Origin of the sequence: Actinoallomurus vinaceus, from assembly GCF_039542055.1 — a bacterium.
Taxonomy (GTDB): Bacteria; Actinomycetota; Actinomycetes; order Streptosporangiales; family Streptosporangiaceae; genus Actinoallomurus; species Actinoallomurus vinaceus.
The window spans coordinates 114,009-171,482 of the sequence record NZ_BAABHK010000004.1 but is presented as its reverse complement, the minus strand read 5'-3'; the positions used below and the strand labels follow the sequence as shown (position 1 = coordinate 171,482).

The window sequence follows — 57,474 nt, the reverse complement described above, 5'->3', positions numbered from 1 at the left end:
CCGGTCGGCAGCTGCGCGTCCCGCGTACGGGCGGGGACCGGCACGTTGAACGCCCCGGACAGGACCCGGCGGGCCACGCGCGCCATGCCGCGCAGATCGTCCACTGCCGTCCGGACGACGTCGACCCGGCTGTCGGGGTCGTCCACCCAGTCGACGGGCACCTCGTGGATCCGCAGGCCGTTCCGTTCGGCGAGCAGCAGCAGCTCGGTGTCGAAGAACCAGGCCTCGTCCTCCACCGCGGGCAGCAGCGCCCGCACGATCTCGGTACGGCCGGCCTTGAACCCGCACTGCGCGTCGGAGAAGCGGGCGGCGAGCGTCGTGCGCAGGAGCAGGTTGTACGTGCGGGAGATGAACTCCCGCTTCGGCCCTCGGACGACGGCGGAACCCCGGGACAGGCGGGTCCCGATCGCCAGGTCGCTGTGGCCGGACACCAGCGGCGCGATCAGCGGCAGGAAGGCGTGCAGGTCGGTGGACAGGTCCACGTCCATGTAGGCGACCACGTCGGCGACACTCGTGCTCCAGACGTGCCGGAGCGCCCGGCCGCGCCCCTTCCGGTCCAGGTGCACGGCGTCGACCTCGGGGATCTCCAGCGCCAGGTGCTCGGCGACGTCCCAGGTCCCGTCCGTGCTCGCGTTGTCGGCGATCGTGATCACGAAGCGGTACGGGAACGTCTCGCGCAGGTAGGCATGCAGCCGGCGCACGCTGGCCGCCAGCACGTGCGCCTCGTTGTAGACGGGGATGGCGACCTCGATGAGCGGGTCGCGGGGTTCTTCGTCGATGATTCCCGGGAGCCGGTCCAGCGGGCCGAGCCCGGAGCGCGCGGTCTCGCCGCGCGCCGGCCCGGACCCCGGGGGATCCACAGAAGTCGTCAGCTCGCTCATGGTGACCAAGCTCGCGACTCATCGTGGGAGCCGCCTGAGCCGTTTCTTAAGCCCGGATGAGAAACCGGCTCTCATCCGCCTCTCATCGACGGCCGAGCGGCCGGTCCCGGCACGCGAGAGTGTCAGCACACCTGGCCGCCGCGGGCGGCGTCATCTCCGGCGCTGCGGTCGCGCGCGTTCCCGGCGCCGGCCCACGGCTCGTCCTAAGGCGCCGGTCACCTGTGCTCGCGGCGCCGACTCGTCCTCACGTGCGGTCACCTGTGCTCGCGGCGCCGACTCGTCCTCACGTGCGGTCACCTGTGCTCGCGGCGCCGACTCGTCCTCACGTGCGCTCGCCCTTGCTCGCGGCGCCGACGCGCGGTTCGTCCTCAGGTGCGATCGCGCGTGTTCGTGGCGCTGACCCAGGGCTCGTCGTCGTCCGGCTCCGCGCCGTCCGGGGGCGTCGCATGCCCGGGCAGGCGGAGCCAGGCGAGGGTGCCGCCGCCGTCGGCGGGGCCGAGCCGGACCTCGCCGCGGGCCTCGGCGACCGCGCGGGCCACGATCGCCAGGCCGAGGCCCGAGCCGGGAAGGCCGCGGGCGGACGGGGAGCGCCAGAAGCGGTCGAAGACGTGCGGCAGGTCCTCGGGCGGGATGCCCGGCCCGTGGTCTCGTACGGTGAGCCGGCCGCCGTCCAGCCGCACGGCGATGGTGCCGTCCGGGGGGCTGAACTTCACGGCGTTGTCGAGGAGGTTCACCACCGCCCGCTCGAGGGAGGGGGCGTCGCCGCGGACGTACCAGGGGGAGACGACCGCGTCGACGTGCAGGCCGGGACCGCGCAGCCGCGCGCGGCGTACGGCCTTGTCGACGACCTCGTGCAGGGCGACGTCCTCCTCGACCCGGACGCCGGCGGCGGACTCGGGCCGGGACAGGTCGAGCAGGTCGCCGACGAGGTGGGACAGCTCGAGCAGCTGCGCCTTGACGTTGGTGAGGAGCTTCTGCTTGTCGGCGGCGGGCAGCGGCCGACCGGTGGTCTCGCTGCGCAGCATCAGGTCGATGTTGGTGCGCAGACTGGTCAGCGGCGTGCGCAGCTCGTGCCCGGCGTCGACGATCAGCTGCTGCTGCCGTTCGCGGGCGCTGGCCAGGGCGCGGGTCATGCTGTTGAACGACCGGCTCAGCCGGGCGATCTCGTCGTGCCCGTCGGCCGGGATCGTGGTGGCCAGGTCCTCCGTGCGGGCGATGTGCTCCACCGCGCCGGTGAGCCGGTCCACCGGCCGCAGCCCGGCGCGGGCGATGAGCAGGCCGGCGGTGGCCGCGCCGACCACTCCGACGGCGGAGACGATGGCCAGCAGCACGGTGACGCTGTCCAGCTTCTCGTCGACCGGGCCCAGCGGCTTGGCGATGGACACCGCCGCGCCCTCAGGGTCGTGCCGGGTGAACACCCGCATGGCGACGCCGCTCTCGGTGCGGCCGTCCCGGAAGACCAGATCGCGCTGGCCGCGGGCGACGTCCAGGTCACTGGCGGTCTGGACCAGCGGGTCGGTGGTGTCCTGCGGGCTGCAGGACGTGCCGTTGGCCCACACGACATGCATCGTGGGCACGAAGTCCCGGCCCGGATCATCGCCACCGCTGTCCGTCCGCTGGCAGATGTTCGCGACGGAGACGGCCCCCCGGCGCGGCGGTCCGTGGGGGCCTGGTGGCCCGAAGCCTGTCCGGGGGCCGGACAGCGACCCGTCGAGCTGGTTCATGAGCTGGTCGCGGACGATGAACCAGCAGCCGATGGCGCAGGCCGCGACCGCGACGGCGACGGCCAGGCTCGTCAGCACGGACAGCCGGGCGCGCAGCGACAACCGCTTGATCATGGTTCCCGCAGGACGTAGCCGACGCCGCGCACGGTGTGGATGAGGCGCGGGTCGCCCATCTTGCGCCGCAGGTACATCACGTAGACGTCGAGGGAGTTGGACGCGGGCTCGAAGTCGAAGCCCCACACCGTCTCGAGGATCTGCTCGCGGGTGAGCACCTGGCGCGGGTGCGACAGGAACATCTCCAGGAGGGTGTACTCCGTGCGGGTCAGGTCGAGGGCGCGGCCGTCGCGGGTGACCTCCCGGGTGAGGGTGTTCATCCGGATGCCGGCGTACTCCATGACGTCGCCGGGGTCCGCCGAGCGGGAGGCGAGCACGCTGCGCCGCAGCAGCGCGCGGACCCGGGCGAGGAGTTCGTCGAGCTCGAACGGCTTGACGAGGTAGTCGTCGGCGCCGGAGTCGAGGCCGGTGACCCGGTCGCCGATGGTGTCCCGGGCGGTCAGCATGAGCACCGGGACGGTCTCTCCGCGGGCGCGGAGCCGGCGGCAGGTGGTCAGGCCGTCGAGGCGGGGCATGAGGATGTCGAGCAGGACGAGGTCGGGCTTGACGGCGTCCAGCTTCTCCAGAGCGTCAAGCCCGTCGACGGCGGTCTCGACCTCGTAGTCCTCGAAGGCGAGGCTGCTGGCGAGCGACTCTCGGACGGCGGGCTCGTCGTCCACGACCAGGATGCGCACGATCCGACGGTACCGGGGGTCAGCGGGCGGACGACCGGCGCGGCCGGTGACGGGACGTATTTCTCATGGAACTCTCAGAGGGATCACGGGAACTCGACCTTGACGGCCTGGCGGTTGGTGACGAAGCGCGGGTTCCAGACGTACAGTCCGAGGTCGTCCCGCTGGATCCCCTTCTTGACGCCCATGTCGGTGGCGACCCTGACCAGGTAGCTCGCTCCGGCCGGGATGTACTGGTCGCCCTCCTGCGACTTGGGCGGTGCGAACCCGAGCGTGTCGATGACCTCGGTGCTGTCGGGCAGCGTGCACATGTCCGAGGGCGCGCCCGGCTGGGGCATGCACCGGCCCGTGGCCGCGACGCTGTCCGGCAGGGCCGAGCGCTTGACGAACAGGTCGGCCGGGAAGTCGAGCAGCGCGGGATCGGTGCCGGTGTTGGTGATGACGTAGTCGACGTAGGCGAGGGTCGCGCCCTCCGGGGGCGGCGTCTTGGTCCCGGAGAGCGGTTTGTCGTCGGTGCCGGCCTCGACCGCGGCGATGTCGTAGAGGTAGCCGTCGGGGGTGGTCAGGTCGAGCTTCGGGCCGAGCTTGAGCTGGGCGAGCGTACGACTGTGCGCGGGCCGGGCCCCGGCCTTCGTCGTGGCCGCCACGGTGCCCGGCTCGCTCTCGGTGCTGGTTCCGTGCGCCCGGACGATGAACATCAACCCGGCGACGGCGACCACTCCGACGACGCCTGTGACACCGCCCGCGATGGCGAGGCGGGCGGTGTTCCTGGCCTTCTTACGCCGGTGTGAGCGGTGGCTCGCTGGCATTGATCTCCCGGGTCGCTGGCTCGTACGCGGGGCGGGCCTGGGGCTCGCCCCCGTGCGATTGATGAGGTTGAAAGATAGCAAAGTGTGTCGAAGGGGAGAATTACCGCGGCGATGACGGATGGTCAGGGCACCATCCAGTCCAGAATGGCGTTCGCTTGCAATAGTACGAGGACGCACATCCCGCCCAGAAAGACGAGACTCCAAATGATCACTCGGCGGAAGATGTCGCCCTCCCGGCCGTCCAGTCCGACCGCCGCCGCGGCGATCGCCAGATTCTGCGGGGAGACCATTTTGCCGAGCACGCCGCCGGAGCTGTTGGCTGCCGCCAGCAGCACCGGGGACAGGTGGGCCTTGCCCGCGGCGGCGACCTGGAGCGCGCCGAACAGCGAGTTGGAGGAGGTGTCCGAGCCGGTCACCGCGGTGCCGAGCCAGCCGAGGACGGGGGAGAGGAACGCGAAGAATCCCCCGGCGCCCGCCATCCAGGTGCCCAATGTGATCGTCTGCCCGGACGCGTTCATCACGAAGGCCAGCGCGAGAACGAGGGTCACCGTGAGGATGGCCCACCGTAGTTGCACCAGCGCGTCCCGATAGGCGCGCAGCGCGCGGCGGACCGATATCCGCAAAATGATCATGGTCAACAGTCCGGCGGCGAGCATCTGGGTGCCCGGAGTCGTCAGATAGTTCAGCGTGAAGGTCGGCAGGGACAGCGGTTTGCCCGCCGCGTTCACCAGGTGCAGACCCGGCCACTGGACCATCTGCGTCGTCTTGCCGAGGGCGTTCTTGACCGCCGTTATCTGGCAGACGACGAAGACCAGAATGATGATCGCGTACGGAAGGTAGGCCCGCAGGACCTCCCGCGGCTCGTCAGGGTGGGCCACTCGCCGGGCGAACTCCGGCGTCGGCTCGTCCGCCGCGCCGCCCGCCACCACCGCCTGCCTCTCCGGCCGCAGGCGCGGCCGCACGATCGCCACCACGGCCGCCGCGGACACGAGGGAGGCGACCACGTCGGCCAGCGGGACCGAGACGAAGTTCGACGTGGCGTACTGCGCGATCGAGAAGGCGACCCCGCAGCCGAGCGCGGCCGGCCAGGTCTCCCGGACGCCACGGCGCCCGTCGACGATGCTCACCAGCACCAGCGGCACGAACAGCGCGAGGATCGGTGTCTGCCGCCCGACCATCGCGCCCAGCGTGTCGCTGGACTGCGACGTCACCTTCCCGAGCGTCAGGATCGGCGTGGCCATCGCCCCGAACGCCACCGGCGCGGTGTTCGCGGTCAGCGCCAGCACCGCCGCCCGCAGCGGCCGGAACCCCAGCGCGATGAGCATCACCGAGGTGACCGCGACGGGCGTGCCGAACCCGGCGAGCGCCTCCAGCAGCGCCCCGAACGAGAACGCGATGATGATCGCCTGGATCCGCTGGTCGTCGCTGACCCGCGCGAACGACCGCCGCAGCACGTCGAAGTGGCCGGTCTCCACGGTCATCGTGTAGACCCAGATCGCATTGATCACGATCCACAGGATCGGGAACAGGCCGAACGCCGCGCCCTCCGTCCCGGCCAGGGCCGCCTGGCCGACCGGCATGCCGTACGCCCAGATCGCCACCGCCAGCGCGACGGCGAGGGCGACGAGCGAGGCCGTCCACGCTCGCATGCGCACGACGCCGAGCAGCACGAACAGCGTGAGCAGCGGCAGCGCGGCGACCAGTGAACTCCAGGCGAGGGAATGGGCGACGGGATCGAGGTCCTGCTGGAACATCGCTCACCTCCGGGAGAGGAATGACTCCTTGCCGATCCCCCGAATGGACGCGTCCAGGACCTCCGCCGTGTGGGCCACCGGGAGGTGCTCTCCCCGGCGGCGCAGGGCGGTGGTGATCTGCAGAGTGCAGCCGGGATTCGCGGCGACGAGCAGGTCCGCGCCGGTGGCCGCGACGTTCCGCGCCTTCCGGTCGCCCAGGTCGCTCGCGGCCTCCGGCCGCAGCAGGTTGTAGACCCCGGCGGATCCGCAGCAGATCTCCGGGTCGGCGACCTCCCGGACCTCCAGCCCGGGGATGTCGCCGAGCAGCCGCCGGGGCTGCGCGCGGACGCCCTGGGCGTGCGCGAGGTGGCACGCGTCGTGGTAGGCGACCGCCAGTTCCAGAGGGTGGCGGGTGGCGCGTGGCCCCAGCTCGGCCAGGAACTCCGCGAGGTCCCGCGTCTTCGCCGAGAACGCGGCGGCGCGCTCGGCCCACTCCGCGTCGCCGGCGAACACCGCGCCGTAGTCCTTCATCGCCGACCCGCACCCGGCGGAGTTGACCACGACGACGTCCACGTCCGCGAACGTCTCGATCGTCCGGCGCGCGAATGCCCTGGCCTCCTCGTCCCGGCCGGTGTGCAGCGACAGCGCCCCGCAGCAGCCCTGGCCCTTCGGGAGGACCACGTCGCAGCCCTCCATCGCGAGCACGCGGGCGGTCGCGGCGTTGACGCCGGGGAAGAACTCCCGCTGCACGCACCCGGTCAGCATCCCGACGACGGCCCGGCGCTCGCCCTGGGCGGGGACGCGCTCGGGCAGCCGGACGTGCCGGGCGGGCGGCGGCGTCAGGCGTTCCATCGCGGCGAGGGTGGGGGAGAGGCGCTCCAGCAGCGGCGCGAGGTCGAGGTTCAGCCGCCGGTACGCGCGCAGCGGCCCGCGCAGCGCCCGCAGCCGCCGCGGATAGGGGAACACCGCGAAGATCGCCTCGCGCAGCAGCCGCTCCCCGCGCGACCGGGGATGGTCGTCCTCGACCCGGGCCCGCGTCATCTCGATGAGCCGGTCGTAGCGGACCCCGGACGGGCACGCCGTCACGCAGGCCATGCAACCGAGGCACCGGTCGATGTGCTCGACGGTCGACGCGGTCAGCGGTCCGCCGCGCTCGAGCTGGTCCATGAGGTGGATGCGGCCGCGCGGGGAGTCCATCTCCTCGCCCCAGAGCACGTACGTCGGGCAGGTCGGCAGGCAGAACCCGCAGTGCACGCAGTCGTCCAGCAGCTCCCGGAACTCCTCCATCAGATACCTCCGGCGAAGCGGCCCGGCGCGAGGCGGTGCCCGGGATCGAACTGGTCCTTGACACGGCGCATCAGCGGCAGCGCCGGAATCGGCCCCCATCGGTCGAGCCGGGCGCCCGCCGGTGCCGTGAGTGCGACGGCGGTGCCGTGGCGGCGCAGCCGCGTGAGCGCCTCGTCCGCGCCGTCGGCGGGCAGGGCCGCGTGCCACACGCCGCGCCCGGCAGAGCCGCGGATCCGCGCCCGGCCGTCCGGCAGCTCGGCGAACAGGTCCGGGAGGGCGGTCGGCAGGGCCCGGACCTCGGCCAGGACCTCGCCGTCGGGAAGCCGGGCCCACCATTCGGGAGGGCTCTCGCCGATGCGGCCGCCGATGAGGCTCCGCGCCGCCTCCGCCCGGGGCGGCACCCCGCCGGGCACGCCTTCGAGCAGGACCGCGACGGTGATCGGATCGGGGCCGTCCACCTCGATCGCGGCGGGGACCAGCGTCGAGTGCAGCACGGCCTGGGCCATCTCGAGGGCCTGCGCGGGATCGGAGGCCGTGGCCGAGACGTATGCCGTCGCGCTTGGCAGCGGATGCAGCCGGAACGCCGCCTCGACGATCAGGCCGAGCGTCCCGTACGAGCCGGTGAACAGCTTGCCGAGGTCGTACCCGGCGACGTTCTTCACGACCTTGCCGCCCGCGTGCGCGACGACGCCGTCGGCGCGGATCACGGTGATGCCGATGAGCAGGTCGCGGGCCGAGCCGTACAGCAGCCGGCGCGGCCCGGCGACGCCGGTCGCCAGGACGCCGCCCACGGTGCCGCCCGGCGGCAGGAGGTCGAGGGCGAGCTGTTGGCCCGCTCCCGCCAGGACGCCGCGCAGCTCGTCCAGGGCCAGCCCCGCCTCGGCCTTGACGACGAGGTCCCCGGCGGCGTGCTCGACGATCCGGCCGAGCCGGCGGGTGTCGACGAGCAGGTCACAGCTCTCCGGCGGCGCGCCCCAGTGCAGCTTGGTGCCCGCGCCGCGCGGGACGACCGTGAGCCCGTGCTCGGCCGCCGTCCGCATCAGGTCGGCCGCCTCGGCGACCGTGGCGGGCGCGGCGACGTACGCGGGCGCGACGCCCTGCACGGCGTCGGCCGCCTCGCCCGGGCGGGCCTCGCACGCCTTCGCCAGGGCGTCCAGGGCCGCCATCAGAACAGGTCCGCCTTCCCGCTCTCGACCAGCGGATGCACCCCCGTGCGCCGGCCGGGGACCTCGCCGCACAGCCGGGGCGTGGGGTACACCTTGCCCGGGTTGCACAGCCCCGCCGGGTCGAACGCGCACCGCACCATCTGCATCGTGTCCAGGTCCTCGGCGGTGAACATCCGGGGCATGTGCTTGGCCTTGTCGATCCCCACGCCGTGCTCGCCGGTGATCGACCCGCCGTGCTCGATGCACAGGTCGAGGATCTTCCCCGAGACCTCCTCGGCGCGCTCGCCCGCGCCCGGCTCCGCGCCGTCGAACAGCACGAGCGGGTGGAGGTTGCCGTCGCCGGCGTGGAAGACGTTCGCGACGCGCACGCCGTGCTCGCGGGAGAGCGCGTCGATGCGCGCGAGGACCTCCGGCAGCGTCGTGCGGGGGATGACGCCGTCCTGCACGATGTAGTCCGGGCTGATCCGCCCGACGGCGGCGAACGCCGACTTGCGGCCCCGCCAGATCAGCCCGCGTTCGGTGTCGTCGGCCGCGACCCGGATCTCGAACGCCTCCGCGCACAGCTCCTTCACCCGGGCGAACTGCGAGTCCACCTCCGAGGCGGGCCCGTCCAGCTCGACGATGAGCACCGCTCCCGCGCCCGGCGGGTAGCCGCAGCGCACGGCCGCCTCCGCCGCCTCGATGGACAGGGCGTCCATCATCTCGATCGCGGCGGGTACGACCCCGGCCGCGATGATCGCCGACACCGCCTCGCCGGCCCGCTCGATGGTGTCGAACCCGGCCAGGAGCGTCTGCACGGTCTCCGGCAGGCGCGTCAGCCGTACGGTGACCTTGGTGGTGATGCCGAGGGTGCCCTCCGAGCCGACGAACGCGCCCAGCAGGTCGTAGCCGGGACCCTCGGTCAGCTCGACGATCTCCCCGTCCGGGGTGACGACCTCGCAGGCCAGGACGTGGTTGACGGTGAAGCCGTACTTCAGGCAGTGCGCGCCGCCGGAGTTCTCCGCGACGTTGCCGCCGATCGAGCAGACCTGCTGACTCGACGGGTCGGGGGCGAAGTAGTAGCCGTACGGCCGCGCGGCCCGGGTCACGTCGAGGTTGATCACGCCGGGCTCGACGACCGCGCGCTGGTTGGCGGCGTCGACCTCCAGGACGCGCCGCATCCTGGAGGTCACGATCAGCACGCCGTCCGTACGGGGGAGCGCGCCGCCGGACAGGCCGGTGCCCGAGCCGCGCGCGACGTACGGCACGCCGTCCGCCGCGCAGGCCCGGACGATCGCCGCGATCTGCTCGGCGGTGTCCGGCAGCACCACGATCCCCGGTGTGGCGCGGTGGTAGGTCAGGCCGTCGCAGTCGTACGTCGCCAGCTCGGCCGGATCCGTCAGGACGCTGCCCGCGCCGACGATCCTGCTGAGCCGGTCCGCGAGCGCGTCAAGCCGTGCCATACCACCCATATTCACCCTTTTTCCGATGATCGGCGAGAGTCACGGCATGCGTTCGTACGCCGGGAGGGTGAGGAAGTCGGCGTAGTCGTCGGCGAGCGCGACTTCCTTGAAGAGGCCGACCGCCTCGGCGAACCGCTGCTCGTCGAACGCGTCGCCGTACGACTCGCGGATCTTGCCGAGCTCCTCCTCGATGATCTGCTCGACCAGCTCGGTGGTGACCTGGGGGCCGTCGGCGAGATGGACGTCGTTGTGCAGCCACTGCCAGATCTGCGAGCGGGAGATCTCGGCGGTCGCGGCGTCCTCCATCAGGTTGAAGATGGCGACCGCGCCGTTGCCGCCGAGCCAGGTGGCGATGTACTGCAGGCCGACGCTGATGTTGCCCCGCAGCCCCGCCTCGGTGATATCGCCGGGGGTCTTGTCGACGGCGAGCAGGTCCGAGGCGGAGACGGACACCTCCTCGCGGAGCCGGCCGAGCTGGTTCGGTTCGTCGCCGAGGACCCCGTCGAAGATCTCCCGGCAGACGGGCACCAGGTCGGGGTGGGCGACCCACGAGCCGTCGAAGCCGTCGTTGCTCTCGCGGGTCTTGTCGGCCCGGACCTTCTCGAACGCGGCCTTGTTGACCTCCTCGTCGCGGCGGGAGGGGATGAACGCCGCCATGCCGCCGATCGCGTGCGCGCCACGTTTGTGGCAGGTACGGACGAGCAGCTCGGTGTAGGCGCGCATGAACGGCGCCGTCATCGTGATCGCGTTGCGCTCCGGCAGCAGGAACTGCCGCCCGCGGGCGCGGAACTTCTTGATGACCGAGAACAGGTAGTCCCAGCGGCCGGCGTTCAGCCCCGCGGAGTGGTCGCGCAGCTCGTACAGGATCTCCTCCATCTCGAACGCCGCCGGGATCGTCTCGATGAGGACGGTGGCCCGGATCGTGCCGCGCGGGATCTCCAGGAGGTCCTGGGCGAGGTTGAAGGCGTCGTTCCAGAGGCGCGCCTCGAGGTGGCTCTCCATCTTCGGCAGGTAGAAGTACGGTCCCTTGCCCTTGGCGAGCTGGCGGCGCGCGCAGTGGAAGAAGTAGAGGCCGAAGTCGAACAGCGAGCCCGACATGCGCCTGCCGTCGACGAGGACATGCTTCTCGTCCAGGTGCCAGCCGCGTGGGCGGACGACGATGGTGGCGAGCTCCTCGTCCGGCTTGAGGCGGTACGCCTTGCCGCCGGTCTCGAAGTCGATGGTGCGGTCGAGGGCGTCGCGGAGGTTGAGCTGGCCGCCGACCATGTTCTCCCACAGCGGCGTGTTGGCGTCCTCGAAGTCGGCCAGCCACACCTTCGCGCCGGAGTTGAGCGCGTTGATGGTCATCTTCCGGTCGGTCGGGCCGGTGATCTCGACGCGACGGTCCTCCAGGCCCGGCGCCGGCTTGGCGACCCGCCAGGAGTCGTCGTGGCGGACGCCCGCCGTGTCCGGCAGGAAGTCCAGCGTGCCGCCCCGGGTCAGCTCCTCCTGACGCTCGGCGCGCTTGCGCAGCAGCTCCTCGCGGCGGGCGCCGCACTCCCGCTGCAGGGCGGCGAGGAAGCCCAGCGCCTCGGGCGTGAGGATCTCGTCGTATCGCTCGTGGACGGGGCCGGTCAGCTCCACGCCGTCAAGTCCGGGCATCGAGGCCGCCTTTCGTATAGTGAAATTATTCTTCTGCTTAATGGAAACGATATTAAGATCGCCGCAGCTCGGTCAACGGTGCCGGGGGTGATCCCGCCCCGGCGGGGACGGTGGTGTCCCCGCGTCGGCGGGCGCCCGGGGATATCCCTGCCCGGGTGGGGAAGGGACAACTCCGGACCGGACGTGGCCGTGCCCGGAATAAGCAGGTGTGTTCGGGGCCCGGACGTGGCAGCATCAGGGAAGATCCGGCGACGTTCCGGCGTTGACATGGGGGAACATGACGAACTTTCCTTACGAAGAGCCAGAGCAGACGCCGCTGACCGGCGAGCTGGACCTGGAGGACCGTCAGGCGCTGCGGCGCGTGGCCGGCCTGTCGACGGAGCTCGCCGACGTCACCGAGGTCGAATACCGCGCCCTGCGACTGGAGCGCGTGGTCCTCATCGGGGTCTGGACCGACGGCGACGAGGCTCAGGCCGAGAACTCCCTGCGCGAGCTCGCGCTCCTGGCCGAGACCGCCGGATCCGACGTCCTCGAGGGCATGGTCCAGCGGCGTTCCAAGCCCGACCCGGCGACCTACATCGGGTCCGGCAAGGCGGCGGAGCTGCGCGACGTCGTGATCTCCAGCGGCGCCGACACCGTGATCTGCGACGGCGAGCTGACCCCGAGCCAGCTCCGCCAGCTGGAGGAGATCGTCCAGGTCAAGGTGATCGACCGGACCGCCCTGATCCTCGACATCTTCGCCCAGCACGCCAGCAGCCGTGAGGGCAAGGCGCAGGTCGAGCTGGCCCAGCTCGACTACCTCCTTCCCCGCCTCCGCGGCTGGGGTGGCAACCTGTCCCGCCAGGTCGGCGGCCGCGCCGCCGGCGGCGTCGGCATCGGCGGCCGCGGCCCCGGTGAGACGAAGATCGAGCTCGACCGGCGCCGGATCCGGTCCCGCATGTCCCGCCTGCGCCGCCAGATCAACGAGATGGGCAAGGCGCGCGACACGAAGCGGTCCCGGCGGCGCACCCGCGAGGTCCCCTCGGTCGCGATCGCCGGCTACACCAACGCCGGCAAGTCCAGCCTGCTCAACCGCGTCACCGGCGCCGGCGTCCTCGTCGAGAACGCGCTGTTCGCCACCCTGGACCCCACGGTCCGGCGGGCGAGCACGCCGAACGGCCGGGCGTTCACGATCACCGACACGGTCGGGTTCGTCCGTCACCTGCCGCACCAGCTGGTGGAGGCGTTCCGCTCGACGCTGGAGGAGGTCTCGGACGCCGACCTGATCCTGCACGTCGTCGACGGCGCCGACGCGGACCCGGAGGCGCAGATCGCCGCGGTCCGCGAGGTGCTGCGCGAGCTCGGCGCGGACGACGTGCCCGAGCTCATCGTGATCAACAAGGCCGACGTGGCCGACACCATCTCCCTGGCCCGGCTGCGCCGCCGCGAGCCGCGCAGCGTCGTCGTCTCGGCGCGCACCGGCCAAGGCCTGGACGCCCTCCTCGAGGCGATCGAGGAGCAGCTCCCGCGCGGCGACCACGAGGTGCACGCCCTCGTCCCGTACGAGCGCGGCGACCTCGTGGCCCGGGTACACGACCTCGGCGAGGTGCTCTCCCAGGAGCACACCGCCGACGGCACGGCCATCCACGCCCGCGTCCCCGCGCGCGTGGCCGGCGAGCTGGAGCCGTACGCGACCACGCCCGCCTGACAGCCACGACGCCCGCCTGACCGTAAAACCGGACGGCGGGGTCCGAATTCGGGCCTCGCCGCCCGGTGCGCCCGCCCCCCTTCTCGATTCCATCGTTCGGTACGGGGATGGGGCGGGAGTGAGGTATCGTCAAGGCACCTGTAGCAGTCGGCCGCTGGGGCGGTTTAGGAGCGGTATGTCGCGTGAGGCTGTACAGCGTGGCCATTCGTGCACTACGGTGACGAAACCGATATTCCCGGGCTCGTTGCTCCAGGTGGTCGGCTGATCACCCCTTATCCGACTTGGGTCCGTCGGCAGTGCCGCCGGCGTAATCGAGCGAGAGCAGGTGACCCGCTGCATGGCGTCCGGACACCCTTCACCGGCGCGCGACCGCAGAATCGGGCGGTGACGCGATGACCGTGCGTTTGCTGACGAATATCGGTCGGCTGTGGACCGGCACCGATGTGTGCAGCAACGCCGCCATTCTCGTGCACGACGACCGGATCGTATGGGCCGGTCCCGCCTCGGACCTTCCGCAGAGCGTCCCCGGTGTCATCGACGACATCGTCGATGTCGACCACGTCGAGAATCTCGGTGGCGGCCTCGTCACGCCCGGGCTCATCGACGCGCACTCGCACCCGGTGTACGCCGGTAACCGCTGGGCCGAGCTGGCCATGCGGACGAGCGGGTCGTCCAACAACGAGATCGTCGCAGCGGGCGGCGGGGTGGCCTCCACCGTCACCGTGACCCGCGGCACCGATCCCTGGACGCTGTGCAACAACGTCCGCGAGCGGCTCCGGCAGTGGATCTGCGGCGGGACGACCACGGTCGAGGCGAAGACCGGATACCACCTGACGCGCGACGGCGAGCTGGCCGACGTCCGGATGCTGCGCTCGCTCGAGGAAGAGCCCTCGATGCCGCGCATCCACGCGACGTTCCTCGCCGCGCACATGCTGCCGCCGGAGTACTTCGGCCGCCGCCGCGACTACATCGAGGCGGTCCGCCTCTGGGCCGGCGACGCGGCCGCCGCGGGCGCCGACAGCATCGACGTCTACTGCGACGAGGGCCACTTCACCGCGGACGAGGCCCGCGTCCTGCTCATGACCGGCCAGCGCGTCGGCTTGAAAGCGCGCCTGCACGCCTGCGCCAACGAGCGGGTCGGCGCCGCCCAGGTCGCGGCGGAGGTCGGCTGCGCCTCGGCCGACCTGCTCACCGAGGCCAACGACGACGACATCAAGGCACTGCACCACGGCGGGGTCGCCGCGACGGTCTGCCCCGGCAGCGCCCTGCACAACGGCCGCACCCCGCCGGTCCGCGCCATGCTCGACCGCGGCGTCACCCTGGCCCTCGGCACCGACCACAACCCAGGCCAGTGCGGCATCACGTCGATGCCGCTCGTGATCGGCCTGTCGGTCGCGATGTTCGGCCTCAGCGTCAACGAGGCGCTCCGCGCGGCGACCCTCGGCGGCGCGGCCGCCCTCCGGGTCTCCGACCGGGGCGCGCTGGTGCCGGGCATGTACGCCGACATGGTCCTGTGGGACGCCGACCACGAGGGCGCGTTCGCCTGGGCGTTCGGCCTCCGCGCGCTGCGCGTCTGGCGCGGCGGCGTCCCCGTCCAGCCGTAACACCTTCGCCCACGTGACCGCACGTGCGGTGCGGTGGGCGTCCTGACCCGGCCGTAGGACCTCCTCGCCTACGTGACCGCGCGTGCGGTGTGGCCAGGTGCGGGCCGCGCACGTGCGGATGCTCGATGACGACGCCTTCCCAAGCACCGGGTCGTTGCCACCCAAAGATCGTTTCCGTCCGCGTACGATGCGGCTCCACCGTTCCTCTTCGTTGGAGTCGCCTGTCGTGTCCGATCGCGTTGATGAGACTGAGGAGATGGCGGAGGCGATCGCCCCCGGACGGCTGGCGGCGTTCAGCGACGGCGTGATCGCGATCGCCGCGACGCTCCTTATTCTTGAGGTGAAGGCCCCGTCCGCCGGGGAAGAGGTGTGGCCGGCGTTGCGTCACGAGTGGCCGGCGCTCGCGGTGTACGCCGTGAGCTTCCTGGTCATCGGCATCGCGTGGATCCACCACCACAACATGTTCCACCAGGTGCGGCGGGTCGACCGTGGCCTGCTCTTCCTGAACCTCGGCATGCTGGCCACCCTGTCCTACCTGCCGCTGCCGACCGCGACGCTCGGCAACCACCTCACCGGCCACGACGCCGCCCCGGCCGCCGTGTTCTACTCGGCGTCGCTCACGCTGGCGGCCGCCTGGTTCACCCTGTTGTGGAATCACCTGTGCGCCCGGCCGTACCTGCTGCACCCGGCCGCACGGGAACTCGCCCACGAGGCCCGCCGCCGATCGCTGCTCGGGCCGGTGAGCTACCTCCTCGCCGCCCTGCTCGCGTTCGTCAGCCCGATCGGCTCCCTGATCCTCAACGCCGCGATCATCCTCTACTTCATCGTCGGCCGCCGGTCCCCGGCCGCCCGTGTCCAGCGCCCCACTCCGGCCTCGGCCGCCGGCCAGGACGCGGCCGGGGACGACGCGCCGTCTCCCGAAGCTCGCTGATCAGGCCGACCTTCCGCTCACCTCCGGCGAAAGGAGCGCAACGTACGCTAAACGGTGATGATCACTAAGACGACCTCGGAGACGGCCGGTTCGACCAAGGCACGCGGAGGCGTCGTCCTGATCGGAGCGTTGGTCATTGACTCGCTCGGCAACGGGCTCTTCCTCCCCTTGTCCCTGGTGTTCTTCACCCGGCTCACCGACGTGCCACTGAGCCTCCTCGGCATCCTGATCAGCGTCGCCAACGTCGTCACGCTGCCGGTCCCCGTCTGGGCCGGTGCGCTGGCCGACAGGCTGGGCGCGCTGCCGCTGGTCGTCGCCGCCCAGGTCATGCAGGCGCTGGGCTACCTCGCCTACGGCCGGGTCGACGACCCGGCCGGCATCTTTCTCGCGGCGAGCCTGGTGGCCGTGGGCGTGCGGTTCTTCTGGTCGAGCATCTTCACCGCGGTCGCGGACTATGCCGACGCGAGCACCTCCACCCTGAGTACCGACTCCTGGTTCGCCTGGACCAACACGACCCGCACCGTAGGGCTCGGCGCCGGCGGTCTGATCACCGGTGCTGTGATCGCCGACGGTCGTGCCGTCGCCTACCGCGCCGTCGCCTACCGCGCCGTCGCCTACGGCGCGGCCGCCTGCTTCACCGCGGCCGCCGCCGCGATCACCGTCTTCGTTCGCGCACCACGGTTCCGCCACGAAACCGAACAAGCCCGGTCCGGATATGGGACGCTCCTCCGGGACCGCCCGTTCGTCGCGCTGACCGGCATCAACACGACCCTGGCGATGACGAGCATGATGCTCGGCCTGGGGTTGCCCACCTTCGTGCTCACCGGCCTGCACGGCCCGGCCTGGCTCACATCCGCGCTCTTCGTGGGCAACACCGTCCTGGTCTCGGTGCTGGCCGCACCCGTCGTCAAACGGCTCGCCGGCTACCGGCGTACCCGAGCCGTCATGACCGCGGCCGCCCTGTGGGCCGTGTGGTGTCTCCTACTGTCCGGCCTCGTCCCAGGCCGGCACGCCTGGGTGATCCCCGTGCTGATCGGTTCCACAGCACTGTTCACCCTGGCCGAGGTGCTGCATGCGCCCGTCTCGATCGCGCTCGCGACCGCGATGTCTCCCCCCGAGTTCAGGGGGCGCTACATGGCCGCCTTCCAATACTCGTTCACCATCGCCGGGATCATCGCGCCGACGTTCTTCGCCACGCTGTTCGACCTCCACCGCGCCCTGCCGTGGATCGCTCTCTGCGTGATCGACTGCCTCGCCGTGGTCGCCATACGGCTGCTCGAGCCGAGCCTGCCGCCCACGGTGCAGCATGACTCCGCCGCGGAGGTCGGCGGCGGTCACGAAGAGCCGTCCGTGGACCAGTCGGCCTGAGCGGCGCCGGCGCTCTCGGGACAGGCGAGGTACCGAGGGCCGAACGGCGGGTGCCACACCGTGGCGGAGGCTCAGGCGCCGAGACCGGGTGCGCGATGCCCCAGTGACGGCAGGCCGGCCTCCCGGCATGCCGCCACACCGTGGCAGAGGCTCAGGCAGCGAGGCCGGGTGCGCGATGTCCGGTGACGGAAAGTCGGCCTCCCGGCATGCGGCCACACCGCGAATGAGTCGCCGACGCGCCGCCGTGTTCGCCGAGACCCGGCTGCATGCCCTGGCGACGGTGACGCGCGGCCGTCCAGGTTCAGCCGCTTATGTCGCTTACCGCCCTACACTCCCGGTATGACAGCAGCGGTCGCGGTCGTCACTGATTCCACCGCTTACCTCCCTGACGAACTGGTCGCGGCGCACGGCGTCACCGTCGTGCCGTTGCAGGTCGGAGTCGGCGGGGAGACGTTCGAGGAGGGCCTGGGCCGTACGGCCGCGGAGGTCGCCCACGGGTTCCGCGACTGGCGGCCCGTCACGACGTCCCGGCCGTCGCCGGAGAGCTTCGCGGACGCCTTCCGCAAGGCGGCCGAGTCCGGGGCCTCCGGGGTGGTGTCCGTCCACCTGTCCGCGGAGATGTCGGGAACCGTCGAGTCGGCCCGGCTGGCCGCCAAGGAGGCGCCGATCCCGGTTCGCGTGGTGGACAGCCGATCGCTCGGCATGGGGCTCGGCTTCTCCGTTCTGGCAGCCGCCCGGGCGGCGATCGCCGGCGGCGACCTCGACGCCGTGGCCGATGCAGCGGTACGCCGGATCCGGGCGACCCGCTCGCTGTTCTACGTCGACACGCTCGAGCATCTGCGCCGGGGCGGCCGGATCGGCGCGGCGGCGACCCTCCTGGGCTCCGCACTGATGATCAAGCCGCTGCTGCGCATCGCCGACGGGCGCATCGCGCCGCTCGAGAAGGTCCGCACCACCTCGCGAGCCCTCGCCAGGCTGGAGGAGCTGGCCGTCGAACTCGCCGGCGATCGGCCCGTCGACGCCGCCGTCCAGCACCTGGCCGCGCCCGTACGGGCCGCCGCCCTCGCCGGCCACCTGCGCGAACGCATCCCGCAACTGCACGACCTGTACGTCGGAGAGGTCGGGCCGGTCATCGGCGCGCATGTCGGCCCGGGAATGCTCGGCGTGGTCGTGTCCCGCCGGGAGCAGTGAGCCGCCGCCGGCGCGACGGAGTCGTTCGGGCGGCTTGTGCGCGGCCTTCCGCGCGGCCAGTACGGTGAAATGCGGTCAGGGTGGCAGCGGATCTGACGCTTGCCGGGCCTGACGGCGTCGGGTTTTGTGGAGTCCGGGCGACGTTTAGGGCGATAATCAGCACTCGGCGCGAATACGGAGGGAACGCGTGGAGGGCTTCGGGGCTTTCGCGAATATCGATGTCGACAAGCTGCTCAGCGGGGCGCAGGAAAGGATGTCACGCGTTCAGGAGATGAACGAGCGGCTGGCCGACCTCGTCGGGCAGGCCGAGGCGGCCGAGGGGCGCATCAAGGCGACGTACACCATGTCCGGAGGGCTGACCGGTCTCGAGATCGATCCACGGGCCCTGCGCATGGGATCCAAGGACCTCGCGGACACCATCAGGTCGACGGTCCAGGAGGCCGCACAGGATCTGCAGCGTCAGGTCGCGGAGGCCATGGGCGAAGTCTTCGGAGAGAAGGACAATCCGATGAAGCTCGCCGGTGACCAGGACGCCGCCGTGGCCAAGGCCAAGGAGGCACAGGCCGCCTACGACCGTACGATGAAGGACGTCATGGGCGAGCTCGACGCCGTCCGCAAACGCCTCGGCCTGTGAGCATCGACCCGGCGCCGGGAGGGACGACCGCCCGGCGCCGGGTCTCGCCGGAGATCAGGTGGTCGTTGGCATCTGCACGTTCGGGGACGTCGGCATGAGGGTCGCCTGCTGGAAGTTGACCGGGCCCTGCCCCGTCGGGTCCATCGCCTTGTGCTGGGAGTACATGTAGACCCCCATGCCGGCGCCGATGATGCCGGCGATCGATATCAGGGCGGTCTTCAGGCTGACGCAGGAGGCGGACAGGATGGTGTCGCAGACCCCGGCGACGGCGTTGCCCGCGGCTTCCAACGCGGCCCCACCGACGATGGTCCACGCGGTCGCCAGGATGCTGGTCGCCCACACCGCGAGGAGCGTCCCGATGGCGAAGGCGAGCACCGCGAACGCGAAGAACGCGTATCCGGCGATCTTCAACATCCCGCCGACGTCATCGGTGAACTGATTGACCTTCGCCAGCTCCCCTTTGTACTTGATCAGCGCCGCATCGAACGCCTCACGGCCGCCCTCCTGCCACTTGTCCAGAGGCACCCCCTTGGCCAACTCCTCCAACTTCGTGCCGACCTGCTGGAGCTGACTCGCGGTCGTCTTCCAGTCGGTGCCCGCGTTGTCCATCTGGCCGGGGTCGGAGTACGCCAGGCCCATCTCGACGACCGCGGGATAGGCTCCAGGGATCACGCACGCGGCGTACATCGTCTCCGCGATGGCCGCCATGCACATCCACTTGCCCGCTTCCAACATGCTCATGTTGTCGCTCCCCTCATGTGACCGAACCGGCCGTCACTGCTGCGGCTGGACGGTGCTGGCGTCCTCGCCCTGCTGCCACGTCTGGGCGTTCGTGCCGAGCGTCTTCTGCCAGTTCGTGAGCATGGACCGGCCCTGCTGCACGTAGTTGGTCGCGCTGTCCCGTACGGAGTTGTGCGCCATGTTCAGCGGAAAACCGAGCACGCCGAACGCCGGCCAGCTCACGCTGATGTTGGACGCCTTCTCATGAGCGGTGTCCATCGTCCCGCCGGCCTGTTGGTCGATGTCGTCGCCGAGCTTCTTGATCGCCTGAGGATCGCCGTTGCGCTGCCCGCCGCCCGCACGTTTCGGCGGCTGTTGAGTGGTCGGGTAACCGCCCCCACCCCCTGAAGGGCCACCGCCACCCGAGGGGCCACCGCCCCCGGACGGACTGCCGCCTCCGGACGGGCTGCCGCCCCCGGCCGACGGCGTCTTCGGCGAGGAGGCCTTGTCGCCGTCCTTGCCTTTGCCGTCCTGACCCTTCCCGTCCTTGCCGTTCGGGTCGGCTCCGGCTCCTTTGCCCTGACCGTCCTTTGACGTACCGTCACCCGGCTTGGCCTTGTCGACCTTGACCTTCACGTCTCCGTGCTTTCCGCGCGAGACGTCGATCGTGACGTGCTTGCCCGGATCGACGTGGACGCGGATGTCATGCGGGTTGTGCGGGCCCTTGCGGACCAGGACGTCGAGGCTGCCGTCGGGGTTCTTGGTGGTGACGACCTGCGGTGCGTGCTTCCCGAATCCGTGCTCGGAGATGTTCGCTTCGGCGGCATGAGGGCCATCGCCCTTGACATGCTGCGGGTGCTGGTCCTGTCCCGTGCCGGGGGAGTGACCGGCATGGCCGTTCTCCGGGGATGCCGGCGTGGACGTGTTGCCGTGAGGCTGTTCGGCTCCCAGCAGGCCGTCGCCCTGCTGGCCGTGGCCTTTGTCGGACCCGTCACCGTGCTGCCCGGAGCCGCCCGTGTCCGAACCGGTGGCGGAGTGCGAGATCTTCGCCGACCCGTCGGCCAGGACATCGACGTTCAGACCGTCGTCACCGGCCGCGACCTCATGCCCGTCGACGAACACCTGCGCGTCGGAGTCGGACGGCAGCTGACCCTTTCCGGCGTCCGTTCCGGTCGGAACCGTGTATCGGTCGGGCGCCGTGGTGTTCTGGATGCCCCCGCTCTGCGAGGTGGCCGAGGAGGGATCCGCGGATCCGATGAAAGGGCTCGCCGTCTGATCGGATGAGCCGTTCAACAGCATGTCGATGCGGTTCTCACTCATGGGACTCCGATTGTCGGGCAAATGCTGCACACGCCGGAATTAGACCACAGGATAAGACACCCGGTTCCGGAGCCGACGAGTTCTTCATGACTCATGATCCGGGGGCCGTCAACGGCATCGATCATCCGTCGCCTGATGACGTCCGCCCGGCTCCATGTCGGTGGGGGCCGGTCGTCGCGCACGTCGGCCCGGTACGCATGGGGCCGTCCTCGTGCCACGCGTGGAGAGTTATCCACAGTCCGCATCGAAGCGGTCGCGTCGGGTCATCGCTCCGTTAGCGTCGAGCTCATGTCCAGCCCCGATGCCACCGCGTTCGACCGACTTCGTGACGTCTTCCGTCCGCCGCAGTCGTTCGGGCCCGACGACGCGGGCCCGCAACCGCCGGGAGCGGCGTTACGGGCCTCGCCCCGGGACCCCGGGAGACGGGCGCGGCTCGACCCGGGCGCCCCGGGGATCCGGGTGCTGGCCGTCGTCGGTCTTGTGGCGGCGCTCGTGGCGGGTGCGTACCTTTGGTGGTCGCGTCCGGAGCCCCGACCGGCCCCACCGGTCGTCGTCAGTCCCGCCGCGCATCGGGCCGCCCCGGTGGACGCGTCGGCGCCGAGCCCCGCCATGCCGACCACGACCGCCGCGCCCGTCTCCTCCCCGTCACCGGTGCTGGTCGACGTCGCCGGGAAGGTGCGGCACCCGGGAGTGGTGAGCCTGCCGGCCGGCGCCCGGGTGATCGACGCGATCAAGGCGGCCGGCGGGCCCCTGCCCGGTGCCCGGACAGGGATGCTCAACCTCGCCCGCCGCGTCGTGGACGGTGAGCAGGTCCTCGTGGGCGTCGACGCCACCCCCGCGCCCGCCGTGCCACCGGTCGCACCGTCGGGTCCGACGCTGCCCGCCGGCACGCCGCTCGACCTGAACACCGCCGGCGCCGCCCAGCTCGACCAACTGCCCGGCGTCGGTCCCGTGTTGGCCCAGCGCATCGTCGACTACCGCACGCGGCACGGCCCGTTTCGTTCGGTCGACGAGCTGCGTCAGGTGTCCGGCATCGGCGCCGCCAAGTTCGACGACCTCAAAGCGCTGGTGACCGTGTGAGCGCCACCCCGCCACGCGACTCACCGCCCTTTCCGAACCGCGACCGCCGGCAACGCCCGCCGCGGACGACGGGGTGCCGCTGACGGGTGGCGGGGCGTCGGCGATTGGCGGGTCGGCCGAGGGCCGCGCGTCGGGGAAACGGCGAAGGGGGCGAGAGCCAGGTGCTGGGGGAACGGAGAGGGGGTGAGAGCCGGGTGTCGGGCAACGGTGGGACGGTCGGGGGCGTGCCGCCGGTGGCCGGCGGGATGCCGGCGAGCGGCGGAGCGATTGGGGATGTGCCGCTGGCTGGTGGCGGGGATGAGGCCGAGGGCGGGCCGCGGGCCGGTGGCGGGGAGGGCGCCGAAGGCGGGCCGGCGACGGACGGCGGTCACGACCTGCGGCTGGCCGCCCCGGCGGCCGGTGCCTGGCTGGCGGCCCTCCTCCTACTTGGGACCGACGCCGCCGTGGCGTATGCGACCGCCGCGGTCGCCGTCCTCGGAGCGGTGCTCCTGGCGACCCGCTCGGCCCGAGACCAGTCCCCCCACGTCGCGAGCCTCTTGGCCAGGACCCGGTTGGCCAGGGTCCGCTCTATCGGGGGCGGGTCGATCGTGGGCCGGTCGGTCAGGGATCTGTCGGCCGACGATCCGGGGGTCAGGGGCCTGTCGGTCAACGACCTGGGGGTCAGGGATCTGTCGCCCAACGACCTGGAGGCCGGCGAGCGGTCGGCCAATGACCTGGGGGCCGGGGGCCTGTCGGCGGGGGATCGGCGGTCCGGGGCCGGTGCGATCGAGGACCGTGGGGTCGCGGGGCGGCGGGTCTTGGAGTGGTCGGCCGCCGATGGGCCCGCCGATGAGTGTCCGGCCGCCGATCGGTCCGCGGCGGGAGCGCCGACCGCCACCGGGTGTGCCACCGTGGGGCCTCCCGCCGCGGGGTGGCCGGCCGGGGGCCGCGTTGTCTCCCGGCGGGTCATGGTGGGCGTACTGGCCTGCGTGGCGGCGTCGGCGGCGGGGGTGGGGTTCCGGCTGACCGCGGTGGGGTCCGGGCCGGTTCGGGCCTTGGCGGTGAGGGAGGCCACGGTGACCCTCGGCGCGGTGGTGACCGGTGACCCGGTGGTGTCGGTGAAGGCAGGGTCGGCGCGTCGGCGCACGACCGTTCTGGTGCCGGTCCGGGTGGAGGAGGTGGAGCGACGGCGGGTCCGGGTGCCCGTCCTCCTGCTCGCGAGCGACGAGGCGTGGAAACCGTTGGTGCCGAGCCAGCACGTCCGCCTCGCCGCGAGGCTCGTCGTCCCGCGCAGTGGTGAGCTGCTCGCGGCCGTCGGTCTGGTCCGCGGGCCGCCGACGGTCGTCGGTGGGCCGTCGCTTCCGCAGCGGTGGGCGAGCGTCATCCGATCACGGCTGCGGGCGGCGGTGGGTCGGCTTCCGGCCGACCAGCGCGGCGTCCTGCCCGGCCTGGTGGACGGTGACACGTCGCTTCTCGATCCCGAGCTCACCGACGCGTTCGAGAAGGCCGGGCTCACGCATCTCATGGCGGTCAGCGGTGAGAATCTCTCCCTGCTGATCGGTGCCGTCCTGTTGGTGGGCCGCCTCACGGGGCTGGGCCGCCGGACCCTTCCGCTGCTCGCCGGGGCGACGGTCTTCGGGTTCGTCCTCGTCGCGCGACCGTCGCCGAGCGTTCTTCGCGCGGCCGTCATGGGCTCCGTCGCCCTGCTCGCCGTCGTGACCGGCCGGGAGCGCCGTGGGGTTCCGGCGCTCTGCGCGGCCGTCATCGCGCTGGTCCTGCTCGATCCGGGGCTCGCCCGTTCGTACGGCTTCGCGCTGTCGGCGCTGGCGACCGCCGGCATTCTCGTGTTCGGGCCTCCGTGGCGGCGGTGCCTGGCCCGGCGGCTGCCCGGGAGCGTGCCCGGGCGTGTCCCTCGCCGCGTGGCCGCCATGGTGGCGGAGCCGCTGGCGGTGTCCGCCGCGGCGCATGTTGCCTGCGCCCCGGTGCTCGTCCTGCTCGACGGAGAGGTGAGCCTCGTCGCCGTGCCGGCCAATCTCCTGGCCGCTCCGGCGGTGGGGCCGGCGACTCTGCTCGGTGTGCTGGCCGCCGCCGTCGCGCCGATGTCCCTGTCCATCGCCCGGGTGATCGTCGTACCGGCCGGGCTGGCGGTCGGCTGGATCGCCGGCGTCGCACGGGTGTGCGCCCGCGCGCCGTACGCCGCGGTCGCCTGGCCGGCCGGGCCCGTCGGGGCGGCGCTGCTGGCGGTGGTGTTCATCGTCGGCGCGCTCACCCTGCGCCGGCCGGGGGTGCGTAGGGTCGCCGCCGCCGCGATGGCCGGGGTCGCCGTCGTGGCCCTGATCGTCCACGTCTGGGCGCCTGGCTGGCCGCCACGCGGCTGGCAGTTCGTGGCCTGCGACGTCGGCCAAGGCGATGGGCTCGTGCTGGCGGCGGGGCCCGGCCGGGCGGTGGTCGTCGACACCGGGCCCGACCCCCGGCCGATCGACCGCTGCCTGAGCGACCTTCGGATCCGCGCCGTGCCGCTGCTCGTGCTGACCCACCCGCACGCCGACCACGTGGACGGCGTGCGCGGCGTGCTGCGTGGGCGCGTGGTCGGCGAGACCGTGATCAGCCCGGACAGCGAGGGGGAGGAGCGTCGTCTGCTCGTCGGGAGGCGGGTCCGCCCGGCGGGCATCGGTGACGTCTGGACGGTCGGGCCGCTGACGCTCGGCGTCATCGGCCCCCTGACCACCCTGCGCGTGTCGACCCGCGACCCCGGAACGCAGGTCAACGACGCCAGCGTGGTGCTCCTGGCCCGCTGGCCCGGCCTGAGCGCACTCCTCTGCGGCGACGTCGAGACCGAAGCGCAGCGACGACTCCTCGCCGCCGGGACGCCCCACGCCGACATTCTGAAGGTGCCGCATCACGGATCTTCTCACCAGGACCCTGACTTCCTGGCCGCCACGCACGCGCGCATCGCCGTCACGTCGGTCGGGGTGGACAACGACTACGGTCATCCGGCGCCCGCGACGATGGCCCTGCTGGCCCGTCTCGGTCTGCGGAGCTATCGCACGGATCGCGACGGCGACATCGCCGTCATCGGCTCCCGCGACGGCCCCACGGTCGTCACCCGGCGGCCGAGATCCGGATGACGAGATCCGGATGACGAGATCACGCGGCTGATGTCCTGCCATGCGAGGTGCGTGGGGCCGTTCCCGAAGGGCCGGGCGCCACCGTCCGACCGACGCCGATCGGCGTGCACATCAACAGCGTCGGCATCACCGATTCGCCTGTGGCCGACGCCGCCGAGCCGGCTGCGGTCGGCGCCGGCGAGTCGCCTGTGGTCGGCACTGACGAGGCGGCTGCGGTGCGCGCCGGCGAGTCGCCTGTGGTCGGCACCGACGGGGCGGCTGCGGCCGGCGCGGCGAGGCGCCGGTGGCCGAGACCGGCGACTCGCCTGTGGTCAGCGCCGGCGAGGCGGCTGCGGGGCAGCGCCAGTGAGTCGCCTGGGCGGCGGGGCGGGGGCCGTCAGAGCGTCTTGTTGATCGCCCAGAGGTCGTGCGCGTCGTAGTTCCGCGGGAAGGAGTTGCCGTCGATCATGCAGGACTTGCTGCTCTTCCGGTGGCCGAGGTCTCCGGTGTGGCCCACCTCGTGGCAGCCGAGGCTCTCCCACGCGCTCGTCGAGCGGGACCCCATTTCGCTCTGGTTGAAATGGATGCTGAACGATCCGCACTTCGGCCCGCTACGGACCTCGCACCGTGTCTGGCCGAACCAGCCGGTCTTCCCGTACTTCCCGTCGAAGAAGTGGATGTCGCCGCTTCCCCATTTCGTCTTGATCTTGCTGCGCTCCAGCTGCTGCTTGCCGTGCTTCATCGCGGCCGTGCCCTTAGCGGTCAGGCTGTGCCCTTGGAATTCCTGGGTCGAGCTGTCCGGGAGTCCCGTACCCTTGAACTGGTGGTCCGCATAAGACACCGGAGCTCCGAACACCGCGATAACGGCCGTGCAGCCGGCGATGGCCGCGATGCGCGCCGAAGAGATTCGCATAATCGTCATGCGCCTTCCGTGAGGATCGACTGAGGTCTTGGCGTTCGCTATTGAGAAGGCACCGGGACGGCGCGGAGGCGGCCCGCGCGGTAGTCGGCGGAGGCCTTTCGCAAGGAGGCGCGGAAGGCGGTCTCCGACTGCCTCTCGACCGCTTCGTGAACGGGACTGTCCTCCGCTGCGGTCGGGCTCAGCCGAGAGCCCTTGACCGACACTCGGCCCTGCGTGCTGACCAGCCGGAACCGCCCCTCGTCGATCCTCCGGAGGAAGTAGTAGTTCTCGTCTCCGGCGTTGCTCCAGGTGACGCCCTCGATCTGGAAGCCGTGCCCGCGGTCGTCCCAGCCCCACTCGTCGAGCGTCACCGTGGCCGGCGTGGTGCCGGTCTTGTTGAGGAAGACCTGCTCGATCTTGATCGCGACGTCCCGTACGCGCTGCCCGTCCATGCCGCTGCTGCCGATGTGCCGGCCAGGCGTGATCTGGGTGACCCGGCCGCGGATCACCAGGTCCGATGAAGCGGTCATCGTCGGAACGTCGTCGTATGCCTCGACCTCTTTGACGGCCGCGACCTCCCGCGGCTTGGCGTCGAGTTTCACGGCGGCGACATTCTTCGATCCCTGGTCGGCGCGCGCGGGTGCGTCCGCCGATGACGTCTTGGCCGGGGACGAGCAGGCGGCCAGTGACGATATGGCGGCGATGACGAGAAGTGGGCTCAGGCGCTGGCCGGAGCTTTTGAATTTCACCAGGAAGACCTTTCGACGTGCGCGATTCTCGTGATGCGCGGCCGGATCAGACGGCCATTATGTTCGTCGGTCTTTATGTGGTGAAGAGACCGGGGGCCTAATCGGATTAGGCCCCCGGTCCCGGGTGACGCTGCGTCAGACGGCGACCGGACCCTGCGATCCACCGGTGCCGAGGACCTCCTTGACCAGCTCGTACGAGCGCAGTCGCGCGGCCGGATCACCGACGTTCGTGGAGATCATCAGTTCGTCCGGGCGGGTGCGGTCCAGCAGTTCGAGGAGTCCCTTGCGTACCGTCTCCGGGCCGCCGATCACGTGCGACTCGGTGATGGCGCCGATGGCCTCGCGTTCCTGAGGCGTGTACGGGTGGGCCAGTGCCTCCTCCGGCGTCGGCAGCAGACCCGGCCTCCCGGCCCGCAGGCGCAGCATGGACAGGCCCATCGGGGCGGCCAGCCGTTCCGCCTCCTCGTCCGTCTCGGCGCAGACGACGGCGGCGGTCACCATGACACGCGGGTGGGAGAGCGACTCGGACGGCTGGAACGTCGAGCGGTACAGCTCCAGTGCGGGCTCGGTGAACCGCGCGCTGAAATGGTGGGCGAACGCGAACGGCAGCCCGAGCGCACCCGCGAGCTGCGCGCTGTAGCCGCTCGAGCCGAGCAGCCAGATCTCCGGCGGGTTCTCGCCCGCGGGCACCGCCCGGATCCCGAGGGAGGATCCGGCGAGGAACGCCCTCAGCTCCGCCAGGTGCCGCGGGAAGTCCTCGACGTCCAGGCCGGCGGTCCGCCGCAGCGCGTACGCGGTGGCCTGGTCGGTGCCGGGCGCCCGGCCGATGCCGAGGTCGATGCGCCCGGGGTGCAGTGCTTCGAGCATGCCGAACTGCTCGGCCACGACCAGAGGCGCGTGGTTGGGCAGCATCACCCCGCCCGACCCGACCCGAAGGGTCGACGTCGCCTCCGCCAGGTGCGCGATCAGCACGGGAGGCGAGGAGCTCGCGATGCCCGGCATGTTGTGGTGTTCGGCCACCCACAGGCGGTGGTAGCCCAGCCGTTCGACCGCCTGGGCCAGGTCGATGCTGGCCCGTAGCGCGGCGCCGGGCGTGGTCTGCGTGCTCACGGGCACGAGGTCGAGCACGGACAGGCGTAGGTCATCTAGTTCGAGCACATTCGAACAACCTGCCGTGGAATCCGGAGATTCCCGGCTGTAGGCCGGATCACAGACCCGTTGCGCGGACTCGGACCCGCCGATGGCTCACGCGCCGTGATCACGGCATCATTGGACAATGCCCCGAGGAGTCTCCAGTGTCCCCCGGCCGCGCGGGTTCCTGCTCCGTGTCGTGCGCACGCCCCTGTGGTTCTACCACCGGAATCTCGGCTTCCTGCTGGGGAAGAGGTTCCTCTACCTAGCGCACCAGGGGCGGCTGAGCGGGCTGCGCCGCGAGACCGTGCTGGAGGTCGTGAAGCTCGACCACGAGGCCGGCGAGGTCATCGTGTTCTCCGGGTGGGGTAACCGCGCCGACTGGGTGAAGAACCTCCGGGCGGGTCGCGCCCTCGAGATCCGCATCGGGCACCTCCGCCTCCTCGAGCCGGAGCACCGCTTCCTGTCCGACGAGGAGCGCCGGGCCGTGCTCGTCGAGTACAAGGAGGTCCATCCGCTGACCTGGTGGACCCTCGCCCGGCTGATGGGGCTGCCCGGGGACCCGAAGAACGACGACATCGGCGACATGCGCGCCGTCGCCTTCCGCCCGAGCAGCTGGGACGTCCGGGACTGACGGCCATGGGCGGTACGGGGTGCCGCGACATGGCATGCTGCTTGCGTGTCTTCGGAACGTCTCACCTTGGTCGTCGGCGACGAGGAGCTGCTCGTCGACCGGGCGATCGGCGACGTCGTCGCCGCGGCCCGCGCCCGGGAGTCCGACGTCGAGGTCCACGAGCTGACCCCGGCCACCCTGGCGCCGGGCGCCCTGGCCGAGCTGACGTCGCCCTCGTTGTTCGGCGGCGGGCGCGTCGTCGTCCTCCGTTCGGCCCAGGACTTCGGCAAGGACCTGGCCGCCGAGATCGGCCGGTACGCCGCGAACCCGGCCGACGACATCGACCTGGTCGTCGTGCACGCGGGCGGGGCCAAGGGCAAGGCGCTGCTCGACACGCTCACCAAGGCGGGCGCCCGTAAGGTCACCTGCCAGAAGATCACAAGGCCCGGCGACCGCGTGAGCTTCGTCCGCGCCGAGGTTCGCCGGGCCGGCGGCAGCATCGGAGAGGACGCCGCCCGTACCCTCCTCGACGCGGTCGGCACGGATCTACGGGAGCTGGCCAGCGCGTGCAGTCAGCTCGTCGCCGACACCGGCGGCAGGATCACCGACGAGGCCGTCGCCCGCTACCACCGGGGACGTGCTGAGGTCAGCGGATTCACGGTGGCCGACCGGGCGGTGGAGGGGAAGCTCGCCGAGGCACTCGAGCAGCTCCGCTGGGCGCTGGCCACCGGCGTCGCGCCCGTGCTGATCACGAGTGCGCTCGCCCAAGGGGTGCGCTCCCTCGCCAAGGTCGGCGGCGCGCCGCGCGGCCTGCGCGGGGCCGGACTGGCCAAGGAGCTCGGCATGCCACCCTGGAAGGTCGACCGGGTGCGTGCGCAGCTTCGCGGATGGGAGCCGACCGGGGTGGCTCGGGCCCTGCAGGTGGTCGCCGAGACCGACGCGCAGGTCAAGGGCGGCGGCGCCGATCCGGCGTACGCGCTGGAGAAGGCCGTCGCCCAGATCGTCGCCGCCCGCGCGGGCCGCTGACCGCCCGCCGCGAGGCAGCCGGCCGACGATGAATCCGTCGCCCACCCGCCGCGAGGCGGCCGCCCGGCGATAAATCCGTTTCGCGTCGCCCGTCCCGTACCGCACTCTGATCCTTATGAACACGATCAGAGAGCCACGGCTCGGCGTCGACTTCGGCCGGGTCATCCAGGGAGGTGCGGCCGAACCCGGAGAAGAGGACACCGTCTTCCTGAGCGGCGGGCACGAGGAGGCGATGCGCACTCCGCCCACGCCCGGCGCGTTCGACGTGCTGCCCAGGCTCGTCGCGGGGTTCGGCGGACGGGCATGGGTGATCTCCAAGTGCGGGGAACGCGTCCAGCGGCGCACCCTGGACTGGCTCGACCACAACGACTTCTACCGGCGTACCGGGGTCCCACGCGGCAACGTGCGGTTCTGCCGCAAACGCGCGGACAAGGCCGTGCACTGCGCCGAACTCCGCATCACCCACATGATCGACGACCGGCTCGGCGTGCACAACGCGCTGCGGGGCCTGGTGCCGCACCTTTACCTGTTCGGCCCGCAGGACGCCTCGCCTCCGGACTGGGTCGAGGCCACGCTGACCTGGGCCGACGTCGAGCGGGCGATGACAGCGACGCACCCGTGACCACGTCCGGCGACGAGCCGGACACCGCCGCCCGGAGGGATCGCGCACGGCCAGGGGCCGATCGAGCGAGGCATCGGCGGGAGGTCGTACGCGGCTGCGGGTCCGGGGCACCGAGGAGAGTGGGCTGCCCGGGAGGCGGTACGCGGGCGGGGGCGAGTGCCGCGGTCCCGGCGCGTCGGCGGAGCAGGGGCCGCCAGGAAGGGCGAGCGTGGACCTGAGGTGCCGCCCGGGGGAGCGTGCGCGGTCTCAGGCTACGATGGTCGGCTTGGGCCGGCGTCGAGAGGGCGGGCGCTCATGGCGGACCGGCGGTGCGGCGTCGAGGGTCGGCCTCGCTGACGGCGGACAGGGCGGCACTCGTCGCGGCCGGGGGCGAGGCCGATGGCAAGCACAACGACGCCGCGCCCGGACCAGTGGGCACGGCGTCGGTGACGCGTAGGTCTGTCTTACTTGGCGGCCTGCAGCTCGGCGGCGCGCTTGGCGATCGCCGACTTGCGGTTGGCAGCCTGGTTCTTGTGGATGACGCCCTTGCTCACGGCCTTGTCGAGCTTGCGCGAAGCGTGGCGCAGCTCGGCGAGGGTGGCCTCGACGTCACCGGCCTCGGCGGCCTCACGGAACTTGCGGATCGCGGTCTTAAGCTCGGACTTGACCGCCTTGTTGCGCAGGCGAGCCTTCTCGTTCTGCTTGTTCCGCTTGATCTGGGACTTGATGTTCGCCACGAAAGAAGCCTCAGGTCTTAAGTCGATGGGATGGGGGCGCGGGACCTGTCGCGCCCACACGCAGTGGAACAGCTTACCAACCCCACCGCCCCTCCCCAAACCGAACCGGCGGGCCGGTCGCGGAGAGCACGTCCGCGAGCCGGGTGACGCGCGGCGGGAGCATGGCGCCCGGCATGGGACCATGGAAGACGCTAGATCCGCCACTTCTTGAGGAACCCGGTGCCGCCCGTACCGAACCAGACCGATCCCGCGGTGATCCGCAACTTCTGCATCATCGCGCACATCGACCATGGCAAGTCGACGCTCGCCGACCGCATGCTGCAACTCACCGGTGTGGTCGAGGAGCGTCAGATGCGCGCTCAGTATCTCGACCGGATGGACATCGAGCGCGAGCGCGGCATCACCATCAAGAGCCAGGCCGTGCGCCTGCCGTGGAAGGACCACGTCCTCAACCTGATCGACACGCCCGGCCACGTCGACTTCTCGTACGAGGTGTCGCGTTCGCTGGCGGCGTGCGAGGGGGCCGTGCTGCTCGTCGACGCGGCGCAGGGCATCGAGGCGCAGACGCTGGCCAACCTCTACATGGCGCTCGAGGCGGACCTGCACATCATCCCGGTCCTCAACAAGATCGACCTGCCGGCCGCGCAGCCGGACAAGTACGCCGCGGAGCTCGCCGGCATCATCGGCTGCGACCCCTCCGAGGTGCTGCGCGTGTCGGGCAAGACGGGCGAGGGCGTCGCGGAGCTGCTCGACAACGTCGTCGCGACGGTCCCGGCGCCCGTGGGCGACCCGGATGCCCCGGCCCGTGCGATGATCTTCGACTCGGTGTACGACACCTACCGGGGCGTCGTCACGTACGTGCGGGTGGTCGACGGGCACCTGTCGCGGCGCGAGAAGAGCCTGATGATGTCCACGAAGGCCGCGCACGACACCCTCGAGGTGGGCGTGATCTCGCCGGAGCCCAAGCCGGTCACCGGTCTGGGCGTCGGCGAGGTGGGCTACCTCATCACCGGCGTGAAGGACGTCCGTCAGGCCCGGGTGGGCGACACGGTGACGAGCGCGTCCGGCCCGGCGGCGGAGTCGCTCGGCGGCTACCAGGATCCAAAGCCGATGGTGTTCTCCGGCCTCTATCCGGTGGACGGCGACGACTACCCCGAGCTGCGCGACGCGCTCGACAAGCTGCGCCTCAACGACGCCGCGCTGATCTACGAGCCGGAGACGTCCCTGGCTCTGGGCTTCGGGTTCCGCTGCGGCTTCCTCGGCCTGCTGCACATGGAGATCGTGCGCGAGCGGCTGGAGCGGGAGTTCGACCTGTCGCTCATCTCCACCGCGCCGAACGTCGTGTACCGCGTGGTGATGGAGAACGCCGAGGAGCACACGGTCACGAACCCGAGCGAGTTCCCCGAGGGCAAGATCGGCGCGGTGTACGAGCCGATCGTGAAGGCGACCATCCTGTCGCCGAGCGACCACATCGGGGCGATCATGGAGCTGTGCCAGGGCCGGCGCGGCGTCCTGCTCGGCATGGACTACCTCTCCGAGGACCGCGTCGAGATCCGCTACACCCTGCCGCTGGCCGAGATCATCTTCGACTTCTTCGACCAGCTGAAGTCGCGCACCCGCGGATACGCCTCGCTGGACTACGAGCCGAGCGGGGAGCAGGAGTCCGACCTGGTCAAGGTGGACATCCTGCTGCAGGGCGAGTCGGTGGACGCCTTCAGCCAGATCGTCCACAAGGAGAAGGCCCGCGAGTACGGCCTGATGATGACGGCCAAGCTCAAGGAGCTCATCCCGCGACAGCAGTTCGAGGTCCCGATCCAGGCGGCGATCGGCGCGCGCGTCATCGCCCGGGAGAACATCCGCGCCATCCGCAAGGACGTCCTCGCCAAGTGCTACGGCGGTGACATCTCCCGTAAGCGCAAGCTGCTGGAGAAGCAGAAGGAAGGCAAGAAGCGGATGAAGACCATCGGCCGGGTCGACGTCCCGCAGGAGGCCTTCGTCGCCGCGCTGTCGACCGGCGCGGCCACCGAGAAGAAGAAGTAACCACCGCGTCGCCGGACCGTCCCGCCGCTGCCCGCGTCCCGGGATCGGTGCACGCGTCTTCGGACCGGCTCCACCGGGGCAGGTTGACCGTGACAGTGGTCGGCCGAGACGGTTGGGGGAGACGATGGTGAACGTCGGCCGGGTGGGCATCTGGAGCTTCGGGCTGCGGAACGACGATCCGAACGCCGCGGGTGAGATCCGGGAGGCGGCGGCGGAGCTGGAACGGCTCGGGTACGACGCGATCTGGCTCGGCGCGAACCCGGGTGTAGACCACGCTGTGCCGGTGCTCGAGGCGACCTCCCGCGTCGTCGTCGCCACCAGCATCCTCAACATCTGGGAGTACGACGCGGCCGAGGTCGCGGCGCGGCACACGGCGGTGTCCGCGGCCCATCCCGGACGGTTCCTGCTGGGCCTGGGCGCGAGCCACGCCGGCCTCGTCGAGGGCTACCGCAGGCCGTACTCGGCGATGGTCGCCTACCTCGACGGGCTCGACGCCGAGGGCGTTCCGCGATCCGAGCGTGTGCTGGCCGCGCTCGGGCCGCGCATGCTCGCGCTGTCCCGGGACCGCGCGGCCGGCGCCCACCCGTACCTCGTGACGCCCGAGCACACGGCGCAGGCGCGGGAGATCCTCGGCCCGGACCGCGTGCTGGCCCCCGAGATCAAGGTGGTGCTCGACACCGATCCCGAGCGGGCGCGTGCGACGGCACGGCAGCACCTCGGCATGTACATGACGCTGCCCAACTACACGAACAACCTGCTGCGGCTGGGCTTCACCGAGGACGACTTCGCCGAGGGCGGCAGTGACCGCCTGATCGACGCGGCCGTCGCGTGGGGCGACGTCGAGGCGGTACGGCGGCAGATCGCCGCTCATCGTGACGCGGGCGCCGACCACGCCGTCCTCCAGGTGCTCAGCGCCGACCCGAGCGGGCTGCCCCGTACGGAGTGGCGGGAACTCGCCGCCGGCCTGGGACTGGACCGGCGCGGTTCGTGACGCCGGCCGGCCTCCGGACCGGGTGGGCCGCTGTGATCAACCTCACCACGGCGAGGGCCGGGCGTCCGATGCGTAGGGCCCGCAGCCGATAAGGGCGGCTCATCCTGTTCCGACCGAAAGACCGCAGCCGATGATCTGGGTTTTCGCCCTTGATGAGGGGAATGAGGCCGTTCCGACTGATTTAGGGAGGAGTCTTGGATGCGGCCATGACACGACCGGAGGCGCACCCCCGCGATCCGGATTTCACGGGTGGTGGTGATCCGGCCGATATGACGGTCCTCGGAGTGATCGCACTGCCCGGGACGGAGCATTCGGTCGCGGTGGGCCGTGGATTCGTGCGCGACACGCTCGGCTCCCACCACCCCGCGCTGGACGGCGTCGGCCTGAGCGTGAGCGAACTCGCCACCAACGCGATCAGGCACACCCTCAGCGGAGCCGGCGGCCGGTTCACCATAAGACTCGCCGCCGCGGACCGCCGGATCCGGGCCGAGGTCGTCAACGACGGCGTCATCGACGGCGAACCCCACCTCAGGAGCGAACCCCCCACCGACGCCGAGCACGGCCGCGGGCTGCTCCTCATCGAGGCCCTCGCGGACCGCTGGGGCGTGACCCGGTGCGCCGGCCGGACCACGGTGTGGGCGGAGTTCGGCTACTGAGCGCGCCGTCCCGGGCATCCGTCCGGTGGCGGCAGACTTGAGGGGTGCCCTCGACTCTGCCCGACGGAGATCCGGTCCCCACCGACGGCGCGCTGCCCGGCAGCGCCCTCGAAGGTCTCGGTGACCGTCCGTTCGGCTTCTACGTGCACGTGCCGTTCTGCGTCACCCGCTGCGGCTACTGCGATTTCAACACCTACACGGCGACCGAGCTGCGGGGCGCGTCACGCGAGGCGTACGCCGACACGGCCATCGCCGAGATCCGCCTCGCCCGCCGCGTGCTCGGCGACGTCGACCTTCCCGCCGCGACCGTCTTCGTCGGCGGCGGCACGCCCACCCTGCTGCCCGCCGGCGACCTGGGCCGGATCCTCGACGCGATCGGCAAGGAGTTCGGGCTGGCGGCCGACGCCGAGGTGACCACCGAGGCCAACCCCGAGACGGTCGACCCGGGCTACCTCGCAGGCCTCCGCGAGGCGGGCTTCACGCGCATGTCGTTCGGGATGCAGAGCTCCCGGGAGCACGTGCTGGCCGTCCTCGACCGCACGCACACGCCCGGCAGGCCACAGCAGTGCGTCCGCTGGGCGCGCGAGGCCGGGTTCGAGCACGTGAACCTCGACCTCATCTACGGCGCGCCGGGGGAGAGCGACGCCGACTGGCAGGCCAGCCTCGACGCCGTACTCGAGGCCGGTCCCGATCACGTCTCGGCGTACGCACTGATCGTCGAGGAGGGCACCCGGCTGGCCGCCCAGGTGCGCCGGGGCGAGGTCGCCGCGCCGGACGACGACGCCATGGCCGACCGGTACCTCGCCGCCGAGCGGACCCTCGGCGCCCACGGGCTGAACTGGTACGAGATCTCCAACTGGGCGGCGGACGACGACGCCCGCTGCCGGCACAACCTGCTGTACTGGACCGGCGGCGACTGGTGGGGCGTCGGCCCGGGCGCGCACAGCCACGTCGGCGGCACCCGCTGGTGGAACGTCAAGCACCCCGCCGCCTACGCCGCCCGCCTCGCGGCCGACACCACGCCCGCGCACGCCCGGGAGGTCCTGGACGCCGACGACCGGCGGTTCGAACGCGTGATGCTCGAACTGCGACTGGCCGACGGCTGCCCCCTCGACCTGCTCGACGACGACGCCGTACGAGGCGCGGTCGCGGACGGCCTGCTCGTCCCCGAGGCCTACGAGGCGGGACGCGCGGTGCTGACCCTGCGCGGGCGACTCCTGGCCGACGCGGTCGTCCGGGACCTGACGCCCTAAGGGGTCACTTGACCATCGGCCAGCACAGCCACTTCGGGATCACGTACGGCTGGGCCTTGCTCGCCCGTACCGCGCCGATGATCAGATAGATCAGGTGCGCCACGCCGTACACCACGAGCACCGGGAGGACGACGATCGCGCCGATCCCGAGCGTGACGACGATCAGCAGGATGCTGCCGAACGTGAGGATGAGGCTGGTCAGCGCGAGGTTCAGCGCCTGCGCCCCGTGCTGGCGGACGAACGGCGACCGGTCCTTGCGCGACGCGTAGACGACGAGCGGCGCGATGAACCCGAACGCGAACTGCCCGACGTACGCCATGAGCGCCCACGTCGTGTCGTCGGCCGCCGTGATCCCCGGGCCGGCGTACGCCGGCGGTCCGTAGGCGTACGGCACGGGAGGACCGCCGTACGGCGGTCCGGGCGGGTGCGGAGGACCGCCGTACCCGGGACCGAGCGCTTGTGGACCGGGTGGTGCGTCGTACGGTCCGGGTCCTGCCGGCGGGCCGCCGTAGGGCCGTCCGTACGGCGGCGGCTCGGCCGGCGCGCCGTACGGCCCCGGTGGCGTCGGCGGCCCGGCCGGGACACCGGGCGCTCCCGGTGGTCCAAGTGGTCCGGCGGGGGCGCCGTACGCCTCTGGTGGTCCAGGAGGCCCGGCTGGGGCGCCGTACGCACCCGGTGGTGCGGGTGGCCCGGCGGGGGCGCCGTACGCTCCCGGTGGCGTCGAGGGCCCGCCGTACGGAGGTCCACCGGCCTCGTAGGGCGGCGTGTCGTGCGGCCCCGGCCACGACGGTCCGGGCGGCGGGCCGCCGGGAGACGGGGGAGCGGCGGGCGGGCCGCTCAGCGCCGGGTCCGGCGGTTCGAACGAGGGCGGGGGATCCTGTGGCTCACTCACACGGCTTCCCTATCGCAGGATCGGCCAGGCGGCGATCGAGGGCAGGCGGTACCACTCGCAGCGGTTCGCGCCGATCGCGGCCTTGACGACGCAGAAGTACTCGATGGCCAGCACCGCGAGCGTGATGAGCAGCCCCTGTATGCCGATGAAGTAGGTCACGGCGAAGGCGGCGACGTTGCAGGCGGTCATCGCGATGGACAGGTTGAGCGCCTGGACCGCGTGGAAGCGCGCGAACCGCGAGGAACGGCCCTTGAGGAGGTAGACGATGGCCGGGGCGATAAACCCGGCGACGAAGATCCCGACGTAGGCCGGGACGGCCCAGCGTTCGTCCTCGTCCGTGACCGGCCCGCCGGTGGGCGTCGGCTCGCGGCGCCGCTTCGCGGGCTGGGGCGGGCCGTAGCCCGCGGCCGGAAGGGCCTGCTGCCCGTGCGGCTGCTGCTGATATCCGCCGTGCTGGTAGCCGCCCTGGTCGTAGCCTCCCGGCGCGTTCCCGGGCTGGGCGTACGGCGACGGCCCGTGGCCCTGGACCGGTGCCCGTCCATGGCCCTGGCCTCCGTGGCCCGGCCCGTACCCCTGGCCTCCCGGGCCGGGGCCGTAACCCGGTCCGCCGAGGCCGGGCCGTCCGTAGCCCGGTTGCTGGCCATAGGTCATTGGTGGCGTCCCTTCTAGCGGAACATGGGGAGATGTCGGTGGGTGACCGAAAGAGGTCGCAGTGTATGAGACGTACGCCGACGCGGGATGGTTGCGCCGTCCTCAGCCCCGTTGCGGGACGGTGACGAAGTCGATCAGCTCCTCGACCCGCCCGAGCAGCGCGGGCTCCAGGTCGGTGTAGGCGCGGACCCGGCCGAGGATCGCCTGCCACACCTCGCCCGGCTCGCCCCTCCAGCCGAGGGCGGCGATGACGCCTTCCTTCCAGGGCGTCCCGCGCGGCACCCGGGGCCACGCCGCGATGCCGAGCACCGACGGCTTCACGGCCTCCCAGATGTCGATGAAGGGGTGACCGGTGACGAGGACGTACGGCGAGGAGACCTCGCCGGCGATGCGGCTCTCCTTCGAACCGGCCACGAGGTGGTCGACGAGCACGCCCAGCCGGCGTTCCGGCCCGGGGCCGAACTCCTCGACGATGTCGGGGAGGTGGTCGACGCCTTCGAGGTACTCCACGACGACACCCTCGACCCGCAGGTCGTGCCCCCAGATCTTCTCCACGAGTTCGGCGTCGTGGCGGCCTTCGACGTAGATCCGGCTCTCCTGCGCGACGCGCGCCCGGAGGTTCGGTACGGCGATCGAGCCGGACGCCGACCGCGACGGCCCCGCCGCCCGTACGGGGCGGACGAGCGTCACCGGCTTGCCGTCGATCAGGAACCCTGCCTTGGTGAGGGGGAAGACCCGGCGCTTGCCGAACCGGTCCTCCAGGGTCACCGCGTCCTTCTCACAGGCGACGACCGCGCCGCAGAAACCGCTCGACGGGTCCTCGGCGACCAGGCCGGGCTCGGCGGCGACGTCCGGGATCTGCCCTTTCTTCGGGCGGCGCCAGTCGCCGGACAGAACGTCGCGTCCATAGTCTTTGCTCCGCACCCGTCGCACCGTACCGGTCACGAGCCGAGCGGGTGCGCTCACCCTGATCCCTTACCGGCCCGATCGTCCAGGCGGCCCGCCCCGATCCCGGGTTCGGATCGTCCGGGCGGCTCATCCTGATCCAGGGCGCGGGTCCAGATGATCGTGGCCGCGCCGGATCGCCTCGCGCAGCGTCTCGGCAGGGTACGGCCAGCCGCCCGTGGCGAGGGCCTCCTCGACGTCCAGCCCCGCGGCGTGCGTCTCCCGCACCCGGCGGGCCACCAGGTCGATCTCCTCGCGCTGGCGGGCCGCGAACGCCGGATCGACGGGCTCCCCGTGCCCGGGCACGAGCACGCCGTCCACGGTCCGCAGCAGCGCGGCCAGGGTGCCGGGCCACTCCAGCGGGAACGAGTCGCCGCCGTACGACGGCGGGCCCGACTGTTCGATCAGGTCGCCGGTGAACGCGCACCGGGCGTCGGGAACCCATGCCACGAGATCGCCGTCCGTGTGGCCCCGGCCGAAGTACCGCAGCTCGACGACGCGGTCGCCCAGGCCGAGCTCGGCGTGGTCGGTGACGAGGTGGTCCGGCGCGAGCAGGAGGTCGGTCTCGACCTTCTCCGCCCACCCGGGGAACTCGCGTGCCAGCATCGGCCGTACGGTGTGCGCCAGGTAGTCCGGCAACGACGCGTGCCCCCACCGCACCCCGGTGAAGGCGGCGTTGCCGAAGCAGTGGTCGAAGTGGCCGTGGGTGTTGACGACGATGGGATCCTCGACGCCGAGCCGCCGGACGTCGTCGCGTAGCCGCACGCCCTGTGCGACACTCGCGCGGGTGTCGATGACGACGGCGCCCGCGGCCCCGACGATGACCCCAACGGTCACGTCGAAGTCGGAATAACGGCGCTGGAAACAGCGTTCCGCAACTTCGTGCCAGGTCACAGGAGTGACTCTGCCACGCTCGACGCGAGAACGTGATCCACCGGCGTCTCCTCGTGTGTGCCGCCGAGCCGTACACTTGGCACTCAGAGGAGAAGAGTGCCAGATTGAAGGGCTGCGGACACGGGAGGTGAGTGCGTGCTCGACGATCGAAAGCTGGCCGTGCTGCGAGCCATCGTCGAAGATTACGTGTCCACCCATGAGCCGGTGGGTTCCAAGGCGCTGGTCGACCGGCACAATCTCGGCGTCTCGCCGGCCACGATCCGCAACGACATGGCGGTGCTCGAGGAGCAGGGCTACATCGCCCAGCCTCACACGAGCGCCGGACGCGTGCCGACCGACAAGGGATACCGGCTGTTCGTCGACCGGCTGTCCACGATCAAGCCGCTGTCCGCGGCCGAGCGGCGCGCCATCGAGACGTTCCTCGCCAACGCCTACGACCTCGACGACGTCGTGAGCCGTACGGTCCGGCTGCTGGCACAGCTGACGCGGCAGGTCGCCGTCGTGCAGTACCCCTCGCTGACGCGTTCGTCGGTACGGCACGTCGAGCTGGTGCCGATCGCGGCCCAGCGACTCCTGCTCGTGGTCATCACCAACACCGGCCGCGTCGAGCAGCGGGCCATCGAGACCCACGAGGACGTCTCCGACGAGGCCATCGCGCACCTGCGGGCGCTGCTCAACGCGCGTCTCGACGGGTGCTGGCTCACCGACGTGCCCGACGTCATGGCCGACCTGACGGAGCACGTGCCGGTCGGCGAGCGGCCCCTGGCCGCGACGGTGCTGTCGGTCCTCCTCGAGAGCCTCGTCGAGAAGCACGAAGAGAAGATAATCATCGGCGGCGCGGCGAACCTCGCTCGCGCCGACTTGTCCCAGAGCCTCCGTGACGTGCTGGAGGCCCTGGAAGAACAGGTCGTCCTGATGCGACTGCTCGGCGAGGCGGAGAACCCCTCCGGCCTCACCGTGCGGATCGGCACCGAGAACCCGCATGAGGGCCTGCGCACGACATCGGTGGTCGCCACCGGCTACGGCGCGGGCGACCAGGCCGTGGCCCGGCTCGGCGTGCTCGGTCCGACGCGGATGGACTACCCCGGGACGATGGGAGCAGTGCGCGCAGTGGCACGTTACGTCGGTCAGATACTGGCGGGGTCGTAAGTGGCGAACGACTACTACGCGACCCTCGGGGTGCGCCGGGACGCCAGCGCGGACGAGATCAAGAAGGCGTACCGGAGGCTCGCGCGCGAGCTGCACCCGGACGTCAATCCTGATCCGGCCACCCAGGAGCGGTTCAAGGAGATCACCCAGGCGTACGAGGTGCTCTCCGACCCGAAGAAGCGCGAGATGTACGACCTGGGCGCCGACCCGTTCGCGGCCGGTGCCGGCGCGGGAGCCGGCGGCTTCGGCGCGGGATTCCCGTTCAGCGACATCATGGACGCCTTCTTCGGCACCACCACCCAGCGCGGGCCGCGCACCCGGGCCCGACGGGGCCGCAACGGCACCGTGCGCGTCGAGCTGGACCTGTCGGAGACGGCGTTCGGCACCACGCGCGAGCTCACGGTCGACACCGCCGTCGTGTGCAACCACTGCTCGGGCGCCGGTACGGCCCCGGGCACGCACCCCGAGACGTGCGACATGTGCCACGGCCGGGGCGAGGTGCAGCAGGTCACCCGGTCGTTCCTCGGCCAGGTCATGACGTCGCGAGCCTGCCCGCAGTGCGGCGGCTACGGCACCATGATCCGCACCCCGTGCCCGGAGTGCTCCGGCGACGGCCGGGTCCGCACCCGCCGCACGATCAAGGTACGCATCCCCGCCGGTGTCGAGAACGGCACCCACATCCAGCTCGCCGGTGAGGGCGAGGTCGGCCCGGGCGGCGGACCGGCCGGCGACCTGTTCCTGGAGATCGTCGAGCGTCCGCACGCGATCTTCGAACGGCAGGGCGACGACCTGCACTGCACCGCCCAGGTCCCGATGACCGCCGCCGCACTCGGCACCACGCTGACCGTCGAGACCCTCGACGGCCCCGAGGAGATCGACATCCGGCCCGGCACCCAGTCCGGCCAGGTGATCCCGATGTACGGCCGGGGCGTCAAGCACCTCAACGACAGCGGCCGCGGCGACCTGATGATCCACGTGAACATCGAGACGCCGACCAAGCTCGACGAGGAGCAGGAGGAACTGCTGCGCAAGCTGGCGAGCCTGCGCGGCGAGGAGCGCCCGCCGGGCAAGTTCTCCCCGGGCCAGCAGGGCTTCTTCTCCCGCCTCCGCGACGCCTTCAACGGCCGCTGAGGTTTTTGCGAAGGCCCCGTCCGGACCGGACGGGGCCTTCGTCATCCGTGAGGGATCTCTGTCACGTGAGCGGGTCGCTGTCGCGTGGGCCGGTCTCCGTCACGTAGTCGGACACATAGGCGGCCTTCGTCACGCCTCCGTCACGCGAGCGGGTCTCCGTCACATGGGTGCGTCTCCGCCACGCGGGTGGGTCTGCGTCACGTGGGCCGGCCTGCGTCACGTGGCCGGTCTCCGTCGTGTAGGCGGGTCTGCGTCGCGTGGGCGGGTCGCCGTCACGTGGGTGGGTCCGCGTCACGTGGGCGGGGCTTCCGTCATCCGTGAGCGGGTGCCGCGGACCGGTTCTCCGGCTCCGGCTCCCGCTCCGGCGGTGCCTCGCGGGTTCGCATCAGCGCCGCCGTGACGATCGTCGCGACGAGCAGCCCCGCTGCGAGCCAGAAGGTCAGCCCGACGGCGTGCAGTGACGCGGCCCCGGATCCGCGGCCCGCCCGGGACCCCGTGGCCAGGGAGCGGAAGAAGACCGTCCCCAGCAGGGCGATGCCCAGAGTGCCGCCGAACTGCTGGACCGCGTTGAGCAGCCCGGCGGCCGACCCCGTCTCGTGCGGGCGCACCCGCGTGAGGGCGGTGGTGAAGAACGGCACGGTGAACAGCCCGTTCCCGATCCCGCACAGCCCCAGCGCGCCGAGCAACGCCCAGGGGTAGGCGCCCGGCCGGGCGCCGGCGTAGACGGCGACCGTGGCGAGGAGGCCGGCGAGCATGACGGCCAGCCCGGCGAACATCATCCGTGATCCGTACCGCGGCACCAGGCGCGTCCCCGAGACCCACGAGGAGATCGCCATGCCGCAGGACCACGGCAGCAGCGTCAGCCCGGCGGTGAGGACGTCGTCGCCCAGCCCGACCTGCACCTGCACCACGACGACCAGCATCAGCCCGTTCATCACGGCGAAGAACAGCGTCGAGGTCGCCAGCGCGGCCGGGAAGCCCCGGTCGCGGAACAGGCTCGGCTCGACCAGCGGACGGCCACCGCGCCGGGCGGCGTACCGCTGCTGAAGACCGAACGCCACCAGGACCACGGCCCCGGCGCCCATCTCGGCCCAGCCGCCCGCCCGCACACCGGCGGTCCCGCTCTGAATCAAGGGATGGACGACCAGTCCGGCTCCGGCGATCGCCAGCACCGTGCCGAGCAGGTCCAGGCGCGGCCGCGCCTCCGCCCTGTCCTCGCGCATCCTCGGAACCACGGCCAGCACGACGGCCGCGAGCGGCAGGTTGACGAGGAACACCGAACGCCAGGAGGAGCCGAACAGGTCGGCGTGCGTGAGCACCGCCCCCAGCACCGGCCCGCAGATCGCGGCCAGGCCCATCACCGGCCCGATGCTCCCCATCGCCTTGGCCAGCTCGGCACCGTCGAACATGGCGCGGATCAGCCCGATCGTCTGCGGAATGATCAACGCGGCGGCGGCACCCTGGACCGCTCGGGCGGCGATCAGCGCCCCGGCCCCGGGCGCCAGCGCGCACGACAGCGACGCGAGCGCGAAGCCCGCCACCCCGACCGCGAACACGCGCCTGCGCCCCACCATGTCGCCCAGCCGGCCGCCCATGACCAGCAGCATCGCGAACGGCAGCGTGTAGGCCGCGCTGAACCACTGGATGTCGGTCTCGGCACCGCCCAGGTCCGTGTGGATGACCGGCGCGGCGACCTGCACGATCGTCGCGTCCAGCAGGTTCATCGCCTCGGCGACCAGCAGGGCGCCCAGCGCGAGCCCGCGGAAGCGGTACGCCGCTCCCACCGACCCTTCCCGTATCTCCATCGATCTTCCTTCCGGTCACGCCCGATGTCGCGATCCAGCGTGCGAGGGCGAAGCGGGCCGTTCCACCCACGGCGCGAGATCGGCGGATTGTTTCCATCCGAGGCGTGACTGGTGCAAGATCGGTGCATGCTCGACGATCTCGACCGGTGCATCATCCACGCCCTCTACATCGACGGACGGGCACCGTTCAGCCGGATCGCCACGGTCCTCGGCGTGTCCACCCAGACCGTGGCGCGCCGATACCGGCGGCTGCGCGGCGAAGCGGGCCTCCGCGTGGTCGGCCTCGCCGAGACCCGCCAGGCCGGGCACACCCAGTGGATGGTGCGGCTCACCACGACCCCGGCCACCGCGCAGACGCTCGCGCACTCCCTCGCCCGGCGGCCGGACACCTCATGGGTCAAGCTGGTCTCGGGCGGCACGGAGATCTTCACTCTCATCCACGCGCCGCACGGCGTCGAGGTCTCCCGCGCCCTGCTGCTGCGCGACATCCCGCGCCGAGCCGGGATCACCGCCGTCTCCGCCCACTGCGTGCTGCACACCTACCTGGGCGGCCCCACCGCCTGGCGCGGCGTCACCCAGGCCCTCAGCGACCGCCAACAATGGGAACTGTCACCTGCGGGGGATCCCGGCGACGCACCGGCCGGACCGGCGTCCCACCCCCGTACGACCCGCCCTGCGCCCCCGACGGGCGCGGACGTGGATCCCGGCGGCGTTCCGGCCGGGTCGGCCTCCGGCCCCCAAACGGCCCGCCCCGTACCCTCGGAGCCCGCGGACGGGGAGCCCCGCGACGCGCAGGCCCATCCCCGTACGGCACGGCTGGCGCAGACGGACGGGGGTCCCGGCGATGCGCCGGCCGGGTCGGCCTCCGGCCCCCGTACGGCCCGCCCTGTGCCTCCGGCGCAGGCGGACGGGGATCTCGGCGGCGCGTCGGCCCACTCCCGTACGGCCCGCCCGGTGCAGGCGGACGGGGGTCCCGGCGGCGCGTCGGCCCATCCCCGTACGGCACGCTCTGCCGCTCCGGCGCGCGCGGACCAGGAGTTGCTCGCCGCGCTCCGCCAGGACGGCCGGGCCTCGTACGCCGACCTGGCCGGGGCCACCGGGTGGTCGCAGGCCACCGTCGCCCGCCGCATCGCCGACCTGCGCGCCCGCGGCACGGTCTTCTTCGACGTCGAGATCGACCCCGCCGTCCTCGGAGCCACCACCCAGGCCCTGCTGTGGATGGCCGTCGCACCGGCCCACCTGGACCACGTGGCGACCACGCTCGCCGGCCACCCCGAACTGGCCGTCGTCGCGGCCACGACCGGCCCCACCAACCTCCTCGCCCAGGCCCTCTGCTCCGACCCGACCGAGTTGCACCACTACCTCACGCGGCGCCTCGGTGCCCTCGACGGAATCCACACCCTCGAGACCGCCCCGATCCTCCACACCGTCAAGGCGGCCGGCACGCTCAGCCCGGTGGGCACGCGGTTCGGCCTGTCCTCGGCGTCCTGACGCGGCGGGCCACTCGGGCGGGCGCTCGGCACGGCGACGCGCCTACGATCGGTGCCATGAGCCCGCCCCTCTTCCTCGCCGAGGCCGCACGCCTCGACTCCGATCGGATCCTCCTCGACGGACCCGAGGGGCGCCACGCGGCCGCCGTACGCCGGCTCCGGGCGGGGGAGCGGGTCGACCTGAGCGACGGGGAGGGCCGGCTCGTCGAATGCGTCGTCGCCTCGGCCGAGCGCGACAGCCTCCACCTGGAGGCCGTCGCACGCCGGGACGTTCCCCGCCCGGAACCCCGGATCGTCGTCGTCCAGGCGCTGCCCAAGGGCGACCGGGGAGAGCTCGCGGTCGAGACGATGACCGAGGTGGGCGTCGACGTGATCGTGCCGTGGACGGCCGCCCGCTGCGTCACGCAGTGGCGGGGCGACCGGCGCGCCAAGGCGCTCGCACGATGGCGCGGCACGGCGCGCGAGGCGGCCAAGCAGAGCCGCCGGGTATGGCTGCCCGAGGTGACCGAGCCCGCGGACACGACCGCGGCGGCCGAGCGCGTCGCCGGCGCGGCACTGGCCGTGATCCTGCACGAGGAGGCGGAGCGGCCGCTGAGCGGGATCGACGTCCCGGACACCGGAGACATCGTCGTGGTCGTCGGCCCCGAGGGCGGGCTGACCGACGACGAGATCGCCGCGTTCCAGGCCGCGGGCGGAACACCGGTCCTCCTCGGCCCGACCGTTCTGCGCACCTCGACCGCGGGGGTCGCGGCGGCCGCCGTGCTGCTCAGCCGCACCGGCCGCTGGTAGACCTCACGTCACGGCGGCGACCGTGCTCCTCAACGGTGCCGGTCGCTTTTACCCGTCACGGGACGAACGTGCCGGTCGCCGGTACCCCTCACGGGAGGAACGTGCTGCCCAGGAGTGCCGGTCGTCCGTACTCGTCAGGGGGAGGACTGCGTCGACGGCTGCTGGGCACCGTTGGTCGGCGCAACGCTCGTCGACGCCGTCTGTGTCGGTGACGACACAGGCGGCGTGGGCGTCTCCTGCGAGGCCGGAGGCGACGTCGCCGACGACGGCCCGCACGTGACCCGTGGCGACGGGCCCGCGGTCTGCACACTGCCGGCCGAGCCGGGCGGCGGCTTGATCGTGCCCTCACCCGGAGGGCACTTGCGGCCGGTGATGACGTGCGTGCCCCCGGGCGTCGTCGGGACCGACGTCGGACGGGGCGACGCGCTCACTCCCGGCCGGGAGGGGTTGACCGGAGGTGCGGCGGTCACCGCATGCTGCCCGCCCGCGACGGCCGTACCGCCGTCCTGGTGGTCGTCGGGGCTGAAGTGCCCCGTCTGAACGAAGGTCTTGATCGCCGGGGTCGCGGACACGGCGACCCCCGCGACGGCGATCGCGGCGGCGACGGCCGCCAGCGGACGCAGCCACGGAATCGCGAACCACGCCAGGAAGCGCCGCTCACGTTTCTTGCCGATCTTGCCGCGGATCTGCTCAAGTCCCTCTGGAGAGGGCGTGACCGCTTCCGCTTCCGCGTGCAAGACACGGCGCAGACGCTCGCCGTACTCGTCGAAGGGTTCGGTCATTAAAGCTGCTCCAGAACGCTGCGAAGCGCGGCCATCCCGCGCGCGGTGTGGCTCTTGACGGCCCCCCGGCTGATCCCCATGGCATTGGCGATCTCCGCCTCGGACAGATCCCCGTAGTAGCGCAGCACCAGCGCCTCCCGCTGCCGCGTGGGCAGCCCGCTCAGTGCCTTGACGACGGCGGTGCGCTCGAGTTCGACGATCGCGCCGTTCTCGGCGCTCGGCGCGTCGGGCAGGCCCTTGGGAGCGTACTTCTCCACGACGGCCCGGTGCCGCAGTACGGATCGTGACCGGTTGACCACCGATTGCCGGAGGTACGACAGCGCCTTGTCCGGATCGCGCAGCCGCCGCCAGGCCCCGTGCATGGCGACGAAGGCGTCCTGTACGACTTCCTCCGCCGTCGCGAGGTCGCGTACGAGGAGGGCGCTGAGCCGTACGAGAGAGCGGTAATGAGCGCTGTAAAGCGCGGTAACCGCCTGGTCAGCGTCCCAGGCAACGGTCACCGCGCCCGTCGTTCCTCTGGCCACGAGGGTCTCGGTCACATCAGTAGGACGCGTGCCCTCGCCGTCAGGTTTACGAAAGGGCATTCCTCGTCTCGCCTTATCCGCCCGTCAGTGCCGTCATCGGGTGTCGTCTCATTGGACGAACGCCGTGACCCAGCAGGTTCGTGCGAACGTCACCCGGCTTGGATTTGATGCGCATCCGGCGCGGGGGTTCGCGTGAGAGCAACGATAACCAGACGGGGGAGTGTCTTGGCCAACCTTGCACACCCGCGCGCGTAACGATTCGTAGACGACCACGCCGTCCCCGCCGCGATAACATGCGCTGACCCCGGCGAAGGAGAGTTCATTGACGGAACAGGACTGTTTGTTCTGCAAGATCGTGTCCGGAGAAGTGCCCGCGAACATCGTGCGCGAGTCCGACCGGACGATCGCGTTCCGTGACATCAACCCGCAGGCGCCGACGCACGTCCTCGTCATCCCGCGCGAGCACCACCCGACCGCCGCCGCGCTCGCCGCCACCGACGGGGAACTCCTCGCGCAGCTGGTCAAGGAGGCCCACGAGGTCGCGGTCGCGGAGGGCATCGACGAGACCGGATACCGCGTCGTGTTCAACACCGGTCCGGGCGCCGGGCAGACCGTGTTCCACGTGCACGCGCACGTCCTCGGAGGCCGCGGGCTGGGCTGGCCCCCGGGATGAGCGGCCGTCGCCACGTGATCGGAAAATGAGTGGTGCAGGCCGGTAACATGGGTGGGACGCAGCCGAAGACCCGACGTGACCGGAAAGCAGGGGCGAAGAGGCCGCAAGGCCGCGCTATGGCCGAATCAATTCAGACCGACACCGCGCCCGACGGCGCGCGCGCGCAGATAAAGATCGTGATCCCGGACGACCACTCGATGGTCGCCCTGCTCGGCTCCCGCGACGAGCTTCTCGAGGTCGTGGAGCGAGCGTTCGACAGCGACGTCCACGTCCGCGGCAACGAGATCACGATCACCGGCCGGGCCGAAGAGACCGAGCTCGCCGCCAAGCTCTTCGAAGAGCTGCTCGCTCTGCTCAAGAGCGGCACCCCGATCACCCCCGACGCCATCGAACGCAGCATCGCGATGCTGCGCGCCGAGACGGCGGAGCGGCCGGCCGAGGTGCTCACCCTCGACATCCTCTCGTCGCGGGGCCGCACCATCCGGCCCAAGACGCTCAACCAGAAGCACTACGTCGACGAGATCGACAAGCACACGATCGTGTTCGGCATCGGGCCTGCGGGCACCGGCAAGACCTACCTGGCCATGGCCAAGGCCGTGAAGGCGCTGCAGGCCAAGGAGGTCAACCGCATCATCCTGACCAGGCCCGCCGTCGAGGCCGGCGAGCGGCTGGGCTTCCTGCCGGGCACCCTCTACGAGAAGATCGACCCCTACCTGCGGCCGCTGTACGACGCGCTGCACGACATGGTCGACCCCGACTCGATCCCCCGCCTGATGGCCGCCGGCACCATCGAGGTCGCACCCCTGGCCTATATGCGCGGACGGGCGCAGCCGACCTTTATGCCGGTTTTGACCCCCGATGGTTGGCGTCCAATCGGCGACCTCCGGGTCGGTGACCTCGTCATCGGCTCCAACGGTGAGCCGACCCCGGTCCTCGGCGTCTACCCGCAGGGCGAGAAGGACATCTACCGCGTCACCGCCCAGGACGGCGCGTGGACCCTGTGCTGCGGCGAGCATCTGTGGACCGTCCGGACCGCCGCCGACAAGCGGCGCAACAAGCCGTGGCGGGTCATGGAGACCCGGGAGATGATCGGCAATCTGCGCGCGGCGCACGCCCGGCGCTACGAGCTCCCGCTGCTCGCCGCTCCGGTGCACTTCCCGGAGCGCGAGGTCCCCATGGACCCGTATGCGCTGGGCCTGCTGCTGGGCGACGGCTGCCTGACCGGCTCCACGACGCCGTCCTTCGCCACCGACGATCCTGAGCTCGCCGTCGCGCTGGAAAAGCTCCTCCCTGGCGTCGAGGTCCGCCACAAAGGTGGCGTCGACTATGTGCTGAACCGCATCACCGAGCCCGGCCAGGTGATCACTATCGCCAACCCGGTCACGGCGGTCGCCCGCGAGCTCGGATTGTGCGGCACGCGGTCGAGTACGAAGTTCATCCCGGACGCGTACCTTTACAACACCGTTGACGTCCGGCTGGCCCTACTGCAGGGTCTCCTGGACAGCGACGGCGGGCCGGTCACGCAAGCCGATCGCACCTGCCGCATCCAGTTCTCGACGGCGTCGATCCTGCTCCGGGACGATGTCATCGCACTGGTCCGGTCGCTGGGCGGGGTGGCCTACACGCGGCGTCGCCTTGCCGAGGGCCGCAAGCCCGGGCGGGCGAACGGCCGTGACGTCGGCTACCGGAGTGACGCCCACATCGTCGACATCCGTCTCCCCGAGGGCGTCGAGCCCTTCCGGCTCATCCGGAAGCGGGAGAAGTACCACGCTGCCGGGGGCGGTGGGCGGCCGATGCGGTTCATCGACGAGATCGAGCCGGCGGGCCGCGAGGAGTGCGTGTGCATCCAGGTGGCCGCCGAGGACTCGTTGTACGTCACCCAGGACTACCTGCTGACGCACAACACCCTCAACGACTCGTTCATCATCCTCGACGAGGCGCAGAACACCTCGCCGGAGCAGATGAAGATGTTCCTGACGCGGCTCGGCTTCGGGTCGAAGGTCGTCGTGACCGGTGACGTCACCCAGGTCGACCTGCCCTCCGGGCAGCGCAGCGGCCTGCGGGTCGTGCAGGACATCCTCGAGGGCTTGGACGACATCGCCTTCTGCAGGCTGACCAGCAAGGACGTCGTCCGCCACAAGCTGGTGAGCGCGATCGTCGACGCGTACAGCCGCTACGACGACGCCCAGCCCGCCCAGCTCCCGCAGGGCACCTCGGGCCGTGGCGGATCCCGCAAACGAGGTCGCTGATCATGAGTATCGAGGTGCTCAACGAGTCCGGGGCACCGGCCGACGAGACCACGCTCCAGGCACTGGCGGCGCACGTGCTTGAGCAGCTGCAGGTCCATCCGCTCGCGGAGCTGTCGATCCTCCTCGTCGACGAGGACGCCATGACCGAGCTGCACGAGAAGTGGATGGGCGAGCCGGGCCCGACCGACGTGCTCTCCTTCCCCATGGACGAGCTGCGGCCGGGCCACGTGTCCGGCGGCGCCGACGACGCCCCGCCGGACCCGGCGCTGCTCGGCGACGTCGTGCTGTGCCCGTCCGTCGCGGCGAAGCAGGCCAAGAAGGCGGGGCACAGCGCCGAGGACGAGCTGCACCTGCTGTGCACGCACGGCATCCTGCACCTGCTCGGTTACGACCACGCCGAGCCCGAAGAGCACAAGGAGATGTTCGGCCTGCAGGCTGAGCTGCTCGCCTCTTGGCGAGAGGCTCGCGCCCGGCCCTCCTCATGACCGCTGTCCAAGGTTGGTTGATCGTCTTCGCCGTCGTGCTGGTGGCGGTGGCCGGTCTGTTCGCGAGCGCCGAGACCGCGCTCGCCCGGATCTCCCGGGTCCGGGTGGAGGAGCTCGTACGCGAGGAGCGGCGGGGCACTCGGCAACTGGCCGAGGTCGTCGCCGACCCGCCGCGCTACCTCAACCTCCTCCTGCTGCTGCGGGTGAGCTGCGAGCTGACCGCGACGGTCCTCGTCGCGGACCTGTGCATCACCTGGCTCGGCGCGAACTGGCGCGCGTACGTCACGGCCGCCGCCGTGATGATCGTCGTCAGCTACATCGCCGTGGGCGTCTCGCCGCGGACGCTCGGCCGTCAGCACCCCGACAAGATCGCGCTGGCCGGCGCGGCGGTGATCCACCCGCTGGCCCGGGTGCTGGGGCCGCTGCCGCGGCTGCTGATCCTGCTCGGCAACGCCCTGACGCCCGGCCGTGGTTTCCGCGAGGGACCGTTCGCGTCGGAGGCGGAGCTGCGGGACCTCGTCGACCTCGCGGAACAGCGACGGCTCATCGAGCCGGACGAGCGCCAGATGATCCACTCGGTGTTCGAGCTGGGTGACACGCTCGTCCGCGAGGTGATGGTGCCGCGCACCGACATCGTCTTCATCGAGCGCGACAAGACGCTGCGGCAGGCGCTGTCGCTCGCGCTGCGCAGCGGGTTCTCCCGGATCCCGGTGGTCGGGGAGAACGAGGACGACGTGGTCGGCATCGCCTATCTCAAGGACATCGTCCGCCGGAACCACGAGTACCGCGAGGGCGAGTCGGTCGAGCAGGTCGAGTCGATCATGCGGCCGGCGACGTACGTCCCGGACAGCAAGCCGATCGACGAGCTGCTCCGCGAGATGCAGGCACGTCAGATCCACTGCGCGATCGTCATCGACGAGTACGGCGGGACGGCGGGGCTGGTCACGATCGAGGACATCCTCGAGGAGATCGTCGGTGAGATCACCGACGAGTACGACCAGGAGCTGCCTCGGGTCGAGCGCCTGCCGGACGGCTCGGCCCGGGTCACGGCGCGGCTGCCGGTCGAGGACCTCGCGGAACTGTTCGAGGTGGAGATCGACGTCGACGAGGTGGAGACCGTCGGCGGTCTGCTGGCGCACGCGCTGGGCCGGGTGCCGATCGCCGGGTCGCAGGCGACGGTGGCGGGCCTGCGGCTGACCGCCGAGAGCCTCGCCGGCCGGCGCAACCGCATCGGCACCGTGCTCGTCGAGCGCATCCCGACGGAGGAGTCCGAGCCGGAGCAGGAGCACGAGAACGCCGACGCCTGATCCTCGCCGTCCGGGGAGAACGGCGATGCCTTTCCGTCCCGGGGAGAACGGCGAGGCCTGTTGGCCGGGGAGGAATGGCGAGGCCCTCACCGCCCCAGGGAGAGCGCCGAATCCTGGCCCTCGCCGCCCCGGGGACGGCGCCGAGGCCTGACCCGCCCGCCGCTCTGGGGGAACTGAGTACGCTGGGGCGCGTGAGCGAGCTCGATCCGGAAGACGCGAAGATCATCACGCTGGCCCGGTCCACGCGGGCCCGTGCGGGTTCCGCGGAGGGCGCCGCGGTCCGCGACGAGACCGGCCGTACGTACGCGGCCGCGACGGTGGATCTGCCCTCGCTGAAGCTGACGGCGCTGCAGGTGGCGGTGGCGATGGCGGTGTCCAGCGGGGCGGAGAGCCTGGAGGCCGCCGCGGTCGTCACCGACGACGCCGTTCCCGACGTGGCGGCGGTCCGCGACCTCGGCGCGAAGGCGCCGGTGCTCGTCGCCGGCCCGGACGGCGCCGTACGGGCCGTCCTCACGGACTGACCGCCGAACGTGCTGTCGGAGCGGGGCGATGAATACGGGACAATCGACGGTGTGACCTCGCCCCAGACTTCGACCGGCACTCGTTTCCGCTCCGGGTTCGCCTGCTTCATCGGGCGTCCCAACGTGGGCAAGTCCACGCTGATGAACGCCCTGGTCGGGACGAAGGTGGCGATCACCAGCAGCAAGCCCCAGACCACGCGGCGCGCCATCCGCGGCATCGTGCACCGGCCGGACGCGCAGTTGGTCATCGTCGACACGCCGGGGCTGCACAAGCCCCGTACGCTGCTGGGGGAGCGGCTGGACAGCCTGGTCCGCTCCACGCTGACCGAGGTCGACGTCATCGGGTTCTGCGTTCCCGCGAACGAACCCGTCGGGCCGGGTGACCGTTTCATCGCGGCGGAGCTCGCCCAGGTGAAGAAGACCCCGGTCGTCGCGATCGTGACCAAGACCGACCTCGCCGACCGCCAGCAGGTCGCCGAGCAGCTGCTGAAGGTCTCCCGGCTCGGCGAGTGGGCCGACGTGGTGCCGTGTTCCGCCGAATCGGGCTACCAGCTCGACGTGGTCAGCGACCTCCTGGTCGCCCGCCTGCCCGAGGGCATGCCGCTGTACCCCGAAGGCGAGCTGACCGACGAGCCCGAGCAGATCCTCGTGGCGGAGCTGATCCGCGAGGCCGCGCTGGAGGGCGTACGGGAGGAGCTTCCGCACTCGATCGCCGTGGTGGTCGAGGAGATCAAGCCCCGGGAGGGCCGTGACGACCTGATCGACGTCTACGCGTGGCTCTTCGTCGAGCGGCCCAGTCAGAAGGGCATCGTCATCGGGCCCAAGGGCGCCCGGCTGAAGGACGTCGGCACCCGTGCCCGCAAGCAGATCGAGGCGCTGCTCGGCACCAAGGTCTACCTCGACCTGCGGATCAAGGTGGCGAAGGACTGGCAGCGGGACCCGAAACAGCTGCGCCGCCTGGGCTTCTACGACTGAGCCCGCAGCGCGGGTCCGCCTGAGCCTCTACGACCCGGTGGGCGGCACCGGCTGTCCTGGGTTTCTACGGCCGAGCGGTCGGCGCGGGCCGGCTTCAAGGGCCCGATGTCACGACTGCGGGTGCCGGCGCGCGAGAGCGGCCAGGCCGAGCGCGAGGACGGCCACCGACGCCAGCGCGGCGATCCAGAATCCCCAGGCGATCGACTCGGTCAGTCCGCCGTCGCCGAGGGTCACGCCTCGGTGGAAGACCGCCATGAGGCCGAGGGCGCCCGGGATCGCCGCGTACGGCAGGAAGTGTTCGTGGACGGCCCGGCCCGCGAGGGCGAGGCCCAGCGCGGCCATGCCGGCGAGGAGGACGATCTCTCCTTGTGCTCCGGACATCCCGTACGAGAGGTGGCTCTGGGAGGTCACGATGCCCCCGAGGGTGCCCCGGCCGAAGCCCGGGGTGCTCCACGTCGTCCACGGCAGGAAGATCGACAGGAGGAGGAGGGCCGCCGCGCCGATCAGCAGGATGCCGATGTACTCGCCCAGGCTATTGGCCGGTGCCGGAGCGGCCGCCGGGGGCGGCGGCTCGGGGGCGGCCTCGGGCGGCGGCGGCGTGAACCACGCCTGAGGCGGTCTCGGCGAGGCCGCGCCGTCCGGACCCGGTGCGGCGTCCGGGGCCGCCGCGCGTACCCTACGGGCGTCGGAGCGGGGAGGTGCGGACGGCGAGGCGTCGGGCCGGGGGGCGTCATCAGGCGGGGTGGTCATGGCGCGGCAGCCTAACGTCCGGCGGCGTGGGAGGCCGAGAACATCGGAGATTCCGTCGTCCTCATCACCGGCCGCGACGGGGCGGGAGCCACTGTTGCTCGGCGGAGCGCTCGGCCGGTGTGGATATTCTCCGATATCAGGTTGAAACAGGAGGAGGGTCGCCCGTGCTGTTGATCTTCGGCTTCGCCGTGTTCTTCCGAACCGTGGGCGAAGGTGACTTTCACTGTCCCCACTGCGGAGGTGACCGGCACTATCGGCACCGGGTGGCCCGCCGATGGTTCACGCTCTTCTTCCTGCCGGTGATCCCCCTGACCCGGGTCGGGGAGATCGTCGAGTGCACGACCTGCCGAAACCGCTTCAACCTCGGTGCCCTGCGCCTGCCGACGGTCCAGCAGATGGAGGCCGCCCTCCCCGTGGCGATGCGCGCCGCCGCCGTGATCGTCCTCGGCGTCGGCGACTCGGCCGACTCCGGGGCGCGGGGCCGCGTGGTCGAGGCGGTCCGCGGGTACGGCGCGACCGACTTCGACGACGACGCGCTCCAGGCCGACCTCGAGAACCCGCCCGGCGACGCGGAGGAGTCGATCGCCACGGCCGGTGCGCAGCTCACGACCGAGGCCCGGGAGTGGTTCCTGGCCCAGGCGGTCCGCATCGCCCTGGCCGACGGGGCGCTCAGCGACGCGGAGCGCCAGGCGCTGCGCTTGGTCGCGAGCCGGCTCGGCCTGACGCCCGCGCACGCGTTCGGCGTCATCGCCACCACCGAGGGGGCCGCGCGCGAGTGAGCGCCGTCCCGAAAGCGCAACGACCGCAGGCGAGCCCGTACGAGGGGAGCGCCGTGACCTGGCAGGAGCCGTCCGTGGTGGAATCCGAGGAGCCGACCGTGCGCACCGCCCTCGTGCGGCGCCCGAGCCCGCGCCTGGCCGACGGGCTCGTGACCCACATCGACCGGACCCCGGTCGACGCCGGCCTGGCCGCGCGTCAGCATGAGGCGTACGTCGACGCCCTGGAGTCGGCGGGCTGGCGGGTCCGCGAGCTGCCGGCGGCCGACGACCTGCCGGACGCGGTGTTCGTCGAGGACACCGTCGTGGTCTGCGGCGGCCTGGCCGTGCTCGCCCGGCCCGGAGCGTCGGAGCGCCGCCCGGAGGTGGAGTCCATGGAGCAGGCGGTCGCCGGGCTGGGGCTCGAGGTCGCCCGGATCGACGGGGAGGGCACCCTCGACGGCGGTGACGTGCTGCAGGTCGGCACGACCGTGTACGTCGGGCGTTCCGGCCGGACGAACGAGGACGCCATCTGCCAGTTGCCCCGGCTCCTCGGCACGCGGGGCCGCCACGTCGTCCGCGTCGGGCTCGCCGGCTGCCTGCACCTGAAGACGGCGATGACGGCCCTGCCGGACGGCACGCTCATCGGCAACCCCGACTGGGTCGACACCTCGGTGCTGCCGGGCCTGCGCGTGGCGCCGGAACCCTCCGGAGCGCACGTGGTCGTCCTGGGGGAGAAGCAGGTCCTCATCGCCGCGTCCGCCCCGCGTACCGCTGAGCAGCTCCGCGACGAGGGCTACGACGTGTCGGTCGTGGACATCAGCGAGTTCGAGAAGATGGAAGGCTGCGTGACCTGCCTGTCCGTCCTCATCCCCTGATCAGCGGGTTTTCGTCTCATTCAGTGGGACCGGTTGGGACGCTCCGGATGCGATCTGTTAGCTTGTACGACGTGCTGCGTGAGCTGCTCCTCCTTAGCGGCCGCGGCGGGGGCCTGTAACAGGCCGGCTCCCTCGCCGCGGGGCTTCGGCGTGACCGTCGGCCGCAGGCACCTGTTCCGGGAGCACCTTTTTCATGAATCCTCGAATCCATCAACAGTCCAGTCCCATGCCCTTCGGCCGGTACGCGCCTTTCAAGCCGGTCGATCTGCCGGACCGTACCTGGCCGAGCAAGACGATCACCGAGGCGCCGCGCTGGCTGTCCACCGACCTGCGTGACGGCAACCAGGCGCTGATCGACCCGATGAGCCCGGCGCGCAAGCTGGCCATGTTCGAGCTGCTGGTCCGCATGGGCTACAAGGAGATCGAGGTCGGCTTCCCGGCGGCGAGCCAGACCGACTTCGACTTCGTCCGCCAGCTCATCGAAGAGGACCGGGTCCCCGCCGACGTGCAGATCTCCGTCCTCACGCAGGCCCGCGAGGAGCTGATCGAGCGGACCGTCCAGTCGCTGGCCGGGGCGCCCCGGGCCACGGTCCACCTGTACAACGCGACGGCCCCGCTGTTCCGGCGCGTCGTCTTCGGCATCGACCGCGACGAGTGCAAGGCCCTCGCGGTACAGGGCACCCAGCACGTCATGAAGTACGCCGAGAAGTACCTCGGCGACTGCGACTTCGGCTACGAGTACAGCCCGGAGATCTTCATCGACACCGAGCTGGAGTTCGCGCTCGAGGTGTGCGAGGCGGTCATGGACACCTGGGAGCCGGGCCCGGACCGTGAGATCATCCTCAACCTGCCGTCCACGATCGAGCGGTCCACGCCGAACGTCTACGCCGACCAGATCGAGTGGATGAGCCGCAACCTGTCGCGCCGCGAGCACATCGCGCTGTCGGTGCACCCGCACAACGACCGCGGTACGGGCGTCGCCTCCGCCGAGCTGGCGATCATGGCGGGTGCCGACCGCGTCGAGGGCTGCCTGTTCGGCAACGGCGAGCGCACCGGCAACGTCTGTTTGGTGACGCTGGGCATGAACCTCTTCTCCCAGGGCATCGACCCGCAGATCGACTTCTCCGACATCGACGAGATCCGCCGCACCGTGGAGTACTGCAACCAGATCCCGGTGCACGAGCGGCACCCGTACGCCGGCGATCTCGTCTACACCTCCTTCTCCGGCTCCCACCAGGACGCCATCAAGAAGGGCTTCGACGCCCTGGAGCGCGACGCGGCGGCGGCCGGCGTGCCGGTGGAGGAGTTCCGCTGGGCGCTGCCGTACCTGCCGATCGACCCGAAGGACGTCGGCCGGTCGTACGAAGCGGTGATCCGGGTCAACAGCCAGTCCGGCAAGGGCGGCGTGGCCTACATCATGAAGACCGAGCACTCCCTCGACCTGCCGCGCAAGCTGCAGATCGAGTTCTCCCGCGTCGTCCAGGAGCACACCGACGGCGAGGGCGGCGAGGTCACGCCGGAGCAGATGTGGGAGATCTTCGAGCGGGAGTTCCTGACCAACGGGCCGCGCGTCGGCCTGCTGGCGCACCGCGCGAGTTCCCGCGTCGACGAGAAGGACGTCCTCAACGTCGACCTGCGGGTCAACGGCGAGATCCGCGAGATCGAGGGCATCGGCAACGGCCCGATCTCCGCGTTCGTCAACGCGCTCGGCACGGTCGGCATCGAGGCCCGGGTGCTCGACTACACCGAGCACGCCCTGTCGGCGGGCAGCGACGCGAAGGCCGCGGCGTACGTGGAGTGCCAGGTCGGTGACCAGGTGTTCTGGGGCGTCGGTATCGACGCCAACACGGTGACCGCCTCGCTGAAGGCCGTGCTGTCGGCCGTCAACCGCGCGGCCCGCTGACCCCATTGAAGACCTGCCGTCGGGCCGCCGCGATCCGGCGGGCGGACGGCCCGGCCGCCCGCGCCCTCAGGAGGGGCGATCAGCGGCCGTGGGCCAGGACGTAGTCGACGAGATCGCGGAGCGGGCCGTGCAGGTCCGC

51 protein-coding genes and 3 pseudogenes (2 of these 54 running past the window's edge) are annotated in these 57,474 nt (G+C 71.6%); 30 read left to right on the top strand and 24 right to left on the bottom strand.

The window, feature by feature from the left end:
• From ABEA24_RS15965 to aceB, 9 genes are all read right to left on the bottom strand, one after another.
• Positions 1-881, bottom strand: the 5' portion of a protein-coding gene (locus ABEA24_RS15965; protein ID WP_345431609.1) for a bifunctional glycosyltransferase family 2/GtrA family protein. 433 nt of this gene lie to the left of the window's left edge; the window shows 881 of its 1,314 coding nt (coding positions 1-881); its start codon is at positions 879-881; its stop codon lies beyond the left edge, outside the window.
• 368 nt (positions 882-1,249) lie between these two features.
• Positions 1,250-2,719 (bottom strand): HAMP domain-containing sensor histidine kinase, encoded by a 1,470-nt coding sequence (locus ABEA24_RS15960; RefSeq protein WP_345431608.1) that lies wholly within the window; start codon positions 2,717-2,719, stop codon positions 1,250-1,252.
• The gene (locus ABEA24_RS15955; RefSeq protein ID WP_425551203.1) at positions 2,716-3,387 is read right to left on the bottom strand and encodes a response regulator transcription factor; all 672 of its coding nucleotides are present in this window, start codon (positions 3,385-3,387) and stop codon (positions 2,716-2,718) included. The genes ABEA24_RS15960 and ABEA24_RS15955 overlap by 4 nt, the downstream gene beginning before the upstream one ends.
• Before the next feature lie 89 nt (positions 3,388-3,476).
• On the bottom strand, positions 3,477-4,199 hold the full coding sequence (locus ABEA24_RS15950; RefSeq protein WP_345431606.1) for a hypothetical protein: 723 nt from the start codon (positions 4,197-4,199) through the stop codon (positions 3,477-3,479).
• A gap of 122 nt (positions 4,200-4,321) precedes the next feature.
• Positions 4,322-5,953: an L-lactate permease gene (locus ABEA24_RS15945; protein ID WP_345431605.1), complete on the bottom strand. Its 1,632-nt coding sequence runs from the start codon at positions 5,951-5,953 to the stop codon at positions 4,322-4,324.
• 3 nt (positions 5,954-5,956) lie between these two features.
• Positions 5,957-7,219, bottom strand: a complete 1,263-nt coding sequence (locus ABEA24_RS15940; protein ID WP_345431604.1) for a (Fe-S)-binding protein — start codon at positions 7,217-7,219, stop codon at positions 5,957-5,959.
• On the bottom strand, positions 7,219-8,385 hold the full coding sequence (locus ABEA24_RS15935; RefSeq protein ID WP_345431603.1) for an FAD-binding oxidoreductase: 1,167 nt from the start codon (positions 8,383-8,385) through the stop codon (positions 7,219-7,221). The genes ABEA24_RS15940 and ABEA24_RS15935 overlap by 1 nt, the downstream gene beginning before the upstream one ends.
• The gene (locus ABEA24_RS15930) at positions 8,385-9,827 is read right to left on the bottom strand and encodes an FAD-linked oxidase C-terminal domain-containing protein (RefSeq protein WP_345431602.1); all 1,443 of its coding nucleotides are present in this window, start codon (positions 9,825-9,827) and stop codon (positions 8,385-8,387) included. Before ABEA24_RS15930 ends, ABEA24_RS15935 begins: the two co-directional genes overlap by 1 nt.
• 39 nt (positions 9,828-9,866) lie before the next feature.
• On the bottom strand, positions 9,867-11,468 hold the full coding sequence (aceB, locus tag ABEA24_RS15925; RefSeq protein WP_345431601.1) for a malate synthase A: 1,602 nt from the start codon (positions 11,466-11,468) through the stop codon (positions 9,867-9,869).
• 277 nt (positions 11,469-11,745) lie between these two features.
• On the opposite strand from aceB, the gene hflX reads away from it, so the two are divergent.
• The 6 genes from hflX (at position 11,746) to ABEA24_RS15895 (ending at position 18,883) form a co-directional block, all read left to right on the top strand.
• Positions 11,746-13,155, top strand: a complete 1,410-nt coding sequence (gene hflX / locus ABEA24_RS15920) for a GTPase HflX (protein WP_345431600.1) — start codon at positions 11,746-11,748, stop codon at positions 13,153-13,155.
• A 392-nt stretch (positions 13,156-13,547) separates the two neighbouring features.
• Positions 13,548-14,759 carry an amidohydrolase family protein gene (locus ABEA24_RS15915; protein ID WP_345431599.1) on the top strand — a complete coding sequence of 404 codons (1,212 nt, stop codon included), beginning with the start codon at positions 13,548-13,550 and terminating at the stop codon, positions 14,757-14,759.
• Between the two features lie 256 nt (positions 14,760-15,015).
• Positions 15,016-15,690, top strand: coding sequence for a TMEM175 family protein (locus tag ABEA24_RS15910; protein WP_345431598.1), 675 nt, complete (start codon positions 15,016-15,018; stop codon positions 15,688-15,690).
• Positions 15,691-15,747: 57 nt separating this feature from the next.
• Positions 15,748-17,058, top strand: coding sequence for an MFS transporter (locus ABEA24_RS15905; RefSeq protein ID WP_345431597.1), 1,311 nt, complete (start codon positions 15,748-15,750; stop codon positions 17,056-17,058).
• Positions 17,059-17,397: 339 nt separating this feature from the next.
• Complete coding sequence (locus tag ABEA24_RS15900; RefSeq protein WP_345431596.1) at positions 17,398-18,249, top strand: DegV family protein; 852 nt, start codon at positions 17,398-17,400, stop codon at positions 18,247-18,249.
• A 253-nt stretch (positions 18,250-18,502) separates the two neighbouring features.
• Positions 18,503-18,883, top strand: coding sequence for a YbaB/EbfC family nucleoid-associated protein (locus ABEA24_RS15895; RefSeq protein ID WP_345431595.1), 381 nt, complete (start codon positions 18,503-18,505; stop codon positions 18,881-18,883).
• 54 nt (positions 18,884-18,937) lie between these two features.
• Here ABEA24_RS15895 and ABEA24_RS15890 read toward each other — a convergent pair whose 3' ends face one another.
• Positions 18,938-19,624 (bottom strand): hypothetical protein, encoded by a 687-nt coding sequence (locus ABEA24_RS15890; protein WP_345431594.1) that lies wholly within the window; start codon positions 19,622-19,624, stop codon positions 18,938-18,940.
• Between the two features lie 33 nt (positions 19,625-19,657).
• Entirely contained in the window at positions 19,658-20,923 is a 1,266-nt protein-coding gene (locus tag ABEA24_RS15885; protein WP_345431593.1) for a hypothetical protein, read from the bottom strand.
• Positions 20,924-21,211: 288 nt separating this feature from the next.
• Between ABEA24_RS15885 and ABEA24_RS15880 the strand changes: the two genes are divergently transcribed.
• Together ABEA24_RS15880 and ABEA24_RS15875 are read left to right on the top strand one after the other, a co-directional pair.
• Positions 21,212-22,003 (top strand): ComEA family DNA-binding protein, encoded by a 792-nt coding sequence (locus tag ABEA24_RS15880; RefSeq protein WP_345431592.1) that lies wholly within the window; start codon positions 21,212-21,214, stop codon positions 22,001-22,003.
• A 275-nt stretch (positions 22,004-22,278) separates the two neighbouring features.
• Positions 22,279-25,110: a ComEC/Rec2 family competence protein gene (locus tag ABEA24_RS15875; RefSeq protein WP_345431591.1), complete on the top strand. Its 2,832-nt coding sequence runs from the start codon at positions 22,279-22,281 to the stop codon at positions 25,108-25,110.
• A 376-nt stretch (positions 25,111-25,486) separates the two neighbouring features.
• On the opposite strand, the gene ABEA24_RS15870 is transcribed toward ABEA24_RS15875, so the two are convergent.
• The 3 genes from ABEA24_RS15870 to ABEA24_RS15860 form a co-directional block, all read right to left on the bottom strand.
• Positions 25,487-26,011 carry a hypothetical protein gene (locus ABEA24_RS15870; protein WP_345431590.1) on the bottom strand — a complete coding sequence of 175 codons (525 nt, stop codon included), beginning with the start codon at positions 26,009-26,011 and terminating at the stop codon, positions 25,487-25,489.
• A 38-nt stretch (positions 26,012-26,049) separates the two neighbouring features.
• A complete protein-coding gene (locus tag ABEA24_RS15865; protein WP_345431589.1) occupies positions 26,050-26,739 on the bottom strand; it encodes a hypothetical protein in 690 nt (229 codons plus the stop codon).
• Between the two features lie 135 nt (positions 26,740-26,874).
• Complete coding sequence (locus ABEA24_RS15860) at positions 26,875-27,897, bottom strand: LLM class flavin-dependent oxidoreductase (protein ID WP_345431588.1); 1,023 nt, start codon at positions 27,895-27,897, stop codon at positions 26,875-26,877.
• A 118-nt stretch (positions 27,898-28,015) separates the two neighbouring features.
• On the opposite strand from ABEA24_RS15860, the gene ABEA24_RS15855 reads away from it, so the two are divergent.
• The 3 genes from ABEA24_RS15855 (at position 28,016) to ABEA24_RS15845 (ending at position 30,131) form a co-directional block, all read left to right on the top strand.
• Positions 28,016-28,504 (top strand): nitroreductase family deazaflavin-dependent oxidoreductase, encoded by a 489-nt coding sequence (locus ABEA24_RS15855; RefSeq protein ID WP_345431587.1) that lies wholly within the window; start codon positions 28,016-28,018, stop codon positions 28,502-28,504.
• Between the two features lie 45 nt (positions 28,505-28,549).
• A complete protein-coding gene (gene holA, locus ABEA24_RS15850) occupies positions 28,550-29,509 on the top strand; it encodes a DNA polymerase III subunit delta (RefSeq protein WP_345431586.1) in 960 nt (319 codons plus the stop codon).
• A gap of 115 nt (positions 29,510-29,624) precedes the next feature.
• Positions 29,625-30,131, top strand: a complete 507-nt coding sequence (locus ABEA24_RS15845; RefSeq protein WP_345431585.1) for a hypothetical protein — start codon at positions 29,625-29,627, stop codon at positions 30,129-30,131.
• A gap of 443 nt (positions 30,132-30,574) precedes the next feature.
• On the opposite strand, the gene rpsT is transcribed toward ABEA24_RS15845, so the two are convergent.
• A complete protein-coding gene (rpsT, locus tag ABEA24_RS15840) occupies positions 30,575-30,847 on the bottom strand; it encodes a 30S ribosomal protein S20 (RefSeq protein ID WP_345431584.1) in 273 nt (90 codons plus the stop codon).
• Between the two features lie 219 nt (positions 30,848-31,066).
• On the opposite strand from rpsT, the gene lepA reads away from it, so the two are divergent.
• The 4 genes from lepA (at position 31,067) to hemW (ending at position 35,787) form a co-directional block, all read left to right on the top strand.
• Positions 31,067-32,887: a translation elongation factor 4 gene (gene lepA, locus ABEA24_RS15835; protein ID WP_345431583.1), complete on the top strand. Its 1,821-nt coding sequence runs from the start codon at positions 31,067-31,069 to the stop codon at positions 32,885-32,887.
• A gap of 124 nt (positions 32,888-33,011) precedes the next feature.
• Positions 33,012-33,878, top strand: a complete 867-nt coding sequence (locus ABEA24_RS15830) for an LLM class F420-dependent oxidoreductase (RefSeq protein ID WP_345431582.1) — start codon at positions 33,012-33,014, stop codon at positions 33,876-33,878.
• 206 nt (positions 33,879-34,084) lie between these two features.
• Entirely contained in the window at positions 34,085-34,534 is a 450-nt protein-coding gene (locus tag ABEA24_RS15825) for an ATP-binding protein (RefSeq protein WP_345431581.1), read from the top strand.
• A gap of 44 nt (positions 34,535-34,578) precedes the next feature.
• Positions 34,579-35,787, top strand: a complete 1,209-nt coding sequence (hemW, locus tag ABEA24_RS15820; RefSeq protein ID WP_345431580.1) for a radical SAM family heme chaperone HemW — start codon at positions 34,579-34,581, stop codon at positions 35,785-35,787.
• Between the two features lie 4 nt (positions 35,788-35,791).
• On the opposite strand, the gene ABEA24_RS15815 is transcribed toward hemW, so the two are convergent.
• From ABEA24_RS15815 to ABEA24_RS15800, 4 genes are all read right to left on the bottom strand, one after another.
• On the bottom strand, positions 35,792-36,679 hold the full coding sequence (locus ABEA24_RS15815) for a DUF4870 domain-containing protein (protein ID WP_345431579.1): 888 nt from the start codon (positions 36,677-36,679) through the stop codon (positions 35,792-35,794).
• Positions 36,680-36,688: 9 nt separating this feature from the next.
• Positions 36,689-37,330, bottom strand: a complete 642-nt coding sequence (locus tag ABEA24_RS15810; protein ID WP_345431578.1) for a DUF4870 domain-containing protein — start codon at positions 37,328-37,330, stop codon at positions 36,689-36,691.
• Positions 37,331-37,432: 102 nt separating this feature from the next.
• Positions 37,433-38,254, bottom strand: coding sequence for a DUF3097 domain-containing protein (locus ABEA24_RS15805; RefSeq protein WP_345431577.1), 822 nt, complete (start codon positions 38,252-38,254; stop codon positions 37,433-37,435).
• Between the two features lie 111 nt (positions 38,255-38,365).
• The gene (locus ABEA24_RS15800) at positions 38,366-39,169 is read right to left on the bottom strand and encodes an MBL fold metallo-hydrolase (protein WP_345431576.1); all 804 of its coding nucleotides are present in this window, start codon (positions 39,167-39,169) and stop codon (positions 38,366-38,368) included.
• A gap of 135 nt (positions 39,170-39,304) precedes the next feature.
• On the opposite strand from ABEA24_RS15800, the gene hrcA reads away from it, so the two are divergent.
• Positions 39,305-40,318 (top strand): heat-inducible transcriptional repressor HrcA, encoded by a 1,014-nt coding sequence (gene hrcA, locus ABEA24_RS15795; RefSeq protein ID WP_345431575.1) that lies wholly within the window; start codon positions 39,305-39,307, stop codon positions 40,316-40,318.
• The gene (gene dnaJ / locus ABEA24_RS15790) at positions 40,319-41,449 is read left to right on the top strand and encodes a molecular chaperone DnaJ (RefSeq protein ID WP_345431574.1); all 1,131 of its coding nucleotides are present in this window, start codon (positions 40,319-40,321) and stop codon (positions 41,447-41,449) included. It begins immediately after the preceding gene.
• Positions 41,450-41,760: 311 nt separating this feature from the next.
• Here the strand turns inward: dnaJ and ABEA24_RS15785 are convergent, their stop codons facing one another.
• Entirely contained in the window at positions 41,761-43,254 is a 1,494-nt protein-coding gene (locus tag ABEA24_RS15785) for an MFS transporter (RefSeq protein WP_345431573.1), read from the bottom strand.
• Positions 43,255-43,380: 126 nt separating this feature from the next.
• On the opposite strand from ABEA24_RS15785, the gene ABEA24_RS15780 reads away from it, so the two are divergent.
• Together ABEA24_RS15780 and ABEA24_RS15775 are read left to right on the top strand one after the other, a co-directional pair.
• Positions 43,381-44,745 carry an Lrp/AsnC family transcriptional regulator gene (locus ABEA24_RS15780; RefSeq protein WP_345431572.1) on the top strand — a complete coding sequence of 455 codons (1,365 nt, stop codon included), beginning with the start codon at positions 43,381-43,383 and terminating at the stop codon, positions 44,743-44,745.
• A 56-nt stretch (positions 44,746-44,801) separates the two neighbouring features.
• Positions 44,802-45,533 (top strand): 16S rRNA (uracil(1498)-N(3))-methyltransferase, encoded by a 732-nt coding sequence (locus ABEA24_RS15775; protein ID WP_345431571.1) that lies wholly within the window; start codon positions 44,802-44,804, stop codon positions 45,531-45,533.
• Positions 45,534-45,667: 134 nt separating this feature from the next.
• Here ABEA24_RS15775 and ABEA24_RS15770 read toward each other — a convergent pair whose 3' ends face one another.
• Together ABEA24_RS15770 and ABEA24_RS15765 are read right to left on the bottom strand one after the other, a co-directional pair.
• The gene (locus ABEA24_RS15770; protein WP_345431570.1) at positions 45,668-46,315 is read right to left on the bottom strand and encodes a hypothetical protein; all 648 of its coding nucleotides are present in this window, start codon (positions 46,313-46,315) and stop codon (positions 45,668-45,670) included.
• Complete coding sequence (locus ABEA24_RS15765) at positions 46,315-46,854, bottom strand: SigE family RNA polymerase sigma factor (protein WP_345431569.1); 540 nt, start codon at positions 46,852-46,854, stop codon at positions 46,315-46,317. The genes ABEA24_RS15770 and ABEA24_RS15765 overlap by 1 nt, the downstream gene beginning before the upstream one ends.
• 307 nt (positions 46,855-47,161) lie before the next feature.
• Here ABEA24_RS15765 and ABEA24_RS15760 point away from each other — a divergent pair, with 307 nt between their 5' ends.
• The 8 genes and pseudogenes from ABEA24_RS15760 (at position 47,162) to era (ending at position 53,049) form a co-directional block, all read left to right on the top strand.
• Complete coding sequence (locus ABEA24_RS15760) at positions 47,162-47,512, top strand: histidine triad nucleotide-binding protein (RefSeq protein ID WP_345431568.1); 351 nt, start codon at positions 47,162-47,164, stop codon at positions 47,510-47,512.
• Positions 47,513-47,628: 116 nt separating this feature from the next.
• Positions 47,629-48,336 (top strand): annotated as a pseudogene (locus ABEA24_RS15755) (PhoH family protein); the annotation flags it as partial.
• Positions 48,325-49,152, top strand: a pseudogene (locus ABEA24_RS15750) (LAGLIDADG family homing endonuclease); the annotation flags it as partial. The pseudogenes ABEA24_RS15755 and ABEA24_RS15750, both read left to right, overlap by 12 nt.
• Before the next feature lie 264 nt (positions 49,153-49,416).
• Positions 49,417-49,761: pseudogene (locus tag ABEA24_RS15745) on the top strand (PhoH family protein); the annotation flags it as partial.
• A 2-nt stretch (positions 49,762-49,763) separates the two neighbouring features.
• Positions 49,764-50,246, top strand: a complete 483-nt coding sequence (gene ybeY, locus ABEA24_RS15740; RefSeq protein WP_345431567.1) for an rRNA maturation RNase YbeY — start codon at positions 49,764-49,766, stop codon at positions 50,244-50,246.
• Positions 50,243-51,553: a hemolysin family protein gene (locus ABEA24_RS15735; RefSeq protein ID WP_345431566.1), complete on the top strand. Its 1,311-nt coding sequence runs from the start codon at positions 50,243-50,245 to the stop codon at positions 51,551-51,553. The genes ybeY and ABEA24_RS15735 overlap by 4 nt, the downstream gene beginning before the upstream one ends.
• 191 nt (positions 51,554-51,744) lie before the next feature.
• Positions 51,745-52,074, top strand: a complete 330-nt coding sequence (locus ABEA24_RS15730) for a cytidine deaminase (RefSeq protein WP_345431565.1) — start codon at positions 51,745-51,747, stop codon at positions 52,072-52,074.
• 51 nt (positions 52,075-52,125) lie between these two features.
• A complete protein-coding gene (era, locus tag ABEA24_RS15725) occupies positions 52,126-53,049 on the top strand; it encodes a GTPase Era (RefSeq protein ID WP_345431564.1) in 924 nt (307 codons plus the stop codon).
• A gap of 108 nt (positions 53,050-53,157) precedes the next feature.
• Here the strand turns inward: era and ABEA24_RS15720 are convergent, their stop codons facing one another.
• Positions 53,158-53,799 (bottom strand): hypothetical protein, encoded by a 642-nt coding sequence (locus tag ABEA24_RS15720; protein ID WP_345431563.1) that lies wholly within the window; start codon positions 53,797-53,799, stop codon positions 53,158-53,160.
• A 164-nt stretch (positions 53,800-53,963) separates the two neighbouring features.
• On the opposite strand from ABEA24_RS15720, the gene ABEA24_RS15715 reads away from it, so the two are divergent.
• The 3 genes from ABEA24_RS15715 (at position 53,964) to leuA (ending at position 57,335) form a co-directional block, all read left to right on the top strand.
• Positions 53,964-54,578: a tellurite resistance TerB family protein gene (locus ABEA24_RS15715; RefSeq protein WP_345431562.1), complete on the top strand. Its 615-nt coding sequence runs from the start codon at positions 53,964-53,966 to the stop codon at positions 54,576-54,578.
• A gap of 74 nt (positions 54,579-54,652) precedes the next feature.
• Positions 54,653-55,432 (top strand): dimethylargininase, encoded by a 780-nt coding sequence (ddaH, locus tag ABEA24_RS15710; protein ID WP_345431561.1) that lies wholly within the window; start codon positions 54,653-54,655, stop codon positions 55,430-55,432.
• A gap of 226 nt (positions 55,433-55,658) precedes the next feature.
• The gene (gene leuA / locus ABEA24_RS15705) at positions 55,659-57,335 is read left to right on the top strand and encodes a 2-isopropylmalate synthase (RefSeq protein ID WP_425551194.1); all 1,677 of its coding nucleotides are present in this window, start codon (positions 55,659-55,661) and stop codon (positions 57,333-57,335) included.
• 79 nt (positions 57,336-57,414) lie between these two features.
• Here the strand turns inward: leuA and ABEA24_RS15700 are convergent, their stop codons facing one another.
• A protein-coding gene (locus ABEA24_RS15700; RefSeq protein ID WP_345431559.1) for a protealysin inhibitor emfourin crosses the window boundary here: on the bottom strand, positions 57,415-57,474 show its 3' end. The gene runs 195 nt beyond the window's last position; the window shows 60 of its 255 coding nt (coding positions 196-255); the start codon falls outside the window, past its right edge; it ends in the stop codon at positions 57,415-57,417.

Coding starts and splice junctions, on each gene's coding strand:
- ABEA24_RS15950 (WP_345431606.1), bottom strand. CDS start 4,199: ATGCCAGCGAGCCACCGCTCACACCGGCGTAAGAAGGCCAGGAACACC.
- ABEA24_RS15910 (WP_345431598.1), top strand. CDS start 15,016: ATGGCGGAGGCGATCGCCCCCGGACGGCTGGCGGCGTTCAGCGACGGC.
- ABEA24_RS15720 (WP_345431563.1), bottom strand. CDS start 53,799: ATGACCACCCCGCCTGATGACGCCCCCCGGCCCGACGCCTCGCCGTCC.
- ABEA24_RS15870 (WP_345431590.1), bottom strand. CDS start 26,011: ATGACGATTATGCGAATCTCTTCGGCGCGCATCGCGGCCATCGCCGGC.
- ybeY (WP_345431567.1), top strand. CDS start 49,764: ATGAGTATCGAGGTGCTCAACGAGTCCGGGGCACCGGCCGACGAGACC.
- ABEA24_RS15785 (WP_345431573.1), bottom strand. CDS start 43,254: ATGGAGATACGGGAAGGGTCGGTGGGAGCGGCGTACCGCTTCCGCGGG.
- leuA (WP_425551194.1), top strand. CDS start 55,659: ATGCCCTTCGGCCGGTACGCGCCTTTCAAGCCGGTCGATCTGCCGGAC.
- ABEA24_RS15825 (WP_345431581.1), top strand. CDS start 34,085: ATGACACGACCGGAGGCGCACCCCCGCGATCCGGATTTCACGGGTGGT.
- ABEA24_RS15830 (WP_345431582.1), top strand. CDS start 33,012: ATGGTGAACGTCGGCCGGGTGGGCATCTGGAGCTTCGGGCTGCGGAAC.
- ABEA24_RS15770 (WP_345431570.1), bottom strand. CDS start 46,315: ATGACCGAACCCTTCGACGAGTACGGCGAGCGTCTGCGCCGTGTCTTG.
- ABEA24_RS15780 (WP_345431572.1), top strand. CDS start 43,381: ATGCTCGACGATCTCGACCGGTGCATCATCCACGCCCTCTACATCGAC.
- ABEA24_RS15735 (WP_345431566.1), top strand. CDS start 50,243: ATGACCGCTGTCCAAGGTTGGTTGATCGTCTTCGCCGTCGTGCTGGTG.
- hflX (WP_345431600.1), top strand. CDS start 11,746: ATGACGAACTTTCCTTACGAAGAGCCAGAGCAGACGCCGCTGACCGGC.
- ABEA24_RS15895 (WP_345431595.1), top strand. CDS start 18,503: ATGTCACGCGTTCAGGAGATGAACGAGCGGCTGGCCGACCTCGTCGGG.
- ABEA24_RS15885 (WP_345431593.1), bottom strand. CDS start 20,923: ATGAGTGAGAACCGCATCGACATGCTGTTGAACGGCTCATCCGATCAG.
- ABEA24_RS15905 (WP_345431597.1), top strand. CDS start 15,748: ATGATCACTAAGACGACCTCGGAGACGGCCGGTTCGACCAAGGCACGC.
- ABEA24_RS15935 (WP_345431603.1), bottom strand. CDS start 8,385: ATGGCGGCCCTGGACGCCCTGGCGAAGGCGTGCGAGGCCCGCCCGGGC.
- ABEA24_RS15945 (WP_345431605.1), bottom strand. CDS start 5,953: ATGTTCCAGCAGGACCTCGATCCCGTCGCCCATTCCCTCGCCTGGAGT.
- ABEA24_RS15845 (WP_345431585.1), top strand. CDS start 29,625: ATGAACACGATCAGAGAGCCACGGCTCGGCGTCGACTTCGGCCGGGTC.
- ABEA24_RS15915 (WP_345431599.1), top strand. CDS start 13,548: ATGACCGTGCGTTTGCTGACGAATATCGGTCGGCTGTGGACCGGCACC.
- aceB (WP_345431601.1), bottom strand. CDS start 11,468: ATGCCCGGACTTGACGGCGTGGAGCTGACCGGCCCCGTCCACGAGCGA.
- ABEA24_RS15940 (WP_345431604.1), bottom strand. CDS start 7,219: ATGGAGGAGTTCCGGGAGCTGCTGGACGACTGCGTGCACTGCGGGTTC.
- ABEA24_RS15900 (WP_345431596.1), top strand. CDS start 17,398: ATGACAGCAGCGGTCGCGGTCGTCACTGATTCCACCGCTTACCTCCCT.
- ABEA24_RS15890 (WP_345431594.1), bottom strand. CDS start 19,624: ATGAGCATGTTGGAAGCGGGCAAGTGGATGTGCATGGCGGCCATCGCG.
- ABEA24_RS15930 (WP_345431602.1), bottom strand. CDS start 9,827: ATGGCACGGCTTGACGCGCTCGCGGACCGGCTCAGCAGGATCGTCGGC.
- ABEA24_RS15880 (WP_345431592.1), top strand. CDS start 21,212: ATGTCCAGCCCCGATGCCACCGCGTTCGACCGACTTCGTGACGTCTTC.
- ABEA24_RS15775 (WP_345431571.1), top strand. CDS start 44,802: ATGAGCCCGCCCCTCTTCCTCGCCGAGGCCGCACGCCTCGACTCCGAT.
- ABEA24_RS15810 (WP_345431578.1), bottom strand. CDS start 37,330: ATGACCTATGGCCAGCAACCGGGCTACGGACGGCCCGGCCTCGGCGGA.
- ABEA24_RS15855 (WP_345431587.1), top strand. CDS start 28,016: ATGCCCCGAGGAGTCTCCAGTGTCCCCCGGCCGCGCGGGTTCCTGCTC.
- ABEA24_RS15960 (WP_345431608.1), bottom strand. CDS start 2,719: ATGATCAAGCGGTTGTCGCTGCGCGCCCGGCTGTCCGTGCTGACGAGC.